The sequence below is a fragment of the Ruminococcus sp. 1001713B170207_170306_F1 genome (assembly GCF_015668065.1).
GTDB classification, from domain to species: Bacteria; Bacillota; Clostridia; order Lachnospirales; family Lachnospiraceae; genus Blautia_A; species Blautia_A faecis.
Genome location: NZ_JADPEX010000031.1, coordinates 1 through 57,671, shown reverse-complemented (window position 1 = coordinate 57,671; position 57,671 = coordinate 1). Strand labels below are relative to the sequence as shown.

Below are 57,671 nucleotides of genomic sequence, written 5' to 3'. Positions count from 1 at the left end.
AAATTTTTTTAATTGTTTTAAGTTTCTTTTTGCCAGTTCGTTTTCACTGATGCAAATATGTTCAATTTCAATATCCAGGTAAAAATGATTCAAAACATCATACATTCCGCTTACCAGTGCCCGTACCTGCCCTTTCCCGGAATGCTGGTTGCCGCTGTTTCCAAATGCTTCCCTGTTATCCTTTGAGTTTGGAACTTCCGCCTTGCTCCCGTCAATCGCGATTAACAAATATCCTTTCCACAGTCTGGGTTCGTCAGAACGATAAAAATCCATAAGATATTTACGGTTCAGATAGGGAAAAATTTCCGGATTTAGACGTTTTCTCTGTTGTAGATATCCCTGGACAGATAACTGCATAGACAAGTCTCCTTTTTCTTTGAAATAGTTTCTAAGTTCAAATGTCGTGGTAAGCCCCTTTTTTGAAAGACAGCATAGCAACATGTCTTTTAGGGGCATTTTTCGCTTTCTCGAAAAAGCATGGTTTCCATTCTGTCTCGCATATTTTGCAATTTCCGGATCAGATAATAATGCAGAAAACTTTTGAAATCTTGTTTTATAAGATTTAATCATATACACCCCTGCCTATATTTTAACACAATGAAAGGAACCTGCGAACAGATTCCTTTCCATTTTTTTCTTAAGTTTATGATGTTGAGTTGAACTGGTGGTTGCTAACTTAGCTGATATTGCAGTATTTTTTATGGGATAAAAAAGTGAATATTATACTACTTTGTAATTATTAACTATTATTTGACACAAGCCATCATTTAACAGCTAAAATTTGACATACTATATTTTATTATACCTACTCATGAATATAAATTCAAGGATATTATTGTGTAAAGAAAAAAGTGTATAAATCTGGAATATCTATAGGCTGCTGTTTTCGCTTTGGCGGTGTCGGCGGAAGGACTTCATTCATATAAGGTCCAATCATAGATACGGTATCTATAACTTCCATCCGGGATCTGATACTTCGATCCGCTGTTTTATCTAGTTCTATCGGAAGAATCACCTCAAAATGGCTTCCTTCTCCCAGTTTGCTCTCTACCTGAATGGTTCCGCCCATCATCTGGATGATATTGTGCGTGATCACCATTCTCTACCAAGTGTTCAAACTCTGTTTCATATTCCATCCATAATAAACTCATTTTCGGTCACTCCTCTTCCAAAACATTTTCATATAAAAAACGTCTTTCCTCAAACAGATGAAAAGACGTTTTTGCTCATATCATTATCTTATCAACAGGCATGGAGATGTTATCATTGGACGCAATAAGAGTGCTGTGCAAATTATATATTTCTCTAAACATGCGTCAATACCTCCTTGCTGACTTTTCTTATATATATTTATAAATGGTCATCTTTACTTTCTCAATATCCAAAGGTTTTGCCAGATGTGCATTCATTCCAGCAGCAATACATTTTTCAGCGTCCTCCTGAAAAGCATTTGCTGTCATGGCAATGATTGGAATTGTCTCAGCATCAGGATGTTTCAGTGACCGGATTGTTTTTGTCGCAGTAAGCCCATCCATTACAGGCATCATGATATCCATCAGAATTGCGTCAAAATAACCTTCCGGTTTCTCCTGAAACATCCTGACCGCCTGCAGTCCATCTTCTGCAACTGTCAGATTTGCACCTTCATCAGACAACAGAGTTTTCGCAATTTCTGCGTTCAGTTCATTATCCTCCACCAGCAATAAGTTTAATCCACTAATATCCATCTGTGCTGCTGTTTTCTTTACTGTATCTGGTGCGGAAGCAAGTTTAAACGGAATTCTGATAATAAAAGTTGATCCGATTCCTTCTTCGCTTTTTATTTTAATTGTTCCGCCCATTTTTTCAATCAGGCCTTTTACAATCGACATTCCCAGTCCAATTCCCTGTTGTGTACTTCCAGAATCATTCCTTTCCTGCGAAAACGGCTCAAATATATGCTTCAGATATTCCTTACTCATGCCAATGCCTGTATCTGTGATCGTCCATTCATATGTCGTAATTCCATCCACTACTTCTGTATAATCCAACACCGTTATTATCTTGCCGCCAATCCGGTTATACTTAATACAGTTTCCATAAATATTAAGAAAAATCTGTCTCATATGCACCGGACTTCCATAAATAAAAGGATATCGAAGCCCTTCTTTTTTTGAACGGAACTGCAGTTGAATTCCTCTGTCTTTTGCCCGCTGTTCTATGATAGTCAGAACATCCTGACTTAATTCATCAAAGTTGATGATTTCCTGCGTTAGCGGTACATTTCCATCTTCGATTTTGCTCATCTGAAGAATATCATTAATAAGTGACAATAGATAATCTGCGGCTACCTGCATTTTTCCGAAATTTTCCAGAACCAATTCACTGTCATCAAAATGCTTCTCAGCAATCTTCAGCAATCCGATAATGCCATTCAGTGGGGTTCTCATATCATGAGACATCCTGGAGAGAAAATCAGACTTGCTTTTATTTGCTTTCTTTTCACTTTCCAATGCAATTGATTTGTGCATGAAGTCATTTTTATCCAGCATGAGATTCCAATGTTCAATGGTTCCGTCTTCCTTTATTACTTTCTGTCCACGATCTTCGATGTATTTGTATGTGCCGTCCTTACAGCGTATCCGGTAAATAGTAGCATAATGATCGGAATGCGTATATTGATTTAATGCATCTGCAAGTCCGACCTTTACGTCATCTGGATGAGCAAGACCGATAATATTACCGCCAGAAGCGTCCATCAGTTCCTTCGGTGTTGCGTAACCGAGCATATTTGCAAATTGTTCTGAAACATATTTAAAAGAATATTCCGGGTCATCATTACTGATTTTGACACCGCCAGGGATGGATACGGTAAATAACTCCAGCTGACTTTGCAGTTTCTTCGTTAATTCCTCGATCATAGCCGTATGCTTTTTCTCTTCTTCCAGAAGCTTCGCATACTCTCTGTTTGATTTTTCCAGTGCCCTCTCTTTTTCCTCTAAGCGATAATGTTCTGTACGGTCAAGAACATAATTGACTGCAATGATATCTCCGGTTTCTTCTTCCCGGTACAGGGCCATGTGATCTTCTGCAAGCATGGGCTCAAAAGTAGCAGTCCTGGTCCAATATCGGAATGATATATGCCGTTCACCATTTTCAAAACGCTTTAACAGTCGTTCTCTGTCAAACTCGTGCAGAAAATCTTGAAGACCTTCTTCAGGTATGGTCAATGCCCATGCATCCACCAGACTCTGTAAGCTTGAATTTTCCGGCAAACCTAATTGTTCATTCAGATTATATTTTTTTCCATTAACTACCTGATACATGGAACCACGTACAATATTCTTTGTGAGATTGATCACGCAGTATCCATCGGCAATAGCAAATACCGACTCTTCCAAAAAACGGTTATTAATCATATCCTGACTCATACTTGTTTATCTCCCTGTAAATTCTCTGATACAGATTATATCCTTATCCAAATATATCCGTCAACAAAGAGTTTTTACATTGTAGAATGAAAATTTACACGCTCATCAGTAGTATTTGCAGGATTTAAAAAACAGGAACATTTCATAAATTTCTCAGCTATATGGCAAGCCGGGAAGTCGGGAAAATAGCAATTCAGTAAATGTACTGAAAAAGAGTGGGGTGAGTGGGGATAGTTGCCAATATGGGGATGTTGGGGTAAAAGAAAAGCCATGGTTCGTGCCATGACCTTTCAAAAGAACATTTAATTTCCGCTTGCAACTCCGGCAAGTTTTACTGTCACATCATAAGTAGACGAATCATCTTCAACAGATTTTCCGTTGACGCAATCAGCGTCTGTTCCTTCCATCCAGATATACACATGAACGGCAATTCCATCATATCCTACATTTGTTGTATTTTTCTATTTTATAATGTCAAAATACCCGATAATTCCTATGCATACGTCTTTCTTCATAGGTGACCACAGCGTATGCAATTTCAGTTTATACATCTGACTATTATTTTCCAACGTCGCTTTTATCTGCACAGAGATTTCTTTATTTTGTACAGATGTCTGGTGTAACAAAACCCGAATAGATGCAGAAGATTCTTTAGAGCTGTAATTACATTTATAAATATGCCCCCGAATCCTATCTAAATATTAGGACATTTCAAGAAAAGCAGGAACTCTTCAAAGGAGTTTCCTGCTTATTTTTATTACCATTATTTTTTTACACCAATTAGTAATAGCCATCTATGATCAAACATGATTTGTGAATCTTTATTATATGGTGAAAAACCGGTTTTTCTACCGCCTTCCAATTCAGCTTTCATCAAATTTGTTATCTCTTCTTGCACATCTTCCGAAGTATCAGTCAGTTCCATCCAACTTTTTAGATTCACCGGCACCAGAGTAGTTTCTTCGCATTGCAGTGCAAAATCTTTCTTGAACATTTCTTCAAATTCTTCCCTGCTGAGGATTCTGGTATGAGAAGGATCACGCATATTTTCAATCTTATCATCAATTTCTCGTAAAGGCTCCTCGGCAGCTTCCATATCCCAGACCACCATCTTTCCCCCTTTTTTCAAGACACGTTTCATCTCTTCAAAAGGTTTCTCAGGATTGTCAAAATGATGGAAAGAAAGCCTTGTGATCACCAGGTCAAAGGTTTCGGGTTCGTATGGAAGTTTTTCGGCATTACCACTTTGAAAGTAAATATTTTCTATATGACTTTCTTCGGCAAGTCTGATTCCCTGTGCCAGCATTTCTTCCGTCATATCCAGACAGGTAATATCCTTTACATAAGGAGCCAGAGCCCTGCCACAAATACAGGTCCCGGCAGCTACTTCTAATGCATGTTCTTCTCCTGTTGCTGCGATTTTCTGAATCAGATAGTCTGTATATTCCACTTTTGACATATGATATGCTACAAATTTTTCAGCCTGTTTTTTGAATGACTGTCTGACTATATCATTATGATTCATTTCAAACGCCTCCTATCCTGTTCTTTGTTTTCTTATAATACCATAAAAACGGGATAAATGACTTAATATACAATATAAAATATATTATATTTAAAAAGAATATGTTAAAGCACAGTTTATGTCCAATAAAATACTGAACGGAGGAATATAAAATGGGTGATGCAAGTATTATTGCAAGACTGCTTGCTAATGGTCATGTTCAATACGGCTGGAGTGGAAATGGAGGGTATTTTAGCATGGTAGGAATTAGATTGCTATTATGGTATCAAGAGCCTAAAAATGTAGAATATCTATTTTCACTTGGGCAGACATCATTAATCGGAAAGATTGGAAGTGAAAAAGGCGGTTTTAACTGGTATGAAACTCATTGCCCTACAGGAGAGCCGTTCTGGCTAGATAATACGGAAAGAATGATTTTTAGTAGAATTTAGTTCATTATGTTTCAGTTCTATAAGCAACTGCTGATGATCGTCACAAGTTGTTTTTGGGGAGTCCGTGGCAGTAGTTTGGGAAGCTGCTGTCAAAGTGTCCAAAAAGATTTCTCTTAGTATACTGTCACCCCCAGCGGTTACAGATATAATTTTTATAAAATACATTAAGGGCAGACACCAAAAACCGAGGTCTTTGATGTCTGCTCTCTTGTAATTAGAATGAATCACCTGAAGACATATTTAGAATGGATTACTTGAAGCCGGGGCTTTTATTGAAGTGATCAGATCCATCCATTTATACATATACCAGTTTCCGTCCTTAGATGATTTATAAACATCGATCCATTTACCACTGTCAGAAGCCTTGCAATAGATAAAGGCTCTATACTGATCAGGAGATGGTATGGAAGGATTTGCCGGAATGTATATCTGATCTTCATCTACTACAGAATCCTGAGTTAATGTAATTGAATAAGGCTGTGAAGGTGTGTAGTCATTCGCCGGAGTTGCACCATTTAAGAATGCATTTCCAAGATAGAGATACTGTTTACTCTTTTTCATTTGCTCTGCTAATCTCTGCTTCTCATAAACAGATAACTGCTTATTGCATAAATATCCGATCATTTCTTCGCAATCTGTCTGATTTTCCGGTTTCCAGGTCCGAAGTGACATGACATAAAGAGCGAGCACCTTATATCTTCCATCATCACCGCTGATGTTATACTGCTTCAATTCTTCCACGTTTGTTGGAATTGTGCTGAAAGTATAGGTATAAGTATTCAGAGGAATCTCAATCACTACAGATTCGCCAGCTTCATTCTTGACTGACCGCTGCCCTTTTATAACTGCTTTCGAAAGAACTGGTTCAGTCTGAGGCTTTGTTTCCATGGTAACTGTAACTGTGCATGTAAGAACAATCCCTGCATCTACTTTGATTTCTGTTGTTCCAACATTAATTGCATGTACCTTTCCCTGACTGTCTACCTCTGCAATATTCTTGTTTGAACTGGTCCATACGGGCAGATGCTTAGGATCCTGTACGCTAAGCTGATAATATTCACCTTTACGCATGCTTAAAGATGTTGCACTTAGTACTGGTGTTTTTGCTGGAGCTGTGGTAGGTGTTGCTGTAGGCTCTGCCGGCGGATTTACCGGAGCAGAAGGTGTTGTAGGTGCTGGCTTTGCAGGTGCTTTTTTACTCTTAACAGTAACCTTACACTTGTATGTTTTTTTGCCAACTTTAGCTTTAATATATGCAGTTCCTTTTTTCTTTGCTGTAACGACACCCTTTTTATTGACAGTTGCCACTGATTTCTTTGTGGAGGACCATTTCACTTTCTTTTTTGTGCCTTTTACCTTTAAACGGTATTTCTTGCCCTGGGTCAAGGTAAGCTTTGTTTTGTTCAGTTTGATCTTCGCGGCATTTACAGATGTGGTATCCACTGCCAGACACATTACTACAAGTAAGAAGGTAGTAAGCAGTACGCTGGCTTTTTTTAATGATTTTTTACCATTTCTCATAAGCATTTTCTCCTTTCTTATAAGCAATACTGTCCTTTTTATTCTTATTATACATAGTTGCTTCTGATTTGCACTAGCACTTCTGACAGTAATCGAAAAGGATTATAAAAATGCTGCTATGCATATATCATTTATTCATCTGCCTGCTCTGCTAATTTATTTCCTCTACAACGTATAACAATCATATCGAATCGCTTTTCCGCTTAACGTATAAGAAGGCTTCCTTCCTGCCAGAAAATCACTTTTCAGCGGTCGTTTTACAATGATCTTATCCGGGTCTGCGCTGATAGCGGCGTCGAAAAGGTCGGTCTCTTGGGAGCATGGGGGCTCCAGCTTCTGGATGAGCTGCAGTTTTTTGTTGATCAGGCTGGACTTTTGTCTTGCGGGGAACATGGGATCCAGGTATATGACGTCTACAGGATCCAGGAGTGCGGGCATTAATTCCACGCTGTTGCCTTCTGTCAGCTTCATGCGGGCAGCGATCTCTTTCAATACGGGATGCTTCTTTGCCCGGCGCAGGGCATCCTTTAAAAGAACAGCAATCACTGGATTCTGCTCATACAGAGTTACCTCATACCCCTGGGCTGCCAGAAGAAATCCATCCTCTCCCATACCTGCTGTGGCATCTATTGCCTTGCGCCCTGGCTTTTCTGATTTGGAAGCCCGTACCAGCATTTCATGCTGTAATCTTCCGTTGGTCACCCGGTGAAGCATATTTTCGAAATCTCCCTGATAAGCCAGACCATATCCGGTTAAAGAAACACCTTTGGAATTAAAAAGCACCGTCAGGTGCTCTCCCGGCTTTTCAGAGATTGGGGTATTTGTGCGCCTGGAAAAAGCTTCAGCCATATCTCTTGCGCCACCTTTTTCAAGGCAAACTACAATTTTCTCACTCATATTCTCTTCTCTTTCTTTGTATAATATGATATGAGTGTCAAAAGGTCTTTTGACACTCATTTGATACCCGGATTGCTACGCAGCTACGCTGCTCCCGCAATCCTCCAAATATTCGAAATCCGCTGATTTACTGCGTAAATCGCTACTTTCTCATATTTGGCGTGTCCCAAGTTCAAAAGCCTTATCGTGCAAGCACGAACAGCTTTTTGACCTTTTGACACTGGTATCATAATATAAGTATTATAATTGTTGGCTTCTTTCATTACATTTTCTCAATCAGCTTGGAGTACACATGTTCTACAAACCATGGTTCTGTAGATTTCTTCAGCGCTTCTTCAGGGGAAAACCAGGCGACACCGCTGTTCTCGTCGGCTTTTATGGAGACAGCTTCCTCAAAATCTGCTTCCAGCAGATATGTTACATTCAGATGTAAATGGCTGGACACATATTTGCCCTTTTTCACATGTCCATCTACTGTAAGGGATTCCAAAGAAAAAATCTCCTCAGATACAGGACAGACATGGGAAATCCCCGCTTCCTCTTTCACTTCCCGAAGGGCAACTGCAAGTAAATCCGTTTCTCCGTCCGCATGCCCTCCCAGCCAGGACCAGGAATTATAAATATTGTGATAGACCATGAGAATTTTGCTTTTATCCTGATTTACCACCCAGGCAGAAGCAGTCATATGTGCTACCGTGTTTTCTCTGGAAAAAGCATTGGTATTATTTCTGATCCAGTTCAGAATAAGCTGCTTATCCGTCTCTTCTTGTTCATTGAACGGGGTATAATACTCAATTTGGTTAAGTAGTTCCTGTCTGTTCATTATAGAGTGCTCCTTTTTATTGGTCTTGTACAATAGTATAACATAAGCAGATATTTATTTACACCTGAAAAGGAAGTATCTTTGTTATTCAAAATGCTGTTTAGCGTTTTCAAGATTGGTCTTTCCCTTTATCTTTAGCAACACCTTTGTTACAGTCAGCGCAGTGCCAGATTCGCTGCACAGAATTCTTGCCTGGGAGAGCGGGATATAGATCTGATTATCTTCTCCGGGGAGTATTGCAGCAACTTTACAGGGAAGACAGGACACTGGTGAAATATTATTCCCGGGATTGTCCATAGCCGTGAAACTACTGCTGGAAACGGAACTGCTGTATTCAGTAGAATTTTTATTTGAATCGATACTGTCTAACGTATATGTAATGGCAAGCTGTTCTCCCATCTTCAGATATTTATTCTGCTGTTTCTTTGAAATGGCATGTCCATTGGAGTCTTTCATATTTTCCAGAGAATTGCTCCCCAGGAGTAAGCGTGGAGTGTTTCCTAAATTGTCTTGCCCGGAAATTTCCGTAAAAGCATTCAGATCAATTCCACAAAATACAGTAGTTTTTGTATAGTCTTCTATTTTTATGGTTACTGGAATTTCCACAACTGGCCAGATTTCCTGAAGCCCATTTATTTTCGAAGCTTTTTTCAGGAAATTCTGGTCGTAACTGAGATTTCCAAGGGAAATTAAGATTGTATACTGCTGCTTCTCTTTCTGTATTTCATAGGTAAGCCTGAGAAAAAAGAAAAGAGTCAGTGAAATGAGAATCATCAGAAAGCAGGTGAAACCGTTTATTTTTTTCTTTCTCAACGGGATGCCGCCTTTCTTGCTTCTTCCAGAAGGACAGATTTTTTATGTAATCTGGACATGAGAAACAGAACGATGATGATAAACAGAACCGCCAGAATTGCAAAAATGGAGTACCACCAGCTGTTAGTCTCTTCCTGAGAATCCTCAACTTTTAGAGACTGAATTTGGGATTCCTTGATTTCGGAGGAAAAATCGACAGCTGTCTGGTAGGAGTTACCTGTGGAATCTTCGTAGATGAGAATCAGTTTTCCTGTAATTTGATCTGGTGAAATAGATGTATTCTGAGAAGTAGCATCATTTTCATCTGATATATCTGATACATTGTCAGATAAACTTCCTGCTTCTGCAACAGACTGCGATTTAGAACTTTTATTTCCGGTGCTTTCTTTTACATATACTCTTATTGTACCCTCAGATGCAGTTCCCTCATCTACATTTCCCAGAAATGCAGTCTCTTTTGGAGATAATCCATCTGCTTCTAATTTCACTTTGGCATTATAGATTTTATCCCTTCCAAGATTCAATGCTTTCACAGGAATTTCTACAGTATCCATTGTATAAAATACCGAAGGAATGTCAGACACTTCTAATTCTGCACGTACAGGCTGTGACACGTTAAAAGTCAGAGTTTCTGTGCTATTGGCACTGGAGGCTTTGGAATCTTCATATTCCAGAGAAAACAGGATTGTTACCTGACCTGGCTCAGTATCTTCTGCGATAGATAAATTCTGCGTTAAAGTAATGGATTCGCCAGGTGTCAGCCTCTGTACATAAAAAGAATTTTTATCAAATTCAATTCCTTTTGTTTCTGTGGAAAGAGAAATTTTTAGTCCATATACGTTCTGACTGCGGCTTTTATTTCGAAAGGTTACGGACATTTCCCAGATGCTGCCAGCTTTTAGTGTCTGGCTGGAAAGATTACTGTCTTCCAATAGCAGCTGAGGCTTGTGAAGAACCTTTTCTTCGGAGGAACTACCTCCGTCTGTACTGCCGGCATAGATCTCTCCATAAGAAGTATCTCCGACACCCATAGCATCATCACCGGCAGGCTCTGCATTACTGCTGTCTGTATTGCCAGATCCATTTTCAATAATAACATGAATGGGATTATTTTTGGGGGAAGAATCGTCACCGGATATGAATCCGCCCAGATCCGGGTCCGGATTGGAATCCAGGGTAGAATCCGGCTCAGAATCAAAATCTGGATCCTGGTTCATATCTGGTACAGTTTCCGCTTCATCTTCAAAAACTGTTTCTGTATTTTCAACATCAGCCTCCTGTGCAGAAACTGCAAATGGGGATATAAGAAACAGGATACTGGCAATTAATGCAGTAATCAATAAGATGCAGTCTGTTTTAACGGAAAATACAGAATTTTTTTGTAATCGTTTTTCTTTCATGTTCAGCCTGTCCTTTCCTTCAGGATTCCTCCGTCCATTTCATATACATGGTCACAGAGAATACGGATATCTTCTTCGTTATGACTGGCGAGAAGGATGGTCTTACCGGCAGCTTTCAGTTCCAGAAGAAGCTCTCGGATCTCCGCTACGCCATGTTTATCCAGTCCGTTGAAGGGTTCATCCAAAATGAGAAGACGGGGATCCTCCATAATGGCCTAAGCGATTCCAAGACGCTGGCGCATTCCAAGCGAATACTTTCCAACCGGTTTTTTCATATCGGGATCCAGGCCGACTTTTCGAAGAATAAGGCGGATATCTGCCTTGGAGATCAGTCTCTGCATATTTGCCAGAATTTCCAGATTCTTCATTCCTGTATATTGTGTAAGAAAACCTGGCGTCTCGATGATAACGCCAAGGCTTTCCGGAAAATCGGTGTCTTTTCCAATCTGTTTTCCTGATACATGGATGGTTCCGGTTGTAGCCGGCAGAAAACCACAGATACATTTCATAAGAACTGTTTTTCCGGAACCATTATTTCCAACAATGCCATATACCTGTCCGTAATTCAGATCAAGATTTACTTCTTTTAGAACAAGGTCTTCACCGAAACGTTTAGTAACATGACTTATTTGTACACATGGAATTGACTTTAATAATTTATTGTGATTTACACTGTTCATATAATCGTTTTCTTTCCAATTTAAATCCTTTTAATTTTAGATCCTTTCAATTTCTCAAAGGCAGGACTATATTTTTATTTTCAGAAAAGCGGTCTGACATCTCAAATTTCTTCAATTTTATCATATAGTACACTTCCCAGAACCGGGATCAGTACAAGTAGAAATAATAACAAAAATAACCATAAACCAGTCTGGTATGGTCCCCAGTTTCCAGAAGGAGTAATCCATTCTGGCGGGTAAAACCAGAGTTGTTCTTTAAAATATCGTTGGTGTAAAATAATTCCGAAATAATAACTTATAAAAGGAATTCCGTAAGCCATATAAGCAGATTGACACAGAGTTCCGCAGATACCTCCAAGGGTACTTATGATACCTCCAAGGATGCTCATGCGGAGAGCTTTCATTAGAAGCTTTGTCAGCAGATCTTTTGGAATATTTCCTTTTACTTCCATAGGATAAAATATAACAAAATTAACCAAAAGCACTGTTATGACTGCCAGTAACCAGACCAGAAAACCAGACATCAGAATAGAAAAAACCTTTCCTTCCACATATTGACTACGGCTGGTTCTGGGGAGAGCAGTTTTTAGAAATCCGCTTCTATACTCCTGCAGGAAAGAATCACTCCAGGTAAGCACTGCTGCTATGGGTAAAATAAAAGATACAATCTGACCTTTTATAGCGCTATCCAGAAGGTCTATAAAAGCACCACAAGTCAAAGGTTTCTTCAGACTGGGGTAGGTTTGTCCAAAGAGAAGAGCCGCACAAGCAATCAGCCAGGCTGCCAGAAAATTTTTGGATGTAAGCATACGTTTCATCTCACCACTCATGATTTTTCCCCCAGAAATTCAAACGGATATTTCTTCATTCTGCGAAGCGCCAGAATAACCAGTATTACTACCAGAATAAGAAAAAATACACAGGATTGCCAGAGCTTTGGGAGTAATGGATCATAGCCCAGATTATGTTTCCCATAGACGGCCTGGTTTAAGGGACTGATCCAGCAGATCAGTACGTTTATCTGATACATCTCATACTTTTCTTTATGTAAAACAGCTGCCAGTACATTGGGATCCAGAAGAAATCCATAGATACTGTAAAACAGACCAGCTATCATGCCTTTTGTTTTTCCTTTGTAGAGATTCCCCACCAGAATTACAAAGCTTAAAGTCAGGGAATAGCATAAAAGCAAAAGGAATATCTGTAGCATACAGCCGTAAGGTGAAATGCTTTCTATAACACGTACTGTAGATGGCACCTGCAGATTCTTTCCAAGATCAGAGTATCCAAGCATTGCTGCTGTGTCGCTCCACAGATTGCCTGGATAGCTGTCCTTCATGCACAGCACAGAAGTAAACAAAAGCATAAAACATGTATATAAAATCGTTACGAATGTAATATAGACAAACTGGCCTAAGAGCCATTTCTTCTTGGTGGTACGGATCAGCTGATAAGGAGTGACTGGTGTCATTTTCGGCAGGTCGGAGAACAGCAAAAGCAAAAGCATGGAACTTAGAAGCACTGCTGTTCCATCCCCGAAGGTCCACAGGAAAGGTTCAATTGCCTGTACAGGCGTATTGTAGTTATCCATAACAACCATGATTCTTCCTGTAAGCAGAAAACTGAGCACAAATTCCAGAAAGAGGGTAAAAATCACTTTGGGATTACGGAAAAAGCCGAAGAAATTGTAGCGAACAATTCCAAGTGTCTGCTTCATATCAGTATCCCAGACTACGGTCTATAATACTTCCGTCTACTGCATTGATGGTAAGAAAGCTCCAGGTAGGCCAATCTGTCGTATCTGAGTAGGTTTCACCATCATATTCGGAGTCAATCTTGCGGGATCCGAAGAAATCCCAGACAGGAACCAGAAGACCGGTATGGGCATCTGTGGATGGCTCATAAATTCTGGCATAGCCAAGCACGATACGGTCAATATTGAATACCCTGGAATTTTCATAGGTAAGGTTGTCCGCGTTGGTGACGATCATCATTTTTTCGTAGATATTCATGATCTCGCTGAATGGAAGCAGGCTTAAATTCTCAGTTTTAGTTTCTCCGATGGTGTATGGATTGCAATAAGTCATGCTGTCGATTCCGTCTGCATTTACATAAAAATAAAGGTTTTCGTAAGCCCAGGTTTCCATAGTACTGTCCATGTCTTCAAGCGCTCCACCTGCATCCATGGTATAGGTAAGCGGAGTTCCATTTATGGTACGGCTGTAGTAGATAACATAACCACTTCCGAGATAACTGGAGTTATCATCTGTTCCAATGGACGTCTGAATCGCATAATCCCATCCGCATTGGTTTAAATCGTCAAGGCCCATGGCATCTGCTTTTTCCTGGGCTAATTTCTTCGCGTCATCCAACGAAATTCCAATAGATTTTTCGGTAGGTTTTTCATATGGACTGCTGCTGGAATAATCGGACCAGACAGCGTCAGAAGGAATTTCTTTACCGTCTTTTTGGGCTATCTTCTGGATTCTTACTTCCAAAGAATAGGCTCCCCAGGAAGAGGTACGATAAGAATATTGGGAGCCGTCATCTAACTGGGCGATACCGGTAAAAGCATTGTCCTCCATAACTTCACCAGTACTGCTGTATGTCTGCACTCCCACGGCAGGTCTTCCTTCTACCAGATTTCTCGTTTCAGGTGCAGATTCATACTGGCTTTCCCAATAATCAATGTCATCGTAAATATCATATACGAGATTGCCATTATCATCGGTTCCCCAATTATTGGGATCCAGATTACCGTTGGCAACATCTTCTTTTAATTCGTCGATTTTTTTCTTGATCTCATCCTTTGTCTGTACATAATAGCTGTCTGCAGTGTAAATCTTCGCATTTGAGAAAAAGGCATCCGTGATACCATCAAGAAGATCCTGTGTGACCGCAGCTGGTGTAACAGAAATTGCAGATATCTTTTCCACATCTGGTATTTCTACAGCTGCATCCGTATTTACCACAAGCTTAGACGTGTCGTCTGTTACCTGACTTTTGTAAGTCTCAGGCGCATTGATCAGGTCGCGGATAGTGGTTCTGGCAGCTGAGGCATTATCCGGGTGAACGTCAGTGGAGGCAGCAGTATCACTTGTACCAGTACTTTCAGAAGCAGTTGTCTGATCAGCGGAGGAGGCATTTCCTGCCATATTGACATCCTTGTCATCCGCTTCTTTGTAAGAATCCAGTGCTTTATTTCCCTTCTGCCTTACAAGGGAAGATTCTGGTGTCTGTGCACATCCCGCTAACATTCCCATGCAGAGAGTAAGTCCAATCATTCTTTCTATATTCTTTCTCATTTGTTTGAAGTCTCCCTTTCGATGTTTGAACATAACCGGAGATTTAGGGGAACGGGTGTTTGATATTGCTCATAGTAATCACCGGTCATGTTCTGATATAGATTATAGTACTTGGAATTACACCAAATCTTCCGTAAATTGTAACTGAATTGTAATCTGGCAAGAATTTCTTTACCATTCAATGAATACACAGGTTCCCTTTCCTATTTCACTTTCAATTTTCATTTGAAATCCATGTATATCCGCGATTTTTTTACAAAGTGCAAGTCCCAGACCCACACTTCCATTCGCCCGGGAACGGGATTTGTCAACCATATAAAATGCCTCTGTCACTTTATCAAGATCTTCAGCTGGGATTCCTTTGCCAAAATCCTGGACCATCAGTTTCTCAGCCGTCGCTTCCAGTATGAGTCTGGAATTGTCCGCGGAGGCTTTTACTGCGTTGTCAATAAAATTGTTTACCAGACTTAACATAAGATCTTTGTCAAAGTTTTTCTTCAGATCAGCAGGTTCACACTGAAGTTCCAGACAGATATTCTTCTCTTTCAGACGGCAGAGGTTAAGCTGTCTGGAATCCTCCAGAAAAGATTTCACTGAATTTTCTGTTGGGGCAAAACGTGCCTCCCCAGTTTCATATAATCCGGTAAGTTCCAGCATTTTTACCGAAAGTCGGGACAGCCTGCGGCATTCACTGGAAATATAGGAGAGAGCTCTCTCCTGCTGCTGTCTTTGCAGGCGCACTGTGAGAAGGGTATCTGCATATCCCAGGATAGAGGTCATAGGTGTTTTCAGCTCATGGGCAAGACTTCCCATTAACTGTCGTTGTGTATGGTTTACAGTGGAAAGGCATTCAATCTGTTCTTTAACCTTGGAGGACATCTGATTAAAGCTTTTGCCAACCTGCGCCAGTTCCGTATCTCCTTCCGCAGGAACTTGTATATCATAGTTGCCTTCAGATACAGAAACCGCAGCTTCCCTTAATTTTGTAAGGGGTGCCATAATTTTCCGCAGGCTGAAAAAAAGAATTGTTCCGGTTAACAGAAGAAGAACCAGCGTCAACATACCCGCCTGATAAAAAAGGATCCTGTTACTCTCCAGAACATCAGAAACGTCTTTATAAGTGACAATCTGATAATTCAGATTTGTAGTTGACTCTGTGGAGGAATAAAAAAAAAGCAACAGTGTTTTACCGTCGGCTTTGCTGATAAGGGGATCACAGATATAAGTATCCGCGTCATACCATTTTCCGTGTAATTCCACTTCTCCCAGTTGTTCCTGGATTCCCTGAACATCGAAGTCATAGGCGGTACCGTTGTAAAGTTCTTCATCATTCTGATATAGAACAGCACTGTCATGGAAAATCTGTCGGAAAGCGTAGATAAGAATTCGGTTTCGGACTTTCTCATCGGAATTAGCGGACTGACTGCTTGTAAGTCTTAATTTCTCCTCAAATTGTAAAAGATTATTCTGAAATTTGGTATATTCATAGTTATTGATATACTGAATACTCTGATTCTTCCAGCGATATGAAGTATAGAAAAAAACAGCGGAGGATAAAATCAGGATCACGCAGGCCACCTGTAAAAAGATTTTTGTAAAAAGCTTCAAAATTCCACCTCCAGTCGGTATCCAATGCGGGGAATGGTTTTGATCCTGTCCTGCCAGCCCAGCTTTTTGCGGATACGTCCCACATGTGCATCTACTGTTCTTGTTTCTCCTTCGAATTCTACGCCCCAGAGACCGGCCAGAAGCTGCTCTCTTGTAAGAGCTTTATTGGGATTGCGGACGAACATCATAAGGCAGTTGTATTCCATTGGTTTCAGGTAAATTTCCTCTCCATTTCTGGTAACGGTATGGCTTATGGTGTCTATGGTAATATTGTTAATCTGTATCTGCTCCTGTAAATTTCCATGACGTTCCAGTACTTTCTCCAGGCGGACCATCACTTCCAGCATCTCGAAGGGCTTTACAATATAGTCTTCGGCACCTTCTTTAAGGCCTTTTACTTTGCTTGCGATGTCGGCTCTGGCGGTGAGAAAAATGACGGGAATGCCGTAGTGATTCAGTTCTGGTAAAAGGGTATATCCATCTTTTCCTGGGAGCATAATATCTACAAGGGCGCACTGGAACTCATGATCCCAGGCAATTCCTTCGCTGGCGTCATTGCCGTCCAGGTAGCTTACGGTCTGGTAGCCGGTGACTTCCAGGTTCATGCAAAGTAAGTTATTGATTGCTGGTTCATCTTCTATTACAAGTATTCTGGCTTTCATTTCGGGTCCTTTCTTGTATACTCTGAAAAATAGTCCTTATTTGATGTACTGGTTCTATTATACATGTTTTGGTAGTGATAAATGTAACCATATTGTAAAAAGCAGATATAGGGAAAAGTTGTGTGCGTTATTGATGGAAATGTGGCAGACTTTAAAGCTTTGTAGATATGGAGGCAGTCCTTATACAATCGCCCCACCTGAGATGGGTGGGGCGATTAAAAAATTATAGTATTTATTCAGCAGGTATTATTTCGCGAAGTGGTAACTGAGAAGTACAGAACAGTTACAAATTATTTACATGGAAATCAGTCCAAATGCATTTGCTACAGAGCTAAGCAGGATAATTGCTGCAAATATCGGGCAGAGGTATTTGATCATAAAGTTAAAAATCTTTTTCCTGCGGAAAGTTCCGCCTTCAGCTACTACTTCCTCCTCAATCTTTTTCACTCCCACTTTTCTGGAAATTAAAAGACAGGTTGCAAGTGCGGCAATTGGCATCATTACAGAATTGGTGAGGAAATCAAAGAAATCCAGAAACTGCATTCCAATGATTTTTACAAAGCCAAGCGGTCCATATCCAAGGGAAGAAAGAGTTCCAAGAAGAATCATGATCACACCAACAATAACGGTTGCTTTCTTTCTGTGCCATCTCAGTTCGTCCTGGAAGGTAGATACAGCGCTCTCCGTCAGGGCAATAGAACTGGTAAGAGCTGCGCACAGCACCAGTACAAAGAACAGAATCCCAATGGGAGTTCCCAACCCCATACTGGCAAATACCTTGGGAATGGTGATGAACATAAGCGCCGGTCCTGCCTGTAAAGTATCCGGATCTCCACCGGAGAATGCAAACACAGCCGGAATGATCATCAGACCTGCCATAATGGCAATTGCAGTGTCAAACACTTCTACATTCTTGGTGGAACCTTCGATAGATACGTCCTTTTTCATATAAGAGCCAAAGGTTACCAGAATTCCCATGGCAATAGACAGGGAATAAAACATCTGACCCATGGCGGCTACCACTGTCATCCAGGAGAAATTCTCAATATTTGGTACCAGGAAATATTTCACTCCTGCAAGGGCACCTGGTCTTGTAACAGAGTAAACAGTAATAAGCACAGATAAAAATACCAGAACCGGCATCATAAATTTGGAAACGCGCTCTACTCCGTTTCGGACTCCTGCATAAATGATTGCAACTGTTAAAAATGCAAAAATAAGGAAACAGACCTCTGTGGAGGTACCATTCGAAATAAACTCAGAAAAATATCCGTCTTCTGCCAGCTTCTGGCTGTTACCTTTTATATATTCGATCAGATATTTGATAACCCATCCGCCGATAACGGAATAGTATGGCACGATCAGGACTGGAATGATGGCATTGATCCAGCCACCAAAGGACAGCCATTTAGACTTGCCAAATTTTCCAAAAGCACCTACCGGACTTTTTCTTGTCATTCGGCCAAGGGCGGTTTCGGCGACAATCATGGAGTAGCCAAAAGTAAGTGCTAGAATAATGTAAATCAGTAAAAATATTCCACCGCCGTATTTTGCCGCAAGGTAAGGAAATCGCCATATATTTCCCAGTCCGACGGAAGCTCCGGCAGCAGACAGTACAAATCCCAGTTTACCGGAAAAAGTACTTCGTTCATGATGATGTTTTTCCATAAATTTTTCCTTCCAAATTCGTAAAATTTGTTTTTGCTTTTTATAAACTCCAACTCTTATGATGATAACATGGTTTTGTGTTAAAGGCAAACAATATATATAAAATAACAGCAATAACAAATAACAAATAATACAAAAACGAGGGAAAAATTATTGATTTTAATAAAATAAGATCTTATAATTAAGCTTATCAATTAACATATATATGTTATGGAGGGTGCGGATTATGAATGAAGAATTGTTTAATGAAGCAACGAAATCGAATGTTCTCACAAAGAAACTGATCGACCAGCTTCTTGAGAGCATGACCTACAGCAGCATTTCCTTTATCAACTGGACCATTGAGACTTTGTCTCTGATCAAGGCGCGTCTGCAGCGCGGAGACCGGATTACAGACGAAGTCAGCGGAGAGGTTTATACCTTATACTCTTTCCAGCAGTTTGTGGAGAAGAATTTTTCTACTTATATAGCAAGCCAGGTATTTAAAGAGACTTCTAAGCCGGAGAAAATTTACTTCTCTCTGAAACCGTGTGAAGAGGGATACAGTCTGGTTGCTGCTGATTCTGACAGTAATAAAACCTACTCCTGGATCTCAAGCCTGAGTAAACGTTTCTCATTGGTAGAAATGATCGCCACAGGAATTGTATATGTGAAAGATACACGTACGAATACTTATCAGCCATTTATTTCCGGAAATGGCAAATATTGTAAGTATGATAAAGAGAAGGGAATTCTTGTAGAAATTTAATTATATTAACTTCCAGAGCGTATTTGAAAAGGGCTTTCTGCAAAAACTCCCGCAAAGTGGGGCGTGCAGATTACGGGAATGATTTATCAAATACGCTTTAGGGTATCAGACATAACAGACGGACACAGATCGCAAGGACTGCTTTAGCGAAATTTCAGCAAAGAAGTCCTTGCAATCTGTGTCCATTTTATTACATTCTAAGTTTTTTATGAAACTCCCGGATAGTATCATTGCTGTTAAAAATAAACATTCCTGCAAATACCAGCAGACTGATTCCTGTGCATACCACAGATGGGTATGGGAAACGGATCTGGTGAAAAAACATAAGGATCAGCGGTACCAGACCAGCAAAAGCAGCCTGAACAAGGTAAAACAGATACTCTTCTTTTTCCAGCTTTTGTACTTTTACGATCACAGGTATAGAGCCAAGCACTGCAAGAGCGCCAAATGGAAGGACAAAATCCAGAGACCATCCATGCCATCCGGTATATTTGTCCCACAGAACCGCGATAATAGTTACCAGGATCAACTGTATGATCTCGTTTTTTAAGATATTCCTCCGTTTGGCATAAGCAACCGCTACGATCAGCCATCCGCAAAGACAGCCAGCTGCGGCGAACCAGAACCAGTCCAGTTTTTCCCGTGTAAGGTAATTGATCATGCCGCAGAGAATTGCAGCTGCAATGCAGACAAAATTGAAAACCTGCACGATTCTCTGCGCCTCCTTTTTCTCTTTCAGGGAACAGCCGGGGAAATTATTGGTTTTTTCTGTATAAGGAATTTCTTCTTTTTTCAGCATGTTCAGAAAATTTCGCTGAATATTATCCTTGGGAAGCTTGGAGGTAAATCCAAGAACCATTTCGTTTTCGTAAGAGCAGGAACAAAGCTGCATGGAGTTGGTACTTGCGAAAATTCCGAAACGGTCAATGTACTGGTTATACTCCTTTGGAAAACGAAGAATTCCAATATTGGAATAAACAGCCGTAATGCTTCTAGAGCTTAGGTTTGCTCCCAGCATAAGGAAATATTTCTTTATTTCCAGGGGAACTGCACGGATGACCGGATTTTTCTCCAGACGGACATAGCTATTCATATGTCTGGCAATTTTCTCTTCTACCAGTTCTGCGGCAAACTGCTCTTTCACGTGAGCCAGAATTTCTGTAAAATCAGAAGTTTGGGAAAAATCATGTCCCACTTCTATCCAGCCAAAAAAATTTGCCATAGACTGTGAGGGAAAATAATTCCGCAGATTTACAGGAACCATAAGGGCAATGGGGCGATTTTGCCTGCTCTTGGGAATTTCCTCATGGATGGAACAAAGAAACATGGCTGTGATCAGAATGGTTATGGAGACACCGTATTCTTTTGCTTTTGCATGAAGCTCTTTTACCGGAAGTACAATCTCTGTAATATGCATATCCTCATGAAGCAGCCGTTCTCCCGGAAGTCTGACAGCGCGAGGTTTTTTCTCAGAATTTCCGGGAATATCCGAGGAATAATACTGGGAAAAGCTATCCTCCTCCTGATCACCGGGGGTGCTCATATCCGTGACTGGAAGAGAAGGCAGATCCTGTTTCGGGTGAGCCTTTTTCAGATAATTGCTTACAAGTTCCTGGAGAAAATGCATTGCCCCGGTACCATCTGTCAGTGCATGGAAAACTTCAAAATTGATTCTTTTTTCATAATAGCTGACCTGGAAAAGAAGATTCTTTTTGTCCGGAATATACAGCCTGCTGCATGGAGGCTTCTTCTCTTCCTTTACAATTGGACGAATATCCCTGTGTTCCAGGTAGAACCAGAATAATCCTTTTCGGAGAACCATCTGAAACAGAGGATATTTTTCCATGGTTTTTTCAAGAGCGGCCTGAAGAAGCTCCGGTTTTACATTTTCCTTTAGTTCACAGTAAAAACGAAATACTCTGGTATCATTTTTGCCAGTTACCAGAGGAAAAGCAAGGGCCGCGTTATCCAGTTTTCTCCAGTTCGAATATCCTTCTTTCAATTTTCACACTTCCCTTTTTAAGAATTCGTTCATATAAGAAAAACTTTCCTGCACATGGAAAAAGCGGATTCCAAGAGCAAAAAAGCCGTGAAGTGCATCTTTGATCCGGTGTACTTCTACATAATTACCAGCCTCTGCCAGTTTTTTTCCATAATCTTCGCCTTCATCACGAAGAGGATCAAACTCTGCTGTGAGAATCAGGGTTTCTGGCATATTAGAAAAATCTCTTGCCAGAAGAGGTGCAAAATAAGGGTTGACCCGATCCTCCGGACAGCTCTCATACAGATTCAGATAATCCTGCATTTTCACTGCAGTAAGCAGGTAGTCGGTGCCGTTCTTTTGCACAGAGGCATAGGGAGATGCGGTTGTATAGGTATTATATAAGGCTGGATAAATAAGAATCTGCCGGAATACCTGAAAGTCGCCCTTGTCTCTTGCCATAAGAGCAACTGCGGCTGCAAGATTTCCTCCGGCACTGTCACCCATGATAGTGATTTTCCGGGGATCAGTATTCAGAATCAGCTTATTGGTGTAAAGCGCTTTCGCCGCTGCATAACAGTCCATCAGAGCCGTTGGAAAACGATATTCAGGAGCAAGCCTGTATTCCACAGATACTACAATATGACCGGTAGACTGGGACATTCTGGCACATACACGGTTATAGGTATCCACACTTTCTGTCACCCATCCTCCGCCATGAAAAAATAGAAGAACTGGAAAAGTATGGCCTTTTTCCACCCCGTTTGTCATGGCTTCTTCAGTAGGAAAATAAATCCGCAGAGGGATTTCGTAGTCCTCGTTGAAAATCTGGATATCCATTTTTTTCAGAAAAATATTCATGGCATCCAGCTTCTTAATGTCCACCAGTCTGCGGGAGGATTCCACTTCGATATTGCCGTAGGAAAGGGTGTGGAGAATTGCTCGCATGGTTTTGGAAATCATGGCCTGTATTCCTTTCTGGTTTTAAAATCAAGCTTCATCAGACTGTTCTGTTATGGAAAAATCAGTCTTCTGCATTAGCTGGCAGGCATCAGATAGAACGGAAGCCTTTTCCAATGATTTCGCTGCTGTTTACGATGGTAATAAATGCATGAGGATCAATCTGTCTTAAATGAATACGAAGACGGTTGGTCTCGCTTCGGGTAAGCACAGTCATCATTACCTTCTGCTCCTTCTTGGTATAGATGCCAAAGGCCTTCTGCTCTGTGGCAGAACGATGCAGGTCATTGATGATGAACTCTTCTACCTGCTCCGGATATTTACTAATGATCGTACATACCTTTCTCAGGTTCAGACTCTCAATTGCACTGTCTACTACAGTGCATTTCAGGATCATTCCAAGAATACAGTAAAGTCCGGTCTGGGCACCGTAAAGGTAAGCAGCGATCAGCACAATTCCCAGGTCACTGACCAAAAGTGCACGCCCGATCTCAAGGCTGGTATATTTGTGCAAAATCATTGCCACAATATCAGTACCACCAGTGGAGGCACCGACATTAAATACCATAGCAGCTCCCACTGCAGGAAGGATCACTGCAAAACAAAGCTCCAGGAACACGTCATGTGTAAGTGGCGAACTAAGGGGATAAATAGCTTCACAGGCACTTACATAGAAAGACAGGGCAAAAGAGGAATAGACAGTCCAGCCCATGGAGCGGATTCCAAGGAAGAAAAATCCAAGTACAACAAGTGCTGCATTGACGATCCACATAAATGCACCTACATTCCACTTCGGAAATAAGGTAGAAAGGATAATAGACAGACCAGATGTACCACCAAATGCGAAATGGTTGGGTGTTTTAAAAATGGCAATTCCAACCGCTGTAAAAATCAATCCCAGATTCAGAATGATAAAGAACATCAGGTTGTCTTTTGTAAATATATTTTTTTTCATAAAACGAGTCCTCTCCTTCTTTCGGTGAACTCAGTATAACGTAAAAAATGAGTCCTGTAAAGAAACGGAATCAAAGAATCCCGCAAGGCAGAATTATACAAACTCTGTTTTCCCGCTCTTCTTCGCTGCATCTATAAGCTCTCCTAACCGCTTATTGCAGCTTCCAACCGGAACAGCCGTGCAGATTATCCTCTCACAGCTTTCCATGGCTTTTTGCGCCTTCTGGAAGGCTTCTTCACTGATTTCCATGAAGGGTTCTTCCGTGATCACCTTTGAAGCCAATAGTCTTGCCAGGCGGTAATCCACGTCATTGGTGTAAAGAATACCTGCAATAAAAGGTGTATGCTCTTTCTGCAGCTGACGGAATATGGGAATACCAGTGCCGTTTCCACAGATTACGAAAGTTTTCGCTTCTCCGTCTGGTTTCGGAAGCTCAATACTTCCAAACAGGGGATCAAAAAATCCATTGTTGATCTCATACAGCTCCTTGATCATGTTCTCTTCAAAAATATCTTCCGGCTTTCCAAAATGAGAAATAGTATCTCCCTTTACGCAGATGATCTTATCTGCAATTTTCTGTGCCAGATCGATTTCGTGAAGAGACATGATAACTGTGATCTGCTTCTTTTTTGCCATATCCCGAAGAATGGATAAAAGATCCAGCTTATGTTTGATATCAAGGAAAGAGGTTGGCTCATCCAGAATAATAATATCCGGTTCCTGGCAGATCGCACGGGCAAGAAGCACTCTCTGACGCTGGCCATCGCTGATGTTGTTAAAGTCACGACTGCCAAGCGATTCCGCATGCACCGCTCTCATGGCTTCCTCTACCTTTTCCTCATCCTCTCTGGAAAGAATACCGAGTCTGCCTGTATAAGGGTAGCGTCCGGTTGCCACAATATCATGACAGGTCATAAGCTCCGGACGCATTCGTTCCGTAAGAACTACTGCCATGCGTGTGGAAAGCTCTTTATAGGAAAAAGAATTCAGATTGCGATCATCAAAGTAAACTTTTCCACCAATGATCTGCAGCTGTCTTGTGATACTTTTCAGAATCGTAGATTTACCAGAACCATTTGGACCAATGAGGGTTACAATCTCCCCTTTTTTAATTCCAATACAGATATCATGAATTAAGGCCTTTTTGTCATAACCGACAGAAAGGTTATCCATATGAAAATAGTAATTATCCATTTCAGTTTCCTCTCTTCTTCCGCAACATCATGAAAATAACAACAGGTGCTCCAAAGATGGAGGTAACGGTACTGATATTCAGCTCCAGAGGGGCAAAAGCCATTCTGGCAATCAGGTCACACATCATACAGAAAACTGCACCGCCCAGGAATGTTCCCGGAATGATTATAAGTGGTCTGGATGTGCCGAAGCTTCTTTTCATCAGAAATGGGACTGCAATTCCAACGAAAGAAATCGGTCCTGCAAAAGCAGTTACAGTTGCTGATAAAATACTGGAAAGCAAAATCAATGCAACACGGAAGAATTTGATATTTACGCCCATGCTTTGTGCATAAGCTTCTCCCAGCTGATAAGCACCGATGGGCTTTGACAGCAGGAAGGTCAGGGCCAAGGTAATTCCTACCACCACACAGGAAATGTAAACGTTACTCCAGCTCATACCGGAGAAGCTTCCCTGTGACCATCCGTGAAGATTTACAATATCGGAATCATCTGCAAAAGTTACCACAAAATCAGTTACTGCAGAACAGATATAGCCAATCATGATTCCGGCAACCAGAAGGGTGGCCATGTGCTTGATCCTTTTTGAAATCAGAAGAATAAAACCTATGGAAATCAGGGAACCAATAAAAGCTGCAATGATCAGAGTGTAAGAAGTTACGTTTACAGCTCTGCCAAGATAATAAATCATGGTAAGAGCTACTACCATTTTCGCACCGGAAGAAATTCCCAGAACAAAAGGTCCTGCAATGGGATTTTCAAAAAAGGTCTGGAGAAGAAAACCAGATAGGGATAAGGCACCTCCAAGAATGGCAGCCATCAGGATCCTGGGAAGACGGATTTTCCAGATGATGCTGTATTCTTTTGTATCTGTGGCTTTTTTCAGCAGGATATCTATGATCTCAGACAGAGAAATATGAACATTTCCTGTGTTGATATTCAAAACTGTGATCAGGCCAAAGGCCAGGATCAGCAGAATGAAAACCATAGCGTAACGAGATCGTCTCTTAAAATTTTCCATGTGGAAGCTGGTTCCAGCGGATTGATTGCTCATTTTATTTTTCTCCATTTTTGTTTCATTTACAACAGAACCTGCTGTCAGCTCAGCTTATGAAGAAAAGTCATATCCTCTTCACTTCCGCCGGTAAGCATCAGGTTCAGATCTGTGATCAGTTCACCAATTGTATCTGTATGCTGGTACATGGAATCATCAGTTACCCAGACATTTCCCTCTTTTACGGCTTTAAAATCAGCCATCAGACTTTCTTTTGCAAGAAGATCGTCTATGCTTTTTACAGACGCATCAATACTGGAGTTGTAGATCAGATAATCTGCATCTGACGCAGTATTATAGAATTCCTCCATGGTAATGGCAACGGAAGTTTTTCCACTGTCATCCTGAAGATCTGCGAATGCATTTCTTCCACCGGCAATCTCGATCATGCTGGAAATATAATCTTTAGGATTACGTACTACAGGAGAACCGCTGGTATTGATGTAGAAAAATGCAACTGTTTTTTCTGTATTTGTAAAGTCCTTTAGCTTCTCAATAACCTGTGCCTGCTGGTCAAAGAAGGTCTTTGCCTCCTCTTCTTTGTTCATCATTGCGCCATAAAGCTTGATCCACTCTGTACGTCCAAGGGGCTGGCTCTCATAGCTGGAGCGATCGGTGAAAACAGGAATTCCAAGAGTTTCGATCATCTCCTGTACCTTCGGTGCATGAAGGATCATGGTAGACTCTATTGCAAGATCACAGTCGTCACCTACCAGAAGCTCGTAATCCGGTTCATCGTATTTTCCCGCAAAGGTCATTTCGCCGTTATTGATAGCATCAGCTGCTGACTGGATATACCAACCGGAAGCATCAAGACCTGACAGCTTGATGGAGTCTACACTTCCGATTGCATCGAACAATGCCATCGGGGAAGTGGCTGCCATGTAGATGGTGTCAAGTGGCTGCTGAAGGATCTGGATTTCAGGATCCAGATCATCAGGTGCCTCTTTGCCCTCTGGGACGATCAGATATCTGGCATCATCATGGATGTCCAGAAGTTTGTAACCGTCATTGTAATAATACACGTCAAAGCATTCTGCAAAAGACAGATCCATGGCGGATTCATAGGTCAGACCTGCAATTTCAGGTGCAGCATTTTTTTCTGATGTGTCAGAAGAAGTCTCCCCGGAAGCATCTGCTTTCAGGTTCTCCTCTTCTGCCCATACCGGAGTAATGGCAGTAAATGTCATAACTGTTGCTGCAAAAATACTTAAAATTTTATATTTCAGCTTTTTGTCATACATTTTTATTTTCTCCTGCTGATTATTCTTGCTACTGTGCATATGGTGAAGAATAGTAATTTATTCTTCCTCATCAGTTACAAAAATTGCTTCGTAAGCTTTTTCCCACTCAGCTTTTGCATTGTCATCCTTTTCATCTGCAGAACGGTCCACGATAAACGGGATTTTCAGAGTGGAATATTTCTCTGCGGAATCTTTCAGAAGGTTTTCTTTTGCTTCTGTGTCTGCTTCCTCTGTCGGGAGAATATCAGAAGAAAGGATAGAAATACCGCACTGACTCTTTACAAGAGCTTTGTAATCTGTATCTTTATCTTTTCCTGCAAAAGTTACGGAACCATCTTCCAGAGCAGCTGTAAGGCTGTCTACCGTACAGTCCTCTTTTTCCATTCCAAGAGCAGTAACTTTGTCTGTAAGATCAAGCTTATCCAAAATGTTAAGAGCATCTGTGGAAGCCACATAAGCAGATTCTACCGGCTGGTTGATTACGATTACATCTTTATCAAGTCCTGCAGGGATAACAGCACCCTCAGGTACGATCAGGTATTTTACAACATTGCCCATGTAGAGCTTTTCTGTACCTGTAAGTTCCTGGGAATCAGCAGCTTTCGTTTTTTCATCTTCTTTTCCGGAATCAACAGTTTCCGGTTTTCTTGCAGTATCTGTTGTCATATCTACTTCAAGAAGGGTAATACCCTTTGCGTAGTGATAAAGCTTAAAGTATTTTGCATGCTCAAGAGTAGTTTCGTCTTTATACTCAAGACCTGTGATCTCTGGTGCAGAATCATCCAGCTTCTTGTTTCCTGTGGAAAGCATGCTGTTGTCATCAGCTGGGTTATCCTTGTCTGTTTTCTTCGGATCGTTTGCACCCTTTAAAGCGATATAAATGGTGTAAGTGATTTCATGAGCCTGGGACATTCTGGTTGTCATACCAATGATCGTATTATTCTGGTTCAGTGCTACCGGAATTGTGAAAGTAGAAGTTCCGCCGCCGCATGCACCGTAGTATTTATTTCCATTGGCTTTTACATAACCGTAATATTCACTGCTGAATACAATAGTCGCATATGCCTGACCATTTGTTACCGTAACTTTGTTACAGGAAATGCTGACCTTTCCAGAACCACCAGACCAGGAGAAACTGTCAGGAGTGTAGGTTCCATCTGCTAATGTAGTAGAACTGTTTACAGATGCTGTTCCGCCGCTTAAGTCAGATTCGTATTTGGATTCCTCTTCCGGTTTCTTGTCTGGCTTTGGAGTTGCTGTTGGTGTAGGAGTTGCTGTCGGTTTTTTATTTGGTTTTGCAGTGGGTGCAGGAGTTGCTGTGATTGTTGTGTCAGGAGCAGTATCTGGCTGCGGATCATCCTGTACGTCACCTATCTTATTTAAAGTGCTGGACTGGAAAGTCAGGATCCTGTCATACCAGATCTGGTTTTTGTGGGAAAAAGCAGCAACTGCAATTCCATTGTCCAGGGCTTCAACAGGAATCTCATATGTATATTTGCCATTTGCGTCTGCCACATATGGAACCCAGGTGGAGGAATCTGCTGCGGCAGCTTCTTCTTTTGTTCCCAGACATAGATAGTCGTAACCAGTTCCGCTTAAAGTAAGAACAGCTGTCATTTTTCCGTTTTTGGAAGTAAGGACACAGTCAATTACACGGAACATAGATGAACTGGAGTTTACTGTAATATTATAAATTCCGCTTGCACAGCTGCCTGGAGCAGGGGTTGCTGTTGGCTCTGGGGTGGTGGCTGCTTCCGGAGTTGTGCTTGGCACTGGAGTTTCAGTTGGTGCAGGAGTCTCAACCGGTGCTTCGGTAGGCTCTGGGGAAACAGTTGGTTCCGGTGTTGGAGCAGCCTCTCCATATCCTGGAACCGCCGGTACGGTAATCGTCAATATACCCTTTGCGTACCAGTTCTGGCTCTTCTTGGAATGAGGAACGACTGCTATTGTCTGAGCTTCCTTGCTTGCAGTAACTTCAAAGGTGTAGGTATAGCCTCCTGCACTGTTCTCTACTCCTTTGATGGAATTTGCTTCTTTATCAGAGTCACTGGCACTGCCAAGATAGATCATGTCATAATTCTGTTTTGCGGTAGAAAGTGTGACAATATATTTATCCTCCGAAACCTTTACAGTGGAACCGGTGATTACGAACATTGCAAATTCATCACCGTTTTCTTTTACAAGCTTGATTCCGGCATCTGTAATCTCATTCTGGGCTGGTGCCTGGGTTGGAGCTGCAGTTGGCAGTGGAGTGGCAGTTGGCTCAGGGGCTGCAGTTGGCTCTGGAGTAGCTGTTGGTTCCGGGGCTTTCATTCCTGGAACGTTCAGTTTCAAAGCCATATTTGTGTACCATTTCTGATTTTTTACAGAAAATGGTACGATGCTGAAAGTCTGGACCTGTTCACTGGCAGGAACCTCAAAAATGAAAGTATAACCATCTTCATTTTCTGTACCAACGATTGCTGCTGCATTTTTTGCTTCGTCAGGATCTTCTTTAGAACCAAGATAAAGCTTCTCATAGTTCTTTCCGTCAGTATTGAGGGTTATCTTAATTTTATCACCATTTAATTCAGCAGAAGAGCTTTTGATTTTAAGCATTTTATATGCACTGTTATCTTCCTTGTCAATGGTCATGTTGGAACCATCTGGGTTCAGATCCTCTGGCTTTGTTTCTGGTTTATCTGTCTCTTCGGTTTTGCCCTCTTCTGTTGTTTCTGGTGCAGCTGTAGGCTGTGGAGCTTCTGCTTCCTCATTTTTGCTTTCTTCAGCAGGTGATGCAGTAACCTCAGGAGTGGTCTCAGAGGCAGGTGTTTCTGTAGCAGCAGGTGTCTCTTTCACAGCAGAGGCATCCACTGCTGCCGGAGTTACTGTAGTGTCAGTGTTTTCTTCCTCAGCTGTTGCGTTCTCCTGCACAGGAGTCTCAGCAGCAACAGCAGTCTTCTCCGCCTCTGTTTCTGGAGTTGGTGTAACAGAAACCTGTACGTTTGCATCCTCATTTTCTGCCTGTGTAAGTACAGCAGGAGTGACCGTCATCGCGACGGAAAGGAACAGTGCAAGAAAGCGTTTTGAATTTCTTTTCATTTCTTTTTCCTCGATTCTTCCTATTATTTTATAATTTGAATAAATCCCAATTGCTTCTGGAGCCTGTTTGTACAATGGGCAATCCTGACAGGATTATTTCAAAAAAATGCCTGCTTCCTCTGAGAAAACAGGCACTAAAAATTCAATATATTGTATTATCAAATATATTAATGAGAATGAAGTACTTTCTTCGGAAGCTTTCATTAAACGAATTCAGCAGGTTTCCTGACTTACAGATCAACACAGAATCCATCCTTCTCAGCAATATACCAATGGTTTCACTGGATTCTACTCCCTGGTTACAGTGACCGGATCGTTCAGGACTTTCACCTGATTCCCTCTTAGAGCGTGTTGAAAAAATATTCCCACAATCTGCACGCTGTAGCAGACAGATATGTCTGGCACTGAAAACGGATTTATTCAATTCACCTCATTATAGCAGACCGTTATGTCGAAATCAATAGATTTATAGGGTTATTGCTTGTATTTACTGTACCCGACTTCATCTGTGCGGAGAAGTGTTCCATTCTCATCGTAGACACTGCGGTAGGTTTTACAGGTGTTTGGATCGGAATGCTCTGTAGTAATCTCTACCGTATTATTGTCAGTTTGGGTTCCGTAAATGGATACCGTTACGGCTTCCTCTTTTTCATCGTAAGAGGCTTCAATTTTAATTGGATAAGCAGTATTATTCTGAAAACGGAAATCCTGACCTCCCCACACCACTGCTGCGTCCAGACCATCCTCAACATAATCAATTCGGGCAGCGTGATTATGACGCTCAACAATGGTCAGATCAGACTGCAGGCATGCCATAAACAACGTAGTGGAAATCTGGCAGATTCCGCCTCCGATATCCTGGGCATGTTCGCCTCCTACAATTACAGTTGCTTCCCTGTACCCTCGTTCCTCAGTACGTGGACCTAAAGTATCGTTGTAGGAAAAAATCTGTCCTGGCTGAAGTTCCACTCCATCACAGGCTTCCACGGCAAGCTTCAAATTGGCAACACGGTTTTCGGTACCGCCGCCATATGTAGTATAAGTACCAAGAAGATTCAGATAAGGAAGGGCTTCTATCTCTTCTGTAGAAACTTCGGGCACGGTTATTTCAAGGGAGATGGTAATCTTTGCCCCTTCTTTTGCTTTTTCCAGCTTCTTTGCAGCTGACTTCACATCAAATGAAATTCCGGTAACTGCCGGAATAATTTCATTATTTTCCCCCAGAGAAGCATCTGTGGCATCTGTATGTACTTTTTCATAATAGGATTCCAGATCCAGTTCCTCTGGCGGTGTCTTCATAGTAGGACATTCGATAACAGCTTCATAATCTTCTATGGAAATTGCTTTTAGAATCGCTTCTTTCAGTGCATCCATATCCGGACCGATTCCGGTTTTTCCCTTAGTGATAACCAGCTCTGTATCTGTAAGTTCACAGGAAGTCTGTATAGTGGTGGATCCCTTTGAAATTCCAGCATCCTCCAGAAGCTTGTCCAGTTCGTCTTTATTTCTGGCTTCCGGCATAAGGGTGACTTCTTCCTTTGTCTTGCTGTTCATCAGTTCGATGCGGTCAGTTCCATGAGTAAACCAGGCACCATGTCCAAGAGCATAGGCACTTTCTACAATTGATTTTACATCAAGACCGAGAACAGGATAGATGGATACCTTAAAGTTCTTTCCATTCAGGGTAATGGTCATCTGTGTGTTCTCATATTTTTCCTGAAAATCTTTTGAAATTGCGTCAATGGCTTCCTCTTTGGTCATTCCCTGAATGGCTATGCCGTTTATTTTAAGCTTCTTCCAGATTACATTATCTGTAAGAAAATGACACCACAGCCCATACGCACCTGCCAGAATCAGAACCAGGATCAGAACTTTGATCACACCGTTTTTCACTTGTTTTTTCATGTAATAATTTTACCTTTTGCAGTCTTTTTTAGAGCGTGTTTGAAAAAGGCTTTCTGCAAAATATATCGCAAAGTGGGGCGTGCAGATTGCAGGAATGATTTTTCAAACAGGCTTTAGAGCAATGGGGTAAAAAAGCATGTCCGGTTTCCGGTATGGCATGCAGCCCCTACCTGCTCTACTTTTGCCAGAATTGTATCATTATCACAGTCAATAGTCAATGATTTCACATACTGAACATGACCGGAGGTTAGTCCTTTGGTCCAGAGCTCGTTGCGGCTACGGCTCCAGTAAGTCATTTTTCCCAGCTTCAGAGTGGTAAGGTATGCTTCCTCGTTCATGTACGCAAGCATAAGAACTTCGTCTGTTTTGTAATCCTGCACAATAACCGGAACCATGCCGTCACTGTTTAATTTGAAATCTGACCAGGACATTTTGGACTTTAATTGGTTCTGTTCCATATTTTTAATACTCCTTTATGAAAAATTCTTCTGCAATTATGCCACCTGCTTTCATGCTCAATTCGAAAAAAATGAAAACAAGTGGCATATATCATATCGTCTTAATTGTAATTCTGTTTATTCTGCCTTTAGAGACTTCCCTTCGTAGAAAGCACATCTGTAATACGAGGATCATAAGCTACCGCCATATCCAGCGCCTTTGCAAAGCTTTTGAACATGGCTTCTGCCATATGGTGATTATTTCCCGGTGTTAGAACCTTAATGTGAAGATTCATGGCTGCCGTATAAGAAATGGCGTAGAAGAATTCCTTCACCATTTCTGTGGACATATCTCCAATTTTTTCACTGGTAAACGCACCTTCGAAGGAAAGATACGGGCGTCCCCCAAGATCAATGGCGCAAAGCACCAGGCACTCATCCATTGGAAGGATGCAGCTTCCATAACGTCTGATTCCTTTCTTGTCTCCAACTGCTTCTTTAATAGCTGTGCCAAGAACTATTCCTGTATCTTCAATGGTATGATGATCGTCAACCTGAAGATCGCCTTTTACCTTTATCTCCAGATCAAAAAGTCCGTGGCGGGTAAAGCCATCTAACATATGATCAAAAAATCCCACACCTGTATCCAGACTGCTTTTTCCGGTTCCGTCCAGATTCAGCTTTATGGCAATTTTAGTTTCTTTTGTATTTCGTTCAACAGTAGCTTCTCTTGTCATGACTGCTCCTTTTTATCTTCCTCTTCAAAGCGGACTGCAATGGAGTTGGCATGTGCAGTTAGCTGCTCGGAGGATGCAAAACGGATGATGTCCTTGTGGATTTCCTGTAATGCAGACCTGGAATAATATACAATACTGGATTTCTTAATAAAATCGTCGACGGAAAGTGCAGAGAAGAACTTAGCTGTTCCGTTGGTAGGAAGAACGTGGTTTGGTCCGGCAAAGTAATCACCAAGAGGCTCAGAACTGTACTCTCCAATGAAAATAGCGCCTGCATTTCGCACCTTCATCATTACCTCAAAGGCGTTTTTGGTGACAATTTCCATGTGTTCAGATGCAATCTCATTCGCTGCTTCAATTGCTTCATCCATATCTTCTGCAATAAGGATATATCCAAAATTTTCCAGAGATTTCTCAATGATCTCTTTTCTGGAAAGAACCTTCAGATAACCTTCAATCTCTTTCTCTACATTCTGTGCCAGTTCTGTACTGGTAGTAATAAGGATTGCAGAAGCCATCTCATCGTGTTCTGCCTGGGAAAGAAGGTCTGCAGCTACATAGTGTGCATTTGCAGTTTCATCTGCAAGGACAAGGATCTCACTTGGACCAGCAATGGAATCAATGCTCACATGTCCATAAACAGCCTTTTTTGCAAGGGCTACAAAAATGTTGCCAGGTCCTACGATCTTGTCTACCTTTGGGATGCTTGCAGTACCGTAAGCAAGTGCTCCGACTGCCTGTGCACCACCAACTTTGTAGATCTCATCAGCGCCTGCTTCTTTGGCAGCAACCAGAGTGGAGGGATTTACTTTACCGTCTTTTCCAGGAGGTGTGGTCATAACGATGTGAGGTACTCCAGCCACTTTTGCCGGCACAATATTCATTAATACAGAAGAAGGATAAACTGCTTTTCCGCCTGGAACATAAACACCTACACGATTTAATGGTGTTACTTTCTGACCAAGCATGGTGCCATTTTCGGTACTGGTAAACCAGCTGTTCTGACGCTGTTTCTCATGGTAGCTGCGGATGTTTACAAGTGCCTTGCGGATAACTTCCAATAAGGATGCATCAACTGCTTTATAGGCTTCTTCGATTTCCTCTTCGGTTACACGTATGGTTTCCGGAGTTACCTCTACTTTATCAAATTCTTTTGTGTAAGAAAAAAGAGCTTCATCCCCTTTTTCTTTTACATTTGCAAGAATATCTGCTACTGCTGCTTCGAACTTGCCGTAATTATTAGGGCTCCGTTTTAAAAGATTTTCTAGGATATCTTTGGTAGATTCTTTTGTTAATCTTACTGTACGCATTGTGATCGATCCTTCCAATTTTATTTTATTCCAGAAAAAAACAGTAATTTCAGATTACCTTTCGTAAATCTTCAATCAGCTTACTGATTCTTTCATTTTCCATTTTCATGCTTACCTGATTCACAACCATTCTTGCTGAAAGAGGGCAAACTTCTTCTAACACCTTCAGTCCATTTTCACGAAGTGTGCTTCCGGTCTCAACGATATCCACGATCACTTCAGAAAGACCTACAATAGGGGCAAGCTCAATAGAACCATTCAGCTTAATGATTTCCACAGTCTGATGTTTCTTATTATAGAAATAATCTTTGGCAATGTTTGGATATTTGGTTGCCACACGAATCAGCTGGTTTGAATTCAGAAGGGGTTTGGCACTTTCAGGTCCGCAAACACACATGCGGCAGGCTCCAAATCCAAGATCCATTACCTCGTAAAGCTTACGGCCTTCTTCCAGGATTGTATCCTTTCCGACAATTCCGATGTCAGCTGCGCCATATTCTACATATGTAGGTACATCTGGTCCTTTGGCAAGGAAAAAACGAAGCTTTAATTCTTCATTTACAAAAATCAGTTTACGGGAATCCTTATCTTTCATCTCTTCGCAGGTGATCCCGATTTTCTCAAGCATGGCAAGGGTTTTGTCTGCAAGTCTTCCCTTGGTAAGGGCAAAAGTCAGATATCTCATAATTCCACCTCACAAACCTTAGTTACTTTCTCTGGGCGAAGGGCTACATTTCTGCCCTGGGCGCGAAGCTCTTTGGCCTTCTGGATTGCCTGGATACGGTTTTCTTTGCGGTAAGTGATAACCGTAACGCCCTCCTCTTCCTCCATTTCGATTTTCTGTCTGGAAAGAGCCATCAGAAGGTTATCTACTACAATGGCAAACCCGATGGATGCAGCAGGCTTGCCGAAATGTTTCATCAGCTGGTTGTAACGTCCGCCCTTGATCAGCGCTTCTCCTGTACCATAGGTATAAGCCTGAAAAATGATTCCGGTATAGTAATGATATTTGCTTAACATTGCAAAATCAAAAGTTACATATTTCTCATAGCCGTAAACCTTCAGAAGCTCATAGATTTCTTCCAAACGCGCAACCGCCTTTAATGCCTGTGGATTGTCCGTAAGGGATTTTGCTTTTTCCAGAACTTCTGTCGATCCGAACATCTGAGGAAGCTGGGAAAGAACTCTTGCAAGGGATTTATCCATGTTCTTATTCTTTACAAGCTCTTCCACACCGAAGTAATTTTTCTGGGAAATCAGCTCCCGAAGCTCTTCTTCCTCTTCCTGGCTCAAGCCTGTCTGGGCAAAAATCGCTTTATAATAGTCAACCTGCCCAACGCTTACCTGAAATTCGGTAAGTCCTGTCGCAAGCAGACACTCTACTGTCATAGCCAGAATCTCTGCATCTGCTTCCGGTGAATCATCGCCCATACGTTCAACGCCCATCTGGGTTGTCTCTTTCAATCTTCCGCGAAAGCTGGAATTATTGATAAAAGTGTTGCCTGTATAACACAGACTTACTACTTCTTTTTCAGGGTTAAAATAGGTGGCACAGGCTCTGGAAACAGACGGTGTAAAGTCAGGTCGAAGAACAAGGGTATTGCCTTCTCTGTCAAAAAATTTATAAAGCTCCCTGGAGGGAATGGTTCCCACTTCTTTACTAAACACTTCAAAATATTCAAATGTGGGAGTTTCTATATCTTCAAAGCCATACTGATGGAATACACGGTGAAGCTTTTCCTGAAGTTTTTGCTTTCGGCTGCATTCCTGACTGTAAATATCCCGTACACCCTCCGGCGTATGAAAAATTCTCTGCATATCATGTTTCCTCCATGTTGTTTCTTGCTTGTTAATTACATAACGCTTTATCACGCTACTACGATAATGCAAAATCAATGTTGATTATAGTGGAATATTCCAAGATTGTCAAGACGAAGTGTTGCGTGGTTACTGTTCACTGGTAACATTCCGCGAGATGTTTTTTGTGAACAAAGTTCACAGAAAACCCGAGAGTTGCGGCGCGAAATCATGCAAAGCATGATTTCTGTGCATCGCGAAGCGTGTTACTGTAAACGGAGTGAACAGTAACGTTGCGTGTGTTATGGCAACACGCGTGTTTTCAGATCCAATTTTAATCCCTCTAAATAAGGAACCAGAAATCCGCTTTTTTTCGGCAGGTAATACTTCTCATCCAATTCCTCCCTGCGGAAGCTTTTCCGTCCGCCCTCTTCCATCCGTCTCCAGTATACCAAAAGTTCCTGAAAAGGCAGATAATAAAATAGATTCAGCTGACTGAAAAATATAAGAAAAAATGCCACGCCATTCTGTTTTTCAAAGTCCTCCATAAATTTCACCTGGTGAGGATGAATATTTGCCAGAGGAAACGTCTGGGCGCTGCATTCCTTTGCATCAAAGCAGACAGGAATTCCCTGTACTGCACCTATATAGTCAACAGTACTTCGCTGGTCAAAGTATGCCAGAGTAATGTGACGGTTCTCTTTGTCCATGCGTACCGGAGTGATGGGAGTGGGAATCTTCTGTATCAGAGCAAGTCCCTTCTCCCTGTACTGATCGTTTGTTCGGTTTACAAGGTCCTCCAGGGTAGAACCCCGGAGCCCTCTGCTGTTCCATGTCGCCATTCTTACGGTTCCTCGTAGCCAAGAAGCTTGATGGATGGATAATATCTTACAACTGCTTTCCCTACAATCTGGTCAAAGCGGACGAATGTGTTCTTCCAGAAGCGGGAATCCTTAGAATCATTTCGGTTATCACCCAGCATAAAATAGCAATTGTCCGGAACGGTATATGGACCGAAGCTTCCTTGCATTTTCTCTGGAATAAAGGAATCATCAAGAGCAGTCTCAGAACCGTCGATGTATACCTTTCCGTCTTTGATCTCAACAGTCTCTCCCGGAAGTCCGATCACACGTTTGATGAAAAGCTGGCTTTCATCATCCGGATACTTGAAAATTACAATGTCAAAGCGCTCGGGATCCTTGACTTTTTTGGAAATCTCATGTCCAAACAGATCCAGATTGATACCATATGCAAGACGGAATCCAAAGATACGGTCGCCGGTCATAATAGTCTTCTCCATGGATGGAGAAGGGATTTTTGCGTTGATCAGTACTACATTGTTGATAACCAGGACTATAGCAACTACAATGATGATCATTTTTATATAGTCCCATACTTCATGCCAGATTTTCATATTATTTATTCTCCTCTACGTGTTCCTCTTTCAGGATTTTTTGAAACAGATAAGGCAAAGGAGCCGTGAACTCTTTGCCAGACAGATAGGAAAGACGCCCTTCAATTTCCGGAATTTCCAACCTGTATGCGTGAAGCAGTTGCGATTTCAGACCATACTTTCTGCAGTATTCATCGTTTAAGGTACGCCTGCCGTACTTGTAATCTCCAATAAGGGGATGACCAGTTCCTGCAAGGTGTGCCCTGATCTGATGTGTGCGTCCGGTGATCAGCTCCACCTCAAGAAGGGTAACGGTTCCGTTATCTTCAAGGGGACGGTATCTGGTCTCAATGGGAAGTGCTCCGGATGTTTCCGTTTCCTGTACTGTTACTTTATTACATTTTTCGTCTTTATGCAAATATCCTTTGATATATTTTTCATTTTTTATAACACCATTTACCAGGCAGCGGTAAAATTTGTGAAGGCTTCGATCATGAAACAATGAAGAAAGCTCCTGAAGTCCTGCCAGGGACTTCCCTGCAGCCACAAGTCCGCTGGTATTACGGTCCAGACGATTGCAGACAGATGGGCGGAAGGTATGTAAAGACGCTTCCGTAACCGCTCCGCTTTCCAGAAGATACCCCGTCAGATATTCTACCAGTGATGGTTCCTTATCATCTGCAGGCTGGGAAAGCATTCCAACAGGTTTGTTAATCAGAAGGATATTGTCGTCTTCGTATACAATATCAAGCTTCTGATGAGCTCTTGCTACCGTTTCCTGTACTCCTGCAAATTTCCCGAAAGTCTCATCCGAAAGGAAAAGCTTTACGTGGTCACCAGTGGAAAGCTTCTCATTTCCAGTGGCCCTACCGCCGTTTAAGGTAATATTTTTCTTGCGGAGCATTTTGTAAAAAAAGCTTTTTGGAGCTTCACGGAGAAGCTTTCCTAAATATTTGTCAAAGCGCTGTCCCGCTTCATTTTCATTAATAATAAATTCTTTCATGTTGGATATCCTCTTAGATACACAAATTCAGGATCACATGCTTCACCATTTCATCTCTGGTAAAATCAGGATATCTTGGATCTGGTGTAAAGCGAAGCCCTTCTTCTAAGGATTCCTTGTGTTCGTTCATAGAATCAAGACGTTCCAGGAAAGGACGAAGCTCTCCAAGAATTTTTACATCTACTTTATAGCCGTTTTTGCGAACCAGTTTCTGGGCTTCTGCAGCCATAAAATTTGTATCTGCTTTCGGATCACTGGTATAACCGACTACGGTATTTCCGCACACGGCAATGGCATCTATGGTGCATTTTTTTTCATAGAAAGTCATATACATCTCGTACGCCATTACAAGATCACCCTGATGCGCATGGATCTTCTTGTACAGGACCGGATCTACAGGCTTTGCCAGATAGACCATGATCACATCTACCACAGCCTTACAGCCTGGAAGAGATCCTACCAGAGCAATGATCGTCCAGATAGAATTTCTGGTACCTAGGTAGATCCACATACTGATAAAAATAAAAACGGGGACACCAAGCATAATGGCAGCAATTATGATCCTGCGCTTTCGTTCACGCTTCAGATATCCGAATTCTCCTTTGTTTGTCTGCATTAGTTTCATGAAAACACTCCTATTTCTGCTTTTTTCTTGTGTGATGATTGCGGATGGTTTTCTTTGGTGCCGGACCATGCTTTGATCCTCTGTTACGCCCGGCATTCTCTGTATATTTGTTGTCGCCATGCTCTTTTCTGACAGGCCGGATCAGACATTTTTCCCCATACCCAACCAGATCCATACGCCCTGCAATTTTCAATCCTTCGAGAACCAGTTCTCTGTTGACCGGATTCTTATATTGCATAAGCGCACGTTGAATGGCTTTTTCATGGGCACTCTTCGGCACATAAACCTTTTCGCCTGTAAGAGGATGGATTCCCGTGTAATACATACAGGTAGACAGTGTAGAAGGTGTTGGGTAAAAGTCCTGCACCTGCTCCGGAGTAAAGCCAAGATCACGGACATATTCTGCCAGTTTCACCGCCTCTTTCATGGTACATCCCGGATGGGAGGACATAAAATATGGCACGGCAAACTGCTGTAAGCCAGCCTTCTTATTTGCCTTGTCAAATTCCTTCAAAAATTTCTCATACACTTCGTGTGACGGCTTGCCCATATATTTCAGCACCTGATTGGAAACATGCTCAGGAGCTACACGAAGCTGTCCGCTTACATGATATTTGGCAAGTTCATTAAGAAAAGTTTTGTCCGGGTCTGCCAACACATAATCGAAACGCACACCGGAACGGACAAATACTTTTTTTACTTTTGGAAGATCCCGGAGCTTACGAAGAAGAGAAACGTAATCTTTGTGATCCGCGGTCAGATTCTTACATGGCTCAGGAAACAGACAATGACGGTTCTTGCAAACGCCTCTGGTCAGCTGTTTCTGGCAGGAAGGCTGGCGAAAGTCTGCTGTAGGTCCGCCTACATCGTGGATATATCCCTTGAAATCTTTCTCCTCGGTCATGTGGACCGCTTCTTTCAGAATTGATTCATGACTTCTGGTTTGCAGGATTCTTCCCTGATGAAAAGTTAATGCACAGAAGCTGCAGCTTCCGAAACAACCCCTGTTGCTGGTAAGGCTGAATTTAATTTCCTCTAATGCAGGAATTCCGCCGTCTTTCTCATACATGGGATGATAATTTCCCACATAAGGAAGATCATATACATCGTCCATCTCCTCCTGTGTAAGAGGTAATGCAGGTGGATTCTGGATTACATAGCCCTTTGTTCCGTAGGATTCGGCCATGGTTCCTGCTGTAAAAGGATCTGTATTCTGATACTGGATGGCAAAGCTTCTGGCATAAGCCAGCTTATCCGCCTGTACTTCATCAAAAGAAGGAAGTATGATCGGCTCGTAAGTGCGGGACAGATCCCTGCATTTATAGACGGTTCCTGCCACATAGGTAATTTCGCTGACAGGGATTCCGCTGTCAAGAGCCTCTGCAATCTCAATAATAGAATGCTCTCCCATTCCGTAAGAAATCAGGTCTGCGCCGGAATCTATGAGGATACTGTGCTTCACCTTATTTTCCCAGTAATCGTAATGTGCCATACGTCTGAGGCTTGCCTCGATTCCACCAAGAATTACAGGAGTTTTCTTAAAAGTCTGACGAATCAGATTACTGTATACAATAACAGCACGGTCCGGCCTCAAACCCATTTTACCGCCAGGAGAATAAGAATCCTTCTGGCGGTGCTTTTTTGCAACGGTATAATGATTTACCATGGAATCCATATTGCCGGCACTTACAAGGAAGCCAAGGCGAGGCTCTCCAAATATGGCAATACTCTCCTTCCTGCGCCAGTCGGGCTGTGGGATAATTCCCACTTTATAGCCCCGGCTCTCCAGAAGGCGGCTGATAATAGCAGTACCGAAAGAGGAATGATCTACGTAAGCATCTCCTGTCACGTAGACAAAATCCACCTGATCCCAGCCTCTGTCCTCCATGTCTTTTTTTGTAACTGGTAAAAATTGTGACATCTATATTTTTCTCCTATGCACTGCTCATTCTGTAAGGCGTGTTCCAAGAATGGTGTGAACAAAATGAACAGTAACGTATTTTCGGACAGATTTATGAAATACAGCTCTTGCCTGGCTGATGTCCGATATTATGGTAAACAGCCTGGGCGCGGTAACCTTCCGCGATAATATCAAGCTGTCTGTGAAAACGCTCCAGCTGTTTCAAATCCTTGGTATGGAAAACACGAAGGAATTCTGTCTGAATTTTGGTAATCTCCCGTTCGCTGGATACGCGGTAAAGATTTTCTATATTATTGAGAATATCTTTTACAAGATTGGACTGCATCTGGGAAGAATTCTGGGCATCCATGATTTCATCGCGCACAGAAGACATTTCCTGATCCAGCAAAATAATAGCATCCGCGGCATTCGTCAGACGCTCTGCCACATGCGGTGGCATGTCCCCTTTATATTTGTACTGAAGGGAATGTTCGATCGTTGCCCAGAAGTCCATAGCCATGGTGCGGATCTGAATTTCCGCCTGCAGCTTCCGGGGACCATTTAATGTTTCTACTGTATAATAAATGATCAGATGGAGACTTCTGTAACCACTCTGTTTCACATGCTTCAGATAATTCTTCTCACTCTTAATGGTCATATCTGACCGGTTTTGGATCAGGGATGCTACTGTCTCAATATCTTCCTCAAACTGACAGATAATACGGATTCCAGCAATGTCTTCTACTTCTTCCTCCATGCGTTCCATAGGAATATGCTTGCGCTGCATTTTCTCCAGAATGCTGGATACACTTTTCACTCGTCCGCTTACCTGCTCAATAGGGGAATACAGATCATTTTCTCGATGTTCGCTGATAATGTGTTCAAATTTGACAATCAGTTCCCTGACTGCCAGTTCGTAGGGGCATAAAATGCTTCTCCATAACTGTATTTCCATATAAATCGCTCCTTACAGAATATGGGCATTGTATTATGAAAAATATTCTGCAGTTAAATTTAAGTGTGTCTGCCCATATGTTTAATCATTATAGCATATATTTCAAAAAATTTGTTATCAATAAGTGTATTTTTTTACTTTTTTCTCCATTGCCTGTAAGACATAGTAAGGGTTTACACTCAGTTCCTCTTTTCCCTGTGGATTTATGTAGATTCCCAGATGAAGATGAACCGGAAATTTTCCGGACATTCCTTCTTCTCCGTATCCGGTATCTCCCATGAATCCAAGAATCTGCCCCGCTTCCACTGCTTCACCTGTCTGAAAATATTTTTCATAGGATGCAAGATGGGCATAATAAAAATACCCTCCATGAGAAGAACGGATTCCGATCCGGTATCCGCCAAGAGGAAGCCATCCGATTTTTTCTATTTTGCCATCAGTCATGGAAATCACAGGATAAAATCCGGATTGAGAAACCCTGCCAAAGAGATCGCAGCCTTCGTGCGTCCGGCTTCCACCATAGCTTCGGGCAGCGCCAAAGGTGTTTTCATAAAAAATCTCTTGCCATATTTCTCTATCGTTTCTGATTGGAATGGGAAAATTTTCCAGGTCTTTCCAGACAGCCAGATAACAGCTTCTCAGGTCATAATAGGCTTTGGGCTTGAAGCGGAGATATGCTTCCCTGTTCCCGGAAAGATATTTTGGAAAAAATTTTCCATTCAGCATAGTTGTTGTAAGAAGATCGGCAAATTCTCCATCCGAATGTACTCTTTCTTCTAACTCTGCATATAGCGCAGACGACAAAGCCTGTTCCCGGAAGCTTTCTGTAAAACAGGTGTCCGGTTTTAACAGGGAGGCCTGGCTTCTTTGCTGAATAAAATTCTGAAGCAAGATAAGCAGCGGCAAAAGAAAAAGAAGAAGGAGTAAGTGTTTCCCGGTCTTTCTTTTCATGGCATTTCCTCTCTTTAATATATGGGAAAAGGTGGATGATTTTTTTGTTACCAGTAAATAGTAACGATTTTTTCACCCTCAGATAATATATGGAAAATCAGAAAAATTAGAACAAAAAATCAGCTGTATGGAAAATATTTTTCCAAATACAGCTGATTCGAATGATCAAAGGCTATGGCAGCCACAGTTACTATTTAATGGGGGTATGCCAAAAGCTTTATGAAAAACAGGCTTTTAAATATACATGTAATTATCAGTCTTTCAAATTTTTCAATACTTCTGTCAGATATTCCCAAACCCGTTTCACAGAAGCCATATCAAGGCGTTCTTTGCTGGTGTGGATGTCCAGAATATCCGGTCCAAGAGAGGTGCAGTCAAGGTTTTCCATTCGCTCATAAAAAATACCACATTCCAGACCGGCATGAATGGCAACTACCTCCAGGTCTTTACCGTACATGTTTTTATAAATTTCTACCATCTTGTCACGAAGAGGAGAAGCTTTACGATACTCCCATGCAGGATAAGCCCCCTCAGTCTCATATTCGCCTCCCAGAAATTCTGTCAGATATTGGATTTTATGGGAAAGAGCCTCTTTGGCAGTTCCTACAGAGCTTCGGATACTGGTCTGTACAAACAACTCGTCCCCATACAGCTTCAGAATTCCGGGATTGCAGGAGGTTTCCACCAGATTTTCTATGGTACCACTCATTTTCTTAACACCAAATGGCATGTTCATCAGATAAAAAAGCACTTTTTCCTGGCTGGTGGGATGAAGAACCTGTGCATCCATATCCCCTTCTTCTGTTATCTGAATTGTAATAGTATCATCTGTACCAGTGTATTCTGCCCGGAAATCCTTCTGCATTTTCTTTGCAAGGGAAGTGATCTGAGAAATTTCTTCCGGAAGCACAAGAAGAACCGCTTCGCATTCTTTTGTAATAACGTTGTCCTGCTGACCACCTTCTAATTCTTTTAATGCATAGCCACAGACATGGGAAAGTTCATAAAGAAACTGTCCCATAAGAATATTGGCACTTGCGCGGTTTTTGTGTATTTCAGCTCCGGAATGGCCTCCCACAAGTCCACAGACTTTTACGTTAACTTTTCTGCCGGAAGCGTCCACACGCCGGACTGGCAGATAAGAATTTCCAGCAACACCACCAGCGCAGCTTACCCACAGACAGCCCTCTTTTTCAGAATCCAGATTGATCATTCTTCTTCCCTTCAAAAGGCTGCAGTCGAATCCGTCAGCGCCCAGAAGCCCCGTCTCTTCATCGACGGTGAAAACAACCTCCAAAGCCGGATGCGGCAAATCTGTACTGTCTAAAAGCGCAAGGCCATAAGCCACTGCAATTCCGTCATCGCCGCCAAGAGTAGTGCCCTCGGCTGATAAAAAGCCATCTCTCACAACCAGCTTTAGTCCATCCTTTGTAAAATCATGTTCGATTTCCGGGCATTTCGCACAAACCATATCCATATGTCCCTGAAGGATGACTGTGGGCGCGTTTTCGTAGCCAGGTGTTGCAGGTTTATAAATCACAACATTATTCATGTCATCCTGAACATATTTCAAATCATGTTCCTTTGCAAAATTCACCAGATAATCACTGATTTGTTTTGTATTTCCTGAACCATGTGGAATACCACAGATTTCCTCAAAATAGTGAAACACATTTTGGGGTTCGAAGTTTTCTAAAATTGCCATATGGGTTACCTCCAAAATTTTATATATGGTTTGTATTTATCTTTTCGGCATTTTGAGACAGAAACAGAATATAAATTTTATATAATGATTTTTTAAACATACTTCAGGCTGCTGAACACAACCTGACTATAACTTCACATGTTGGGCTTTTATTTTTAATAACGAGGTCAAAATGAAGAAAAAAATAATCCTGCTTTCTGTTATCCTGCTTTTACTCTTCCTTCTGTGTTACCCGGCCGAAGCTCTTGCTGCGGCAAGAAACGGACTGAAACTATGGTTGGAGACCTTACTGCCTACCCTTCTTCCGTTTATGATCCTTACAGGAATTCTGGTGCACACAGATTGGATTACAAAAATTTTACAACCAACTGCTCCTTTTTTCAAGGTCGTTTTTGGGCTTTCTCCGGGAGGAGCCTATGTATTTCTTCTGGGACTTCTCACCGGTTACCCTATGGGGGCAAAATTAACCGCAGATTTGTATTATGCTGGAAAAATCAGCCGGCAGGAGGCTGAATATTTGTTAACTTTCTGCAATAATCCAAGTCCGGCCTTTCTTATTACTTATGTGGGACATATCTGTCTGGAGGGAAAATTACATATTGGTTTTCTTGTGAGGATTCTGTTTCTATCAGACATGATCTGCATGTGTTTTTTTCGCTTTACAGTCTATAGAAAAAACTCACTGCTTTCCTTTTGTACGCAAAAAACATCTGAGCTGGAATATACTTCTGCCGGGCTTCTGGATTTTGTCATTATGAATAGTTTTGAAACTATGGCAAAACTGGGTGGTTATATTCTTATGTTCTCTATTCTGTCCGCAGCCATAAGTCATTTCTGGTATCTTCCTGCACAGGGAAAATATATTCTTCTCGGACTGATAGAAGTTACCACTGGTCTCCATGGGCTCCTGCTGTCCGGGTTTTCTTATTCAATTCGTGTACTTCTTGCCCTGTGTATGAGTGCATTCGGAGGATTCTGTATTATGGCGCAAACAAAAAGCGTACTTGGAAAGGAACTCTCCCTTCATCCGTACGCTTCTGCCAAATGTATGAATGCAGCAGTTACTGCTGTTCTCATACTTATATTCTTATAAACATGATCACTGCTCACATAAAACATTTATAGAATAGTTTTAGTGAATCGCAATCAGATAAAGTCTGCTATATTTCGCGCAGCAAAATTAGTTATCGCCAATCTCGTCCAGAAGAGCTTCATCTTCCTTGGAAGCCTCTGTATCAGCCGGCTGATAAGAGCCGGACATTGCAGCTGCCTGAGCAGTCTGTGGTGCAAGCTCCTGACGGTTATGGTTTACAACATCCATGCATGCCTGAAGAGCATCGATGAATCCTTTATATTTGCCGCCAGCATCCTCAAGAGTCTGGGTAAGTACGGAACCGATGTTTGCCATCATGTCATCTGTGTATGTGATCGCGCTGAGACGAATGCTGTTAGCATCCTGTGTAGCGGAATCCAGAATCTCCTGAGCCTGACGATTCGCTGCATTGATAGTCTCGTTTGCCTGCGCATATGCTTTCTGCATGATCTCATGCTGAGTAACAAGCTCCTGAGCTTTATTCTGTGCATCTGCAATCAGTGCATCTGCCTTGGTCTGTGCATCCTCAAGGATGGCATCCTTATTGCTGATGATCTTCTGATAACGTTTGATCTCGTCTGGAGTCTTAAGACGAAGTTCACGAAGAAGCTCTTCGATTTCTTCTTTATTCACTACAATCTTAGTTGTAGAAAGTGGCTGATACTTACAACTGTCTACATATTCTTCGATTTCTTCAATAATCTGTTCAATTCTGCTGCTCATAGTAAACTCTCCTTATTCTATTTCTTCAAATCGTGCATCTTTTTCTTAACAGCTTCGGTAATTTCCGGCGGAGCAAATTTGCTCAGGTCGCCATCATAGCCTGCTACTTCTTTCATAATAGTAGAGCTAAGATATGCATATTCCAGGCTTGTCGTCAGAAACACGGTGTCAATATCCGGAGCAAGCACCCGGTTTGTCTGTGCCATCTGCAGTTCAAATTCAAAATCTGTAACTGCACGAAGCCCGCGCACGATCACCTGTGCATGATTCTCTCTGGCAAAGTTCACAGAAAGACCCTTGAATGCCTTGATTTCTACATTCTCCATGTCTTTTGTTGCCTTTTCTAGTATATTAACACGTTCTTCAACAGAAAACAACGGACTTTTTGCAGAATTATGCAAAACTCCTACGATTACTTTGTCGAAAGATACGCTTGCACGCTTGATTATGTCCAGATGACCATAAGTGGCCGGATCAAAACTTCCTGGATAAACAGCTATTACCATGTATTTTTCTCACTTTCCCCGGCATAAAAAGATATGCTTGTTAGTTTTGTATTCTTTGGAACGCAGCTGTCTGTAGCCAAGATCTTCCACATAACCGAAATCTGTAGCAAGGTCAGCTTCCACGATGATCAGTGTATTCTCATCCAGAATACTGCTGTCCTGAAGGTATTCCAGAACCTGACGCTCCAGCTCATGGTTATATGGGGGATCCATAAATATGCAGTCGAAAACGCCCTTTCCTTCTAAGGAACGAAGGGCCTGCATCACGTCCATATTCAGCAGTGTACCACTATCTGCAAGTTTTGTAAATGTCAGATTTTCTCTTATGCATGTGCATGCCTTGGGATTTTTTTCAACAAAAACAGCCCGAGCTGCTCCGCGGCTTAATGCCTCAATGCCGATTGCACCGCTTCCGCTGAACAGATCAAGGAAGTGACAATCCAGAAGTTCAGGCTGAAGAATATTAAAAAGAGTTTCTTTGATGCGGTCTGTGGTGGGGCGTGTGTCCATACCCGGCACAGTCTTAAGGTTCAGTCGTCTTGCTTTTCCTGCGATGACTCTCATTTTAGATTCAGTCTCCAATCCAGATCACCACGGGCCAGTCCAAGAATAAGAAGTTCTGCAGTAGCGATATTGGTCGCCACCGGAATATTATACTGGTCACAGCGCTTTACAATAGCTGTGATGTCTGGCTCCTTTGGATCTATCATAACAGGATTATAGAAAAGTATTACCATATCCAGATCCTGCCGCTCTACCATTTCCATGAACTGCTTATCGCCTCCGATACTGCCCGGTAAAAACTTATGGACATGAAGACCGGTGGCTTCCTCAATTCTTCTTCCTGTAGTGCCGGTAGCATATACTTCATGCTTGGCCAGGATGTTCTTATAAGCGATACAGAAATCTTCAATGAGAACTTTTTTACTATTATGTGCAATGATACCTAAATTCATAGTTCACCTCTCCCATTTCTTTCTGTTTATTGTACCAATTATAGCAAATTGACAAAAGAAGTGCAACAAAAACGTTTGAATATATACAAAATTCATTATTTGTTAAGAATTTGTTTTTAAATGACGTATTGATTTATCTGGTTTTTTTATATTTTATTGTGCAAATCAGCTCCGTATTCTACCGCTACGCTTCATTTTTTAGCCTTATTACATGAAAATTCTTCTGTATAAGTATATGAATACGCACAATTTTCATGATTTTCGCACATTTAAAGATAAAAATTTCACAATTTCTTTTTATATGTAAAAAAATATAATAACCCACTTTTTTTTGCATATTTATATGAGAAGCGTATTGTTTTCAATAGTTTTCAATAATCTTCACAGCTGATTTTTGTTTGTTTACACCACTTTTACACCATTTTATTTTCCTCCAAATCATCCCAAGGTTTCAGACCCATTTCCTCCAAGGTGATACCATACGGTGCACCTCCGGAGGTATAACCGGCAATAAAGAAAAATCGGTCATCTTGCAAGATCTCTTCTTTAGCCAGATTATCTCTTGTTTCTTTTTTCAGTTTTGCTCTCATCTGTTGTTTCTTTTGTTTCGCAACAGCTGCTTTTTCTTCCGGTGTTTTCTTATGTTTTTTTGTCATAAGTATTTCTAGTGTAATTCCATTCTGAATGCCTTCTTTCATCAGCATAATCATTGTATCAGGATAAAGTTCACAAAGTATCCGCAATACGTTCCCATAAGTTCATGTCATTATTGAAATCGTACATATTTCAGTATAAAAAGTTCACTATTCAAATTCTGATTATTATTTCTCCATATACTCTTCTGCCATATGTACTGCCATAGCACCATCTGCCACTGCTGTTACTATCTGACGAAGTAACTTTGTTCTGACATCTCCTACAGCATAAACACCCGGAATACTCGTTTCAGTGTTTTCACCTGCCACAATATATCCTTTATTATCCAGTTCTATCTGATTATCTAAAAAATCTGTTGTCGGTTTTCTTCCTATACTCACAAACAGGCCGTCACATTCTATAATGTTTTCTTCTCCTGTAACTGTATCTTTCAACCGCACACCAGTCAATCGTTCTCCATAAATCAGTTCATTTACTGTATTATTCCATCGAAACTCTATATTTTCAGTTTTCATCAGCTGGTCATGGTAGATTTTCGTTGCACGTAATGTATCTCTACGATGAACAATGATGACTTTCTTAGCAATTCGACTTAAAAGAGCAGCATCTGATACAGCAGAATTTCCACCACCAACAACCACCACGATCTTATCTTTATAAAACATACCATCACAGGAGGCACAATAAGCAACCCCATGACCTATCAATTCTTTTTCTTTAGCGAGACCAAGTTCTCTTGGATTTGCTCCAGTAGCAATCACTACTGTTTTCCCAATATAAATTCCCGAACTAGTTTCTACTCTCTTAAGCTTTCCTGTTAAATCCATATTAAAAACTTCAGCATATTCACTTTTAGCGCCAAATTTTTCCGCCTGTTTTTGCATTTTCTCTGCCAATGAAAATCCGTCAATTCCATTTTCAAAACCAGGATAGTTATCAATCTGCCAGGTCAATGACATCTGACCACCTGCAGATAATTTTTCTAAAACAATTGTATCAAATCCTGCTCTGGCTGCGTATAATGCTGAAGTATACCCTCCAGGTCCTCCACCCACGATAATCATATCGTAAACATGATTTTCATTCATACAGCAGTCCTCCTTTTATTTTTCCAATGCTTCATTAATAAAATTCTCTATCATTATTTTTGATTCAGGTGCAACAATAGAATCTATTGCCTTTCCATCCCGATATAAAACCAGCGTAGGAATTATCTCAATCTTTTCAGCTTCTGCAATCTGTGGTTCTTCATCAATATTTACTTTTCCAGCAATAAGAATATCGCTGTATTCTTCACTTATTTTTTCATAAGCCGCTCCAATTCTACGGCAATAACCACACCAAGGTGCCCAGAAATCAACCAAAACCGATTTTTCTTTATGAATTAATTGTCCAAACTTTTCTTTATTTATATTTATTGATGTCATATTTTTCAACTCCTTCTCCTGTTTGAACTTAATATATCGCATAAAAGATCTTGCTTCTGTGATGATATCACAGAAAAGATAATTTACTTTATTACACTTCTTTTTATTTCTATTTATGGCATATGCCAGTTACATAATTGACGCATCTAAAAAAAGCAAGTATACTATATTCGTAAAGGAGATAACGGTTATGAACTTCGAAAATTGTTTTCCACTATGGAATGACTTAAATACAACACAGAAAAAAATAATTTCAGACAATTTAATCACACAGTATGTAAAAAAAGGGACAATCATTCACAATGGAAACCTGGATTGCACTGGATTATTACTGGTTAAATCCGGGCAGCTTCGAACCTACATACTTTCAGATGAAGGACGAGAGATTACACTTTACCGTCTGTTCGATATGGATATGTGTCTTTTATCCGCCTCATGTATCATACGCTCCATTCAATTTGAAGTAACCATTGAAGCAGAAAAAGATACTGATCTTTGGATCATCCCTGCTGAAATCTATAAGGGCATTATGAAGGAATCTGCTCCCGTCGCAAACTATACCAATGAGTTAATAGCCACCCGTTTTTCTGATGTCATGTGGCTGATTGAACAAATCATGTGGAAGAGTTTGGATAAGCGTGTTGCTTCATTTCTTTTAGAAGAGACCTCTATCGAAGGAACAAACGAGCTGAAAATCACTCATGAGACGATTGCTAATCATCTTGGTTCCCACAGGGAAGTTATCACTCGAATGCTTCGATACTTTCAAGGCGAGGGTCTCGTCAAACTCTCCCGCGGCAAAATCACAATCCTTGATCCAAAAAGACTGGAAACACTCCAAAGGTCATAAAATTGTTTTTCTGTAACATATAAAGAAGAATCCTCCATTTATCAGAATTATGAAAGTCATTCTAATAAATGGGGGATCTTTTTATATTACGAGAAAATTATAAAAATATTATGATTATTTTTAATAATCCATACCACATGCATATGCCTTTTCAATCAGCGCACGGTCATTGACAACTGCATCATAGAAGCGGAATCCGCCGGAGAAGTTGTATGTTTCATATCCATTTCCTTCCAGAATACGACTGGCAATATAACTTCGCAGCCCACTCTGGCATATCAGGTAAACAGGCTTTCCCTTCTCAATTTCATTGATACGTTCCCTTAGTTCATCTACAGGAATGTTTTTGAATCCATTCATATGCCCCCTGCTAAATTCACCTACAGTTCTCACATCCAGCAACACAACACTTTTATCTCTAGAAATCTTATCCATATCTTCCAGATGCCATTGTTTTAAGGTACCTTTTGCTATATTGTCTATCATGAATCCTGCCATATTTACAGGATCCTTGGCAGAGGAATAAGGCGGTGCATATGCGAGATCCAAATCCTTCAGCTGGGTTGCCTTCAGCCCTGCATGGATTGCTGTTGCCAGCACATCAATACGTTTATCAACTCCTTCATATCCAATAATCTGAGCACCAAGCAAACGATAGGTCTCTTTTTCAAAAACCACCTTCATGGTCATCACTTTTCCACCAGGATAGTAACCGGCATGACTCATAGGAGAAAGAATTACTGTATCTACCTCTAATCCTGACTTTTTGGCATTGGTTTCATTGATACCTGTAGTGGCTGCTGTCATATCAAACACTTTTATAACGGAGCTTCCCTGACTGCCCAGGTAACGACTATCACCGCCACAAATATTATCAGCGATGATTCTGCCCTGTTTATTGGCTGGTCCTGCCAAAGAAATCAGCGCATCATTACCCGTAACATAATGTTTTACCTGAACTGCATCACCTGCAGCATAAATATCCGGTACAGAGGTTTCCATTCTGTCATTCACTATAATACTTTCCTTGATGCCAAGTTCCAGACCGGCTTCTTTTGCTAATACTGTGTCTGGTGTGACTCCGATTGCCAGAACTACCATATCAGCCTGAAGGGATGGATTATCTTTCAACAGGACCTCCACTCCGTTGTCTTTTTCTTTAAATCCTTCTACTGTATAGCCCAGTACCAGTTTTATCCCATGCTTTCTCATTTCATTATGGATCATGGATGCCATATCCGGGTCAAAAGGGTTCATCAGCTGCTTAGGCCGCTGGACAATCGTAACATCCATGCCAAGCTCCCTCAAATTTTCTGCCAGTTCCAGACCAATAAAACCGCCACCTGCCAATACAGCCGATTTTGGATGATTCTTATTTATATATTCCTTTATCCGAAAAGTGTCTTCTACAGTACGAAGTGTAAAAAGTTTATCAATACCTACTCCGGGAAGTCTCGGCTGTGTTGGCTTTGCACCTGGAGAGAGGATCAGCTTATCATATTTTTCTTCAAATATCTCACCATTCTCTAAATTTTTCACTGAAACCGTTTTACGTTCCGGATGTATGGAGATAACTTCATGATGAATTTTCATGTTAATACGGAAGCGTTTAAAAAAACTCTCTGGTGTCTGTAGTGTAAGTTCTTCCGGGTCTGTGATCACGTCTCCAATATAATATGGAAGTCCACAATTTGCATAGGACATGTATCCGGATCTTTCAAACACAGTAATTTCAGCATGTTCATTCAGTCTGCGTATTCTTGCTGCGGCTGTAGCTCCTCCGGCTACACCTCCTACAATTATTACCTTCATCTTATTTTTCCACCTTTCCTGAGTAAGCTGCAATGCCACCGATATTATTTACTTTAGAATATCCCATTCGTTGCAGTATCCCAGTTGCCTGGCGGCTTCGTGAACCGGAATAACAGTATACAAACAGTGGGATATCCTTATTCTTCGCTACAGAAGCAATATTGTCAAGTTGCTGCAACGGCACATTTTTACTTTCTGGTATATGTCCTTCCTGATATTCCTGCGCTGTACGTACATCCAGCAGAACTGCATCATCAGTCCTTTTATATTCTCCTATGCCTTGATTAATATTCGACTGTTTAAAGAGATCAAAAAATCCCATTAGCACACCTCCCTAAAGCATTTCTAAAATCACATTCTTAGGTCTCGCCCCTGAAACCTGCTGTACAATCTTCCCATTCTTCATAACCACTAAAGTCGGAATGCTCATAATACTGAACTTATTTGCCAGTTCAGGCTCTTCATCTACATTAATCTTTCCAACTTTAATATCTCTACGCTCACTTGCAATCTCCTCTAGAATAGGTACTACCATGCGGCAAGGCGCACACCAAGATGCCCAAAAATCTAAAAGAACGGGTTTATCGGAATTCAGTACTTCGTTCTGAAAATTATTTTTATTGATATTAATAGCAGACATTTTACAGTCCTCCTTATCTTTTTCTTTTTGTAGATTTATTATAGTCTTAATTTCATTTATTTTCCGTGATTACATCACCATACCTCATTAACTTAACTTCTTGCCATACCATCTACACTTAATATAACGCCTGTAATGTAACTCGCCTCATCTGAAGCAAGAAACACAAACGCATTGGCAATATCTTCTGGCTGTCCAAGACGACGCAATGGAATTCTTTCAATCATAGGTTCGATAACTTCCTTTGGCACGGCCTTCATCATATCAGTTTCTGTAATCCCAGGTGCAACAGCATTAACACGAATACCTTTAGGTCCTAGTTCTCTTGCTAATGATACAGTCAATCCGTTTACTGCAAACTTCGATGCCGGATAAGCAAACCCACTTGGCTGTCCCGAAATACTCACCATGGAAGAAGTTGAGAGAATGACCCCCTTGCCTCTTGCCACCATACATTCTGCTGCTACACGAGTAGTATTAAATACTCCTTTTACATTTAGATCCATGACTTTATCAAAAGTCTCCTCTGTATAATCCATAAATGAGGTGTTTTCTGAAATCCCTGCATTATTTACCAGTATGTCGACACATCCATATTTTTCAGTTGCCTCTTTAAAAGCCTTTCTGACAGACTCCATGCTTGCCAGATTTGGACTAATTCCAGCAACTATTGCATTGGGATATTTTTCTTTTAATTTATCTACAGCAACATCTGCCGATTCCTGTGAACTTGCTGCCAACACAACTGAAGCACCTTCCTTCAAGAATTTATCAGCTGTAGCAAATCCTATACCACGGCTTCCACCCGTAATGATTGCAACTTTATCTTTTAATCTCATTTAGACTACCTCCTTACTTTGTTTGTAGTTACATTATAAGCAAAAGGTAAATCATTTTCTGTGATATCATCACAAACTATCGCAATAAAAAACCCTGTTGCTCACACGCACCAGGGTTTCAGACTGTAGACAAAGGGGGATGTGAATGTGAAATAAGTCCCCTTTTGTGTGTTTCAAATCAGTTCTGTTAATACTTTAATGAAGAAGATCACGATCACCACAATCATAACCGGTTTTACGATCTTGTGACCGTTTGAAGTAAAGCTATGACTTCCAAGATAATTCCCTGCCATGTTACAAACTCCTGCTGCAATTCCCAGTGGCAAAAGCACTTTGCCATTGATCAGAAATACGACAAGTGCTGTGATATTGGTTGTCAGATTGATTGCCTTTGTGGCACCTGCTGCATCGTTTAATGTCATATGACAGAAACCGGCAAATAAAAGCATCAGAAATGTTCCTGTTCCCGGTCCGTAAATCCCATCATAAATACCAACTACAGCTGCGATCAGAATACTTTTAAAAATCAGCATTCCATTGATTACTTCTGTTGCATTTTCGTCTTTTCCTTTCAGTGCTTTGCTTCTCAGTACATAAAACAAAATGACCGGAAGCACAACCAGCATGGCGATCTTTAAAGCTTTCTCCGAAATCAGAAGAGCCAGATGAGATCCTATCCAGGATCCGGCAATTGCACCAAAAACTGCCGGAATACAGATTTTCCATTTCATAAAGCCTTTTTTCATGTAGTGAAAAGATGCCACGAAAGTTCCCATGGAGCTGCTCATTTTATTTGTTGCAATTGCAGTATGTACCGGCAGTCCCGCAATCATATATGCCGGAAGTGAGATCAGTCCGCCTCCTCCGGCAATCGAATCCACAAATCCTGCCAGAAATACAAAAAAACATACTACCAGATAAACTAAAACCACATTTTCTCCCACGTTCCCTGTCCTTAATTTCCTTTTGTATTTTTATTATTTTTTCATCGCAATCAATGTCGGGCGAAGAATCTGTACGTATTCTTCATACATTACTTCTCGCAGAAAATCTACATATTCCCAGAAAGTCAGCTCACCGTCCGGTGTAAGGATTTCAAAATCTGTATCATACACATTTACAAACAATCCCGTCTCCTGAAGTCCGTTCCGAAGATAAAAAACCTTTCTTTTTTTGCGTTCTTCAGCATTTTCTGCTTTTTCATCCTGTGTTTCTATTTCAAAAATATATTTATGATTTTTGAACTTTTTAAGTAATGCCTCCAGTCCCCTGCTTCCATATCCGTAATTTCTTTTCTCCGGTACAATTGCATAATAATCCAGAAGCGCCCTATCCTGCTCCGCATCGATCAGATTGATTGCCAGTCCTACGAATTCATCTTCGTCAACCATTGCAAGCATCTCCATCTTTCCATCTGCTACCAGGTTTTCCATTACCTGCAGGGGCTTTTTCTCCTGTTCCGGAAATGCTTTATCATACAGATCATAAAGCTGCCATTTATATTTTGCGCCTTCATCGGCAATGTTTACAAGTTTCATTTTTCTCTCCTGCTTAATTATTGATCATATCCGGCCATGACAGAATTTCTCCAGCAATCTTTTCTTCATAATCGCCCTCAATATCCTCACTTCTGCCTGCCTCATAGATATTTGTCTCTGCACCCCAGACTCCATCGTGATATTCCCACACATGGAATTTCAGTCCGCGGAACATAAAATCCAGACTTCCGCATCCGTCTTCTTCGGTATATTCAAACCTGATATTTTTTTGATTCAATGCATCCTGTACTGTCTGCAATCTCATATTCATTCCCCCGTCTTGCATATTTATTAGTTATTGCTGTTCACAACAACACCTGTTTGTTACTGTTCACTCCGTTCACAGCAACTTGGTCAAAATCCATTCCAAAACACCTCGCGGAATACTGCCTGTGTTCACAGCAACACCTGTTTTTCTAGTATAACACATCTTCGGCGGTTGTCTATTGTAAAAAACGCTTCGATGATTTATTATAGTAAATAGCGAAATAATGAGGAGTGTAACCTTATGACTACAAAAATGGTTTTTCATGGAAGTGACATAGAAAAAATATGTGACTACTATCATTTAAATAAAGAAGATATCGTTAAATTCGGGGCAAATGTCAATCCTCTTGGCCTCTCCGCCTCTGTAAAAAAAGAAATTGCAGAAAATGTCGATCTTTTTTCTTCTTATCCGGACAGAGATTATGTATCTCTCAGAAATACGATCTCAGAATACTGCAGGATTCCCGCTGAATTTATTTTACCGGGAAATGGTTCCAGTGAACTGATCTCACTTCTGATTCAGGAACGTGCGCCGAAACACACCCTGATTCTCGGACCGACATATTCCGAATATTCCAGAGAACTTTCTTTCTCCGGAAGCACACAGGAATATTATCATCTGCGAGAAGAACGAAATTTCACTCTCGATGTAGAGGATCTGTGCAAAACTCTGGAAAACGGTTATGATTTCCTGATTCTCTGCAATCCGAATAATCCGACTTCCTCTGCGATCATGCAGGAAGATCTCCGCAAACTGATCGCATTCTGTGCAGATAAAGATATTTTTGTCATGATCGATGAAACTTACGTAGAGTTCGCACCAGATGTCGAAGAAATAACTGCAATTCCTCTGACCAGAGAATTTACCAATCTTATGGTACTGCGTGGTGTTTCTAAATTTTATGCTGCACCGGGCATGCGTCTCGGTTACGGAATTACCGGAAATATGGAATTTCTTTCCAAAATGCGAGAAAAACAGACGCCATGGTCACTGAACAGTCTTGGTGCCTTTGCCGGAGAGCTGATGCTCCGTGACCACGACTACATTCAGGAAACGCGTGATCTGATCCTCGATGAGCGTGACCGCATGGAGCAGGAACTTCAAAATATCCCTACTTTTAAAGTTTATCCTGCCTATGCCAATTTCATCTTATTAAAAATCCGCCGGGACGGTCTGACTTCCGCCGATGTCTTTGAGGCCTGCATCAAAAAAGGCCTGATGATCCGCGACTGTTCTTCCTTCCAGTGCCTGGACGGCGAATTTGTCCGCTTCTGCATCATGATGCACGACGATAATACAAAACTCTTAAACGTACTGAAGCAGCTGTAATCCAGCTGCTTCAGACTGTAGACAAAGCCCTGCTTTTGCAGGGTTTTGCTATTGTTGGAACCGCTTTTCTGATATAATAAATATCAGAAGGGCGGTGTTTTTTATGATGACGAAAAATGCAGATAAAAACAGAGAACAAATGATGATGTTTTCCATGGATGACATGGTACCTCAAAACCATATGCTGCGATTGATTGATAAAGCAATCAATTGGAATTTTATTTATGATCTGGTTGAAGAAAAATACTGTCCGGATAACGGCCGTCCCAGTATGGATCCCGTCATGCTGATAAAGATACCATTCATTCAGTATCTCTATGGGATAAAAAGCATGCGTCAGACCATGAAAGAGATC

Annotated in this window: 56 protein-coding genes, 1 pseudogene and 1 riboswitch (1 of these 58 running past the window's edge); of the genes and pseudogenes, 6 read left to right on the top strand and 51 right to left on the bottom strand. The window is 41.3% G+C overall.

Translation table 11 applies throughout. The features are described from left to right. The 4 genes from I4V84_RS16675 to I4V84_RS16660 all read right to left on the bottom strand — a co-directional run. Positions 1–570, bottom strand: partial view of an IS4 family transposase gene (locus I4V84_RS16675; RefSeq protein WP_195993008.1) — the 5' portion only. 762 nt of this gene lie to the left of the window's left edge; the window shows 570 of its 1,332 coding nt (coding positions 1–570); it begins with the start codon at positions 568–570; its stop codon lies beyond the left edge, outside the window. A gap of 262 nt (positions 571–832) precedes the next feature. Continuing rightward, complete coding sequence (locus I4V84_RS16670) at positions 833–1,099, bottom strand: hypothetical protein (protein ID WP_148463375.1); 267 nt, start codon at positions 1,097–1,099, stop codon at positions 833–835. Positions 1,100–1,340: 241 nt separating this feature from the next. Beyond that, positions 1,341–3,410 carry a hybrid sensor histidine kinase/response regulator gene (locus I4V84_RS16665; protein WP_195993007.1) on the bottom strand — a complete coding sequence of 690 codons (2,070 nt, stop codon included), beginning with the start codon at positions 3,408–3,410 and terminating at the stop codon, positions 1,341–1,343. A 763-nt stretch (positions 3,411–4,173) separates the two neighbouring features. Next, entirely contained in the window at positions 4,174–4,935 is a 762-nt protein-coding gene (locus I4V84_RS16660) for a class I SAM-dependent methyltransferase (protein ID WP_148463379.1), read from the bottom strand. 152 nt (positions 4,936–5,087) lie between these two features. Between I4V84_RS16660 and I4V84_RS16655 the strand changes: the two genes are divergently transcribed. After that, positions 5,088–5,366, top strand: a complete 279-nt coding sequence (locus tag I4V84_RS16655; RefSeq protein WP_243284136.1) for a hypothetical protein — start codon at positions 5,088–5,090, stop codon at positions 5,364–5,366. A 240-nt stretch (positions 5,367–5,606) separates the two neighbouring features. Here I4V84_RS16655 and I4V84_RS16650 read toward each other — a convergent pair whose 3' ends face one another. From I4V84_RS16650 to I4V84_RS16595, 12 genes and pseudogenes are all read right to left on the bottom strand, one after another. Beyond that, positions 5,607–6,887, bottom strand: a complete 1,281-nt coding sequence (locus tag I4V84_RS16650) for an Ig-like domain-containing protein (protein ID WP_195993006.1) — start codon at positions 6,885–6,887, stop codon at positions 5,607–5,609. Between the two features lie 165 nt (positions 6,888–7,052). Further along, the gene (locus I4V84_RS16645) at positions 7,053–7,784 is read right to left on the bottom strand and encodes a class I SAM-dependent methyltransferase (protein ID WP_148463380.1); all 732 of its coding nucleotides are present in this window, start codon (positions 7,782–7,784) and stop codon (positions 7,053–7,055) included. Positions 7,785–8,046: 262 nt separating this feature from the next. Beyond that, entirely contained in the window at positions 8,047–8,607 is a 561-nt protein-coding gene (locus I4V84_RS16640; RefSeq protein ID WP_195993005.1) for an NUDIX hydrolase, read from the bottom strand. An 84-nt stretch (positions 8,608–8,691) separates the two neighbouring features. Further along, positions 8,692–9,381 (bottom strand): hypothetical protein, encoded by a 690-nt coding sequence (locus I4V84_RS16635; protein WP_118583515.1) that lies wholly within the window; start codon positions 9,379–9,381, stop codon positions 8,692–8,694. Positions 9,382–9,416: 35 nt separating this feature from the next. Beyond that, entirely contained in the window at positions 9,417–10,820 is a 1,404-nt protein-coding gene (locus tag I4V84_RS16630) for a hypothetical protein (protein WP_195993004.1), read from the bottom strand. A 2-nt stretch (positions 10,821–10,822) separates the two neighbouring features. After that, positions 10,823–11,500 (bottom strand): annotated as a pseudogene (locus tag I4V84_RS16625) (ATP-binding cassette domain-containing protein). Positions 11,501–11,601: 101 nt separating this feature from the next. Continuing rightward, positions 11,602–12,330: an ABC transporter permease gene (locus tag I4V84_RS16620; RefSeq protein WP_226841014.1), complete on the bottom strand. Its 729-nt coding sequence runs from the start codon at positions 12,328–12,330 to the stop codon at positions 11,602–11,604. Beyond that, positions 12,327–13,217 (bottom strand): hypothetical protein, encoded by an 891-nt coding sequence (locus I4V84_RS16615; protein ID WP_195993003.1) that lies wholly within the window; start codon positions 13,215–13,217, stop codon positions 12,327–12,329. The genes I4V84_RS16620 and I4V84_RS16615 overlap by 4 nt, the downstream gene beginning before the upstream one ends. Before the next feature lies 1 nt (position 13,218). Next, positions 13,219–14,805, bottom strand: coding sequence for a DUF6034 family protein (locus I4V84_RS16610; protein WP_195993002.1), 1,587 nt, complete (start codon positions 14,803–14,805; stop codon positions 13,219–13,221). Between the two features lie 171 nt (positions 14,806–14,976). Beyond that, positions 14,977–16,413, bottom strand: a complete 1,437-nt coding sequence (locus I4V84_RS16605; RefSeq protein WP_148463382.1) for a HAMP domain-containing sensor histidine kinase — start codon at positions 16,411–16,413, stop codon at positions 14,977–14,979. Then, a complete protein-coding gene (locus I4V84_RS16600) occupies positions 16,410–17,075 on the bottom strand; it encodes a response regulator transcription factor (protein WP_173771923.1) in 666 nt (221 codons plus the stop codon). Before I4V84_RS16600 ends, I4V84_RS16605 begins: the two co-directional genes overlap by 4 nt. Positions 17,076–17,369: 294 nt before the next feature. Beyond that, entirely contained in the window at positions 17,370–18,743 is a 1,374-nt protein-coding gene (locus I4V84_RS16595) for a sodium-dependent transporter (RefSeq protein ID WP_195993001.1), read from the bottom strand. 226 nt (positions 18,744–18,969) lie between these two features. Here I4V84_RS16595 and I4V84_RS16590 point away from each other — a divergent pair, with 226 nt between their 5' ends. Then, the gene (locus tag I4V84_RS16590; protein ID WP_118583489.1) at positions 18,970–19,491 is read left to right on the top strand and encodes a hypothetical protein; all 522 of its coding nucleotides are present in this window, start codon (positions 18,970–18,972) and stop codon (positions 19,489–19,491) included. A 190-nt stretch (positions 19,492–19,681) separates the two neighbouring features. Here the strand turns inward: I4V84_RS16590 and I4V84_RS16585 are convergent, their stop codons facing one another. The 21 genes from I4V84_RS16585 to I4V84_RS16485 form a co-directional block, all read right to left on the bottom strand. Next, entirely contained in the window at positions 19,682–21,493 is a 1,812-nt protein-coding gene (locus tag I4V84_RS16585; RefSeq protein ID WP_195993000.1) for a DUF6320 domain-containing protein, read from the bottom strand. Between the two features lie 3 nt (positions 21,494–21,496). Next, positions 21,497–22,420, bottom strand: coding sequence for an alpha/beta hydrolase (locus I4V84_RS16580; RefSeq protein WP_148463403.1), 924 nt, complete (start codon positions 22,418–22,420; stop codon positions 21,497–21,499). A gap of 103 nt (positions 22,421–22,523) precedes the next feature. Further along, the gene (locus I4V84_RS16575; protein WP_118583485.1) at positions 22,524–23,387 is read right to left on the bottom strand and encodes a YitT family protein; all 864 of its coding nucleotides are present in this window, start codon (positions 23,385–23,387) and stop codon (positions 22,524–22,526) included. Positions 23,388–23,480: 93 nt separating this feature from the next. Further along, a complete protein-coding gene (locus I4V84_RS16570; protein WP_195992999.1) occupies positions 23,481–24,581 on the bottom strand; it encodes an ABC transporter ATP-binding protein in 1,101 nt (366 codons plus the stop codon). 1 nt (position 24,582) lies between these two features. Then, on the bottom strand, positions 24,583–25,635 hold the full coding sequence (locus I4V84_RS16565) for an iron ABC transporter permease (RefSeq protein WP_118583481.1): 1,053 nt from the start codon (positions 25,633–25,635) through the stop codon (positions 24,583–24,585). Between the two features lie 44 nt (positions 25,636–25,679). Next, positions 25,680–26,879 carry an ABC transporter substrate-binding protein gene (locus I4V84_RS16560; protein ID WP_195992998.1) on the bottom strand — a complete coding sequence of 400 codons (1,200 nt, stop codon included), beginning with the start codon at positions 26,877–26,879 and terminating at the stop codon, positions 25,680–25,682. A 57-nt stretch (positions 26,880–26,936) separates the two neighbouring features. Further along, positions 26,937–29,960 carry a hypothetical protein gene (locus I4V84_RS16555; protein ID WP_195992996.1) on the bottom strand — a complete coding sequence of 1,008 codons (3,024 nt, stop codon included), beginning with the start codon at positions 29,958–29,960 and terminating at the stop codon, positions 26,937–26,939. Positions 29,961–30,157: 197 nt separating this feature from the next. Continuing rightward, positions 30,158–30,331, bottom strand: a riboswitch (cobalamin riboswitch). A 103-nt stretch (positions 30,332–30,434) separates the two neighbouring features. Further along, positions 30,435–31,865 carry a VanW family protein gene (locus tag I4V84_RS16550; protein ID WP_195992994.1) on the bottom strand — a complete coding sequence of 477 codons (1,431 nt, stop codon included), beginning with the start codon at positions 31,863–31,865 and terminating at the stop codon, positions 30,435–30,437. Between the two features lie 113 nt (positions 31,866–31,978). Continuing rightward, complete coding sequence (gene hisI / locus I4V84_RS16545; RefSeq protein WP_173771934.1) at positions 31,979–32,323, bottom strand: phosphoribosyl-AMP cyclohydrolase; 345 nt, start codon at positions 32,321–32,323, stop codon at positions 31,979–31,981. Positions 32,324–32,451: 128 nt separating this feature from the next. Further along, positions 32,452–33,039: an imidazoleglycerol-phosphate dehydratase HisB gene (hisB, locus tag I4V84_RS16540; RefSeq protein WP_195992992.1), complete on the bottom strand. Its 588-nt coding sequence runs from the start codon at positions 33,037–33,039 to the stop codon at positions 32,452–32,454. Next, the gene (gene hisD, locus I4V84_RS16535) at positions 33,036–34,349 is read right to left on the bottom strand and encodes a histidinol dehydrogenase (protein ID WP_195992991.1); all 1,314 of its coding nucleotides are present in this window, start codon (positions 34,347–34,349) and stop codon (positions 33,036–33,038) included. The genes hisB and hisD overlap by 4 nt, the downstream gene beginning before the upstream one ends. Positions 34,350–34,398: 49 nt before the next feature. Then, positions 34,399–35,034 (bottom strand): ATP phosphoribosyltransferase, encoded by a 636-nt coding sequence (hisG, locus tag I4V84_RS16530; RefSeq protein WP_148463394.1) that lies wholly within the window; start codon positions 35,032–35,034, stop codon positions 34,399–34,401. After that, entirely contained in the window at positions 35,031–36,167 is a 1,137-nt protein-coding gene (gene hisZ / locus I4V84_RS16525) for an ATP phosphoribosyltransferase regulatory subunit (RefSeq protein ID WP_195700305.1), read from the bottom strand. The genes hisG and hisZ overlap by 4 nt, the downstream gene beginning before the upstream one ends. Positions 36,168–36,448: 281 nt before the next feature. Further along, positions 36,449–36,988, bottom strand: coding sequence for a Holliday junction resolvase RecU (locus I4V84_RS16520; protein WP_195700304.1), 540 nt, complete (start codon positions 36,986–36,988; stop codon positions 36,449–36,451). A gap of 2 nt (positions 36,989–36,990) precedes the next feature. Then, on the bottom strand, positions 36,991–37,560 hold the full coding sequence (lepB, locus tag I4V84_RS16515; protein WP_173716740.1) for a signal peptidase I: 570 nt from the start codon (positions 37,558–37,560) through the stop codon (positions 36,991–36,993). A gap of 1 nt (position 37,561) precedes the next feature. Next, positions 37,562–38,542, bottom strand: coding sequence for an RluA family pseudouridine synthase (locus I4V84_RS16510; RefSeq protein ID WP_195700303.1), 981 nt, complete (start codon positions 38,540–38,542; stop codon positions 37,562–37,564). 13 nt (positions 38,543–38,555) lie between these two features. Further along, positions 38,556–39,167 (bottom strand): hypothetical protein, encoded by a 612-nt coding sequence (locus I4V84_RS16505; protein WP_173718994.1) that lies wholly within the window; start codon positions 39,165–39,167, stop codon positions 38,556–38,558. Between the two features lie 10 nt (positions 39,168–39,177). Then, positions 39,178–41,088, bottom strand: coding sequence for a YgiQ family radical SAM protein (locus tag I4V84_RS16500; protein WP_177968565.1), 1,911 nt, complete (start codon positions 41,086–41,088; stop codon positions 39,178–39,180). 91 nt (positions 41,089–41,179) lie between these two features. Continuing rightward, positions 41,180–42,022: a GTP pyrophosphokinase family protein gene (locus I4V84_RS16495; RefSeq protein WP_118583092.1), complete on the bottom strand. Its 843-nt coding sequence runs from the start codon at positions 42,020–42,022 to the stop codon at positions 41,180–41,182. A gap of 117 nt (positions 42,023–42,139) precedes the next feature. Continuing rightward, complete coding sequence (locus tag I4V84_RS16490; RefSeq protein ID WP_243110476.1) at positions 42,140–42,973, bottom strand: M23 family metallopeptidase; 834 nt, start codon at positions 42,971–42,973, stop codon at positions 42,140–42,142. Positions 42,974–43,226: 253 nt separating this feature from the next. After that, positions 43,227–44,678, bottom strand: coding sequence for an aminoacyl-histidine dipeptidase (locus I4V84_RS16485; RefSeq protein ID WP_187566441.1), 1,452 nt, complete (start codon positions 44,676–44,678; stop codon positions 43,227–43,229). A gap of 172 nt (positions 44,679–44,850) precedes the next feature. On the opposite strand from I4V84_RS16485, the gene I4V84_RS16480 reads away from it, so the two are divergent. Further along, positions 44,851–45,771, top strand: a complete 921-nt coding sequence (locus I4V84_RS16480) for a nucleoside recognition domain-containing protein (protein WP_187566442.1) — start codon at positions 44,851–44,853, stop codon at positions 45,769–45,771. An 87-nt stretch (positions 45,772–45,858) separates the two neighbouring features. On the opposite strand, the gene I4V84_RS16475 is transcribed toward I4V84_RS16480, so the two are convergent. The 7 genes from I4V84_RS16475 to I4V84_RS16445 form a co-directional block, all read right to left on the bottom strand. After that, complete coding sequence (locus tag I4V84_RS16475) at positions 45,859–46,494, bottom strand: ATPase (RefSeq protein WP_118583101.1); 636 nt, start codon at positions 46,492–46,494, stop codon at positions 45,859–45,861. 17 nt (positions 46,495–46,511) lie between these two features. Next, the gene (gene coaD, locus I4V84_RS16470) at positions 46,512–47,000 is read right to left on the bottom strand and encodes a pantetheine-phosphate adenylyltransferase (protein ID WP_118583104.1); all 489 of its coding nucleotides are present in this window, start codon (positions 46,998–47,000) and stop codon (positions 46,512–46,514) included. Positions 47,001–47,009: 9 nt separating this feature from the next. Then, entirely contained in the window at positions 47,010–47,564 is a 555-nt protein-coding gene (gene rsmD / locus I4V84_RS16465) for a 16S rRNA (guanine(966)-N(2))-methyltransferase RsmD (protein ID WP_148463401.1), read from the bottom strand. Beyond that, positions 47,561–47,956 carry a methylglyoxal synthase gene (locus tag I4V84_RS16460; RefSeq protein ID WP_021926957.1) on the bottom strand — a complete coding sequence of 132 codons (396 nt, stop codon included), beginning with the start codon at positions 47,954–47,956 and terminating at the stop codon, positions 47,561–47,563. Before I4V84_RS16460 ends, rsmD begins: the two co-directional genes overlap by 4 nt. 413 nt (positions 47,957–48,369) lie before the next feature. Beyond that, positions 48,370–48,654: a hypothetical protein gene (locus I4V84_RS16455; RefSeq protein ID WP_243284135.1), complete on the bottom strand. Its 285-nt coding sequence runs from the start codon at positions 48,652–48,654 to the stop codon at positions 48,370–48,372. A gap of 123 nt (positions 48,655–48,777) precedes the next feature. Then, the gene (trxB, locus tag I4V84_RS16450) at positions 48,778–49,701 is read right to left on the bottom strand and encodes a thioredoxin-disulfide reductase (RefSeq protein ID WP_026648815.1); all 924 of its coding nucleotides are present in this window, start codon (positions 49,699–49,701) and stop codon (positions 48,778–48,780) included. Positions 49,702–49,716: 15 nt separating this feature from the next. After that, complete coding sequence (locus I4V84_RS16445) at positions 49,717–50,082, bottom strand: thioredoxin family protein (RefSeq protein ID WP_243284134.1); 366 nt, start codon at positions 50,080–50,082, stop codon at positions 49,717–49,719. Positions 50,083–50,155: 73 nt separating this feature from the next. Between I4V84_RS16445 and I4V84_RS16440 the strand changes: the two genes are divergently transcribed. Beyond that, positions 50,156–50,890, top strand: coding sequence for a Crp/Fnr family transcriptional regulator (locus I4V84_RS16440; RefSeq protein ID WP_334285474.1), 735 nt, complete (start codon positions 50,156–50,158; stop codon positions 50,888–50,890). A gap of 120 nt (positions 50,891–51,010) precedes the next feature. Here the strand turns inward: I4V84_RS16440 and I4V84_RS16435 are convergent, their stop codons facing one another. The 7 genes from I4V84_RS16435 to I4V84_RS16405 all read right to left on the bottom strand — a co-directional run bounded on the left by I4V84_RS16435 (position 51,011) and on the right by I4V84_RS16405 (position 55,984). After that, complete coding sequence (locus I4V84_RS16435) at positions 51,011–52,702, bottom strand: FAD-dependent oxidoreductase (protein WP_195992987.1); 1,692 nt, start codon at positions 52,700–52,702, stop codon at positions 51,011–51,013. Position 52,703: 1 nt separating this feature from the next. After that, positions 52,704–53,024: a rhodanese-like domain-containing protein gene (locus I4V84_RS16430; RefSeq protein WP_195992985.1), complete on the bottom strand. Its 321-nt coding sequence runs from the start codon at positions 53,022–53,024 to the stop codon at positions 52,704–52,706. Positions 53,025–53,036: 12 nt separating this feature from the next. Next, on the bottom strand, positions 53,037–53,342 hold the full coding sequence (gene trxA / locus I4V84_RS16425; protein ID WP_195992983.1) for a thioredoxin: 306 nt from the start codon (positions 53,340–53,342) through the stop codon (positions 53,037–53,039). Between the two features lie 92 nt (positions 53,343–53,434). After that, positions 53,435–54,181, bottom strand: coding sequence for a 3-oxoacyl-ACP reductase family protein (locus tag I4V84_RS16420; RefSeq protein WP_005421611.1), 747 nt, complete (start codon positions 54,179–54,181; stop codon positions 53,435–53,437). A gap of 173 nt (positions 54,182–54,354) precedes the next feature. After that, positions 54,355–55,113 carry a TSUP family transporter gene (locus I4V84_RS16415; RefSeq protein ID WP_195992981.1) on the bottom strand — a complete coding sequence of 253 codons (759 nt, stop codon included), beginning with the start codon at positions 55,111–55,113 and terminating at the stop codon, positions 54,355–54,357. Positions 55,114–55,158: 45 nt separating this feature from the next. Next, complete coding sequence (locus I4V84_RS16410) at positions 55,159–55,719, bottom strand: GNAT family N-acetyltransferase (protein ID WP_195992979.1); 561 nt, start codon at positions 55,717–55,719, stop codon at positions 55,159–55,161. A gap of 13 nt (positions 55,720–55,732) precedes the next feature. Further along, entirely contained in the window at positions 55,733–55,984 is a 252-nt protein-coding gene (locus tag I4V84_RS16405) for a kinase (protein ID WP_118583122.1), read from the bottom strand. A 243-nt stretch (positions 55,985–56,227) separates the two neighbouring features. Between I4V84_RS16405 and I4V84_RS16400 the strand changes: the two genes are divergently transcribed. Together I4V84_RS16400 and I4V84_RS16395 are read left to right on the top strand one after the other, a co-directional pair. Beyond that, the gene (locus tag I4V84_RS16400; protein WP_148463575.1) at positions 56,228–57,316 is read left to right on the top strand and encodes a histidinol-phosphate transaminase; all 1,089 of its coding nucleotides are present in this window, start codon (positions 56,228–56,230) and stop codon (positions 57,314–57,316) included. Positions 57,317–57,419: 103 nt separating this feature from the next. Continuing rightward, positions 57,420–57,671, top strand: a 252-nt coding sequence (locus I4V84_RS16395; RefSeq protein WP_195992977.1) for a transposase, incomplete at its 3' end; no start/stop codon positions are given.

Bases quoted from the DNA above. Each gene is read 5' to 3' on its own strand.
- I4V84_RS16645 (WP_148463380.1), bottom strand. From the start codon at position 7,784: ATGAGTGAGAAAATTGTAGTTTGCCTTGAAAAAGGTGGCGCAAGAGAT.
- I4V84_RS16455 (WP_243284135.1), bottom strand. From the start codon at position 48,654: ATGAAAGAAGGCATTCAGAATGGAATTACACTAGAAATACTTATGACA.
- hisI (WP_173771934.1), bottom strand. From the start codon at position 32,323: ATGGAACAGAACCAATTAAAGTCCAAAATGTCCTGGTCAGATTTCAAA.
- I4V84_RS16435 (WP_195992987.1), bottom strand. From the start codon at position 52,702: ATGAAGGTAATAATTGTAGGAGGTGTAGCCGGAGGAGCTACAGCCGCA.
- lepB (WP_173716740.1), bottom strand. From the start codon at position 37,560: ATGAAAATCTGGCATGAAGTATGGGACTATATAAAAATGATCATCATT.
- I4V84_RS16410 (WP_195992979.1), bottom strand. From the start codon at position 55,719: ATGAAACTTGTAAACATTGCCGATGAAGGCGCAAAATATAAATGGCAG.
- I4V84_RS16560 (WP_195992998.1), bottom strand. From the start codon at position 26,879: ATGTATGACAAAAAGCTGAAATATAAAATTTTAAGTATTTTTGCAGCA.
- I4V84_RS16660 (WP_148463379.1), bottom strand. From the start codon at position 4,935: ATGAATCATAATGATATAGTCAGACAGTCATTCAAAAAACAGGCTGAA.
- I4V84_RS16495 (WP_118583092.1), bottom strand. From the start codon at position 42,022: ATGGAAATACAGTTATGGAGAAGCATTTTATGCCCCTACGAACTGGCA.
- hisZ (WP_195700305.1), bottom strand. From the start codon at position 36,167: ATGCAGAGAATTTTTCATACGCCGGAGGGTGTACGGGATATTTACAGT.
- I4V84_RS16635 (WP_118583515.1), bottom strand. From the start codon at position 9,381: ATGATTCTCATTTCACTGACTCTTTTCTTTTTTCTCAGGCTTACCTAT.
- I4V84_RS16590 (WP_118583489.1), top strand. From the start codon at position 18,970: ATGAATGAAGAATTGTTTAATGAAGCAACGAAATCGAATGTTCTCACA.
- I4V84_RS16505 (WP_173718994.1), bottom strand. From the start codon at position 39,167: ATGAAACTAATGCAGACAAACAAAGGAGAATTCGGATATCTGAAGCGT.
- I4V84_RS16595 (WP_195993001.1), bottom strand. From the start codon at position 18,743: ATGGAAAAACATCATCATGAACGAAGTACTTTTTCCGGTAAACTGGGA.
- I4V84_RS16485 (WP_187566441.1), bottom strand. From the start codon at position 44,678: ATGGCAATTTTAGAAAACTTCGAACCCCAAAATGTGTTTCACTATTTT.
- I4V84_RS16575 (WP_118583485.1), bottom strand. From the start codon at position 23,387: ATGAAAAAAAATATATTTACAAAAGACAACCTGATGTTCTTTATCATT.
- I4V84_RS16640 (WP_195993005.1), bottom strand. From the start codon at position 8,607: ATGAACAGACAGGAACTACTTAACCAAATTGAGTATTATACCCCGTTC.
- rsmD (WP_148463401.1), bottom strand. From the start codon at position 47,564: ATGAGAGTCATCGCAGGAAAAGCAAGACGACTGAACCTTAAGACTGTG.
- hisG (WP_148463394.1), bottom strand. From the start codon at position 35,034: ATGAGATATCTGACTTTTGCCCTTACCAAGGGAAGACTTGCAGACAAA.
- I4V84_RS16430 (WP_195992985.1), bottom strand. From the start codon at position 53,024: ATGGGATTTTTTGATCTCTTTAAACAGTCGAATATTAATCAAGGCATA.
- I4V84_RS16620 (WP_226841014.1), bottom strand. From the start codon at position 12,330: ATGAGTGGTGAGATGAAACGTATGCTTACATCCAAAAATTTTCTGGCA.
- I4V84_RS16615 (WP_195993003.1), bottom strand. From the start codon at position 13,217: ATGAAGCAGACACTTGGAATTGTTCGCTACAATTTCTTCGGCTTTTTC.
- I4V84_RS16400 (WP_148463575.1), top strand. From the start codon at position 56,228: ATGACTACAAAAATGGTTTTTCATGGAAGTGACATAGAAAAAATATGT.
- I4V84_RS16570 (WP_195992999.1), bottom strand. From the start codon at position 24,581: ATGGATAATTACTATTTTCATATGGATAACCTTTCTGTCGGTTATGAC.
- I4V84_RS16600 (WP_173771923.1), bottom strand. From the start codon at position 17,075: ATGAAAGCCAGAATACTTGTAATAGAAGATGAACCAGCAATCAATAAC.
- trxA (WP_195992983.1), bottom strand. From the start codon at position 53,342: ATGTCTGCTATTAATATCAATAAAAATAATTTTCAGAACGAAGTACTG.
- I4V84_RS16555 (WP_195992996.1), bottom strand. From the start codon at position 29,960: ATGAAAAGAAATTCAAAACGCTTTCTTGCACTGTTCCTTTCCGTCGCG.
- I4V84_RS16490 (WP_243110476.1), bottom strand. From the start codon at position 42,973: ATGAAAAGAAAGACCGGGAAACACTTACTCCTTCTTCTTTTTCTTTTG.
- I4V84_RS16630 (WP_195993004.1), bottom strand. From the start codon at position 10,820: ATGAAAGAAAAACGATTACAAAAAAATTCTGTATTTTCCGTTAAAACA.
- I4V84_RS16550 (WP_195992994.1), bottom strand. From the start codon at position 31,865: ATGAAAAAACAAGTGAAAAACGGTGTGATCAAAGTTCTGATCCTGGTT.
- I4V84_RS16650 (WP_195993006.1), bottom strand. From the start codon at position 6,887: ATGAGAAATGGTAAAAAATCATTAAAAAAAGCCAGCGTACTGCTTACT.
- I4V84_RS16480 (WP_187566442.1), top strand. From the start codon at position 44,851: ATGAAGAAAAAAATAATCCTGCTTTCTGTTATCCTGCTTTTACTCTTC.
- I4V84_RS16405 (WP_118583122.1), bottom strand. From the start codon at position 55,984: ATGAGATTGCAGACAGTACAGGATGCATTGAATCAAAAAAATATCAGG.
- I4V84_RS16665 (WP_195993007.1), bottom strand. From the start codon at position 3,410: ATGAGTCAGGATATGATTAATAACCGTTTTTTGGAAGAGTCGGTATTT.
- hisB (WP_195992992.1), bottom strand. From the start codon at position 33,039: ATGACAAGAGAAGCTACTGTTGAACGAAATACAAAAGAAACTAAAATT.
- I4V84_RS16510 (WP_195700303.1), bottom strand. From the start codon at position 38,542: ATGAAAGAATTTATTATTAATGAAAATGAAGCGGGACAGCGCTTTGAC.
- coaD (WP_118583104.1), bottom strand. From the start codon at position 47,000: ATGGTAATAGCTGTTTATCCAGGAAGTTTTGATCCGGCCACTTATGGT.
- I4V84_RS16610 (WP_195993002.1), bottom strand. From the start codon at position 14,805: ATGAGAAAGAATATAGAAAGAATGATTGGACTTACTCTCTGCATGGGA.
- I4V84_RS16565 (WP_118583481.1), bottom strand. From the start codon at position 25,635: ATGAGCAATCAATCCGCTGGAACCAGCTTCCACATGGAAAATTTTAAG.
- I4V84_RS16440 (WP_334285474.1), top strand. From the start codon at position 50,156: ATGGCATATGCCAGTTACATAATTGACGCATCTAAAAAAAGCAAGTAT.
- hisD (WP_195992991.1), bottom strand. From the start codon at position 34,349: ATGCGTACAGTAAGATTAACAAAAGAATCTACCAAAGATATCCTAGAA.
- I4V84_RS16445 (WP_243284134.1), bottom strand. From the start codon at position 50,082: ATGCGATATATTAAGTTCAAACAGGAGAAGGAGTTGAAAAATATGACA.
- I4V84_RS16520 (WP_195700304.1), bottom strand. From the start codon at position 36,988: ATGGCGACATGGAACAGCAGAGGGCTCCGGGGTTCTACCCTGGAGGAC.
- I4V84_RS16655 (WP_243284136.1), top strand. From the start codon at position 5,088: ATGGGTGATGCAAGTATTATTGCAAGACTGCTTGCTAATGGTCATGTT.
- I4V84_RS16460 (WP_021926957.1), bottom strand. From the start codon at position 47,956: ATGAATTTAGGTATCATTGCACATAATAGTAAAAAAGTTCTCATTGAA.
- I4V84_RS16500 (WP_177968565.1), bottom strand. From the start codon at position 41,088: ATGTCACAATTTTTACCAGTTACAAAAAAAGACATGGAGGACAGAGGC.
- trxB (WP_026648815.1), bottom strand. From the start codon at position 49,701: ATGAATGAAAATCATGTTTACGATATGATTATCGTGGGTGGAGGACCT.
- I4V84_RS16475 (WP_118583101.1), bottom strand. From the start codon at position 46,494: ATGAGCAGCAGAATTGAACAGATTATTGAAGAAATCGAAGAATATGTA.
- I4V84_RS16420 (WP_005421611.1), bottom strand. From the start codon at position 54,181: ATGAGATTAAAAGATAAAGTTGCAATCATTACGGGTGGAAGCCGTGGT.
- I4V84_RS16670 (WP_148463375.1), bottom strand. From the start codon at position 1,099: ATGGTGATCACGCACAATATCATCCAGATGATGGGCGGAACCATTCAG.
- I4V84_RS16580 (WP_148463403.1), bottom strand. From the start codon at position 22,420: ATGCGAGCAATTCTCCACACCCTTTCCTACGGCAATATCGAAGTGGAA.